The organism is Psychrobacter sp. AOP7-A1-24, assembly GCF_052376235.1.
Lineage (GTDB): Bacteria > Pseudomonadota > Gammaproteobacteria > Pseudomonadales > Moraxellaceae > Psychrobacter.
In genome coordinates, this window is sequence record NZ_JBQSVM010000024.1 from 1 (window position 1) to 49,318 (window position 49,318).

Sequence of the window (49,318 nt, forward strand, 5' to 3'; positions counted from 1 at the left end):
CCATTAAAAATTATTAATTTGAATCACGTTTGTTCCTTGCAGTATAATAACGATAATTATTATCATTTTCAATAACATTCGACATATTTATTAGTCGTAGCAGTATCTTTTTATAACAATCATTTTATTTGTGTAAGTAGATATAAGTGTGCATGTAACCGAATATTATAAAAGGTAGTAAATTGACGATGAACTGTAAATTTGCTTATTTTTTAATCGATTTTGTAGATAACTGCTGTTATATTAAACCTCTATTAACGAAGCCCATTGGAATGCTCCTATGTCTGATAATAACCTTATGATACGACCTATCGATTTATTTAAAGTCCTATCTGATCCGACACGCCTAAAAATATTTCAAATTCTTTTTAAAAAAGAAGCACGTTGCGTGGGTGATTTGGTAGATACGCTTGATCAACCACAACCAACGATATCACGACACCTAAACCATTTGAAAAAACTGGGTATTTTAAGCTGTGTGCGTGACGGTACCTGGATGTGGTATGAAGTTGCTGATGATTTACCAGATTGGTGTCAAGATATTTTAGACATCACCTACGAGCAAATCTCTTCTAAGGCGACCAATAGAGACGTATCAGACCTTGCGTAGATACTGTTGTCCGTTTAGATATTTGACTGCATTTCATTAAAAATGCTTGAAAAAATAAATCTGCGGCAAAGCACTAAACAAAAAAAGACCTACTCGCGTAGGTCTTTTTTTTTGGCTTAAACATTGATATTTAGACACAAATTGATTTAGGTCAAGTGCTTATACAAGGTCTAAGAAATCGCTGATAAAGGTATTGGCAGGATTGTGTATCAATTCCTCTGACGTTCCTACCTGCTCTACTCGGCCCTGATTCATCACAACAATCTCATCTGATACTGCACGTGCTTCTTCTTGATCGTGTGTCACCATGATGCTGGTGATACCAAGCTCGTGATGAATGTTCTTTAGCCATGTGCGTAGCTCTTTACGTACTTTAGCATCCAGTGCCCCAAATGGTTCATCTAGCAGCAATAGTTTTGGTTTGACTGCAAGCGCTCTTGCCAGTGCAATCCTTTGACGTTGACCACCTGATAATTGATGTGGATAAGCATTGGCAACTTGCGGTAGCTGTACCAGATCTAATAGCTCTGCCACGCGTTTGTTAATATCAGCTTTACTAGGTCGCTCGTTTTTTGGCAACAAGGTCAGACCAAACGCCACATTGTCTGCGATATTTTTATGACGGAATAAGGCATAGTGCTGAAACATAAAACCAATATGGCGCTTTTGTACAGGTGTATTGGTGACATCTAACTCATCAAACAATACCTGCCCAGAGTCGGCATATTCCAAACCCGCGATAATACGTAGCAAAGTAGTCTTACCGCAGCCTGATGGACCTAGTAACGTTGTCAGTTTACCGGTTGGCACAGTGATATTGATATTGTCTAAAGCCGTAAAACTACCGAATTTTTTGTTAACGTTGCGAATTTCAATACTCATAATCGTATCTCTTATTATATCTTTTGTCGTATCGTGGCAAGTAGCTTGGTAGCAATTGCATCAATAGTATTAACATCATTTATTCAGATAATGGCAGTTATACCTTGCCAGTACTTTCAGCGCTTGTCGAGTCAGTGTCTGCCGTTGCATTAGCACTCACTGGCAGTTCAGGTGCGCTAGCGAGCCGATCAGACTTGGCAAATTTACGCTCTTGCATCTTGGTCATGACTTGCTGAATGAGTAGCGTTACTAAGGCGAGCGCCGCTAATATGCTCGATAAGGCAAACGCGGCGGTAAAGTTATAATCGTTATAGGCAATCTCAACCAGTAACGGCATAGTATTGGTCTCGCCGCGAATGTGACCAGATACCACACTGACAGCGCCAAACTCACCCATCGCACGCGCATTGGTCAAAATCAAACCATATAGCAGCGCCCATTTAATATTAGGCAGTGTCACATGCCAAAAGGTCTGCCAACCAGTCGCACCTAAAGTTAACGCTGCTTGCTCCTCAGAGTCGCCTTGAGTTTGCATCAAAGGAATCAACTCACGTGCAACAAACGGAAAGGTCACAAACAACGTCGCTAAAATGATGCCAGGTACCGCATAAATTACTTGGAAGCCTATACTCTCAAGCCAGCCGCCGATCGTAGAGTTCAGTCCAAACAGCAGCACAAACATCAAACCGGCAACAACTGGTGATACCGAAAATGGTAAATCAAGCAAAGTGGTGACTAGCTGCTTACCTTTAAACTGATAGCGCGTGACTAACCATGCAATCGCAATACCCATTACCATATTAATCGGCAAAACAATGGCTGCGGTAATCAATGTAAGCTTGATGGCTTGTAACGCTTCAGGATCGACCAATGAGGCAAGATATAACTGCCAGCCGTTTTTAAAGGCTTCATAGAACACGGCCAGCAATGGCACCACCAGCATCAAGACCATAAACAGTACAGCAATAACAATAAAGGTGCGGCGTATCCACGGGGTATCTTTAGTCGCCGCGTTTTTTTGGTAGTCGTAGCTATTAGATATTTGCATATTAGCGAGCTCCTACACGGCGCGACAGTTTCCACTGCATGATGTTAATGGTCAACAAAATGACAAATGATATGAGCAGCATAAATAATGCGACTGCAGAAGCACCTTGGATATCAAATTGCTCAAGCTTACTGATAATGATTAGCGGCAAAATTTCCGACTGCATCGGGATATTACCTGCGATAAAGATAACCGATCCATACTCACCAGTGGCACGGGCAAACATCATACCCGCCCCCATTAATAAAGCAGGCAATAACTCTGGCAAAATCACTTTACGAAAAGTCGTCAAACGATTGGCACCCAATACCGCAGCCGCTTCCTCAAATTCAACTGATAGCTCAGCGAGTACTGGTTGCACTGCGCGGACAATAAAGGGAAAGCTGACGACAACCAATGCTAGCCAAATACCTATTGGCGTAAAGGCGACCTGAATATCAAACTTGGCAAACCATTGGCCAATCAAACCATTAGGTGCATATAGAGTCGCAAGCGAGATACCTGTCACCGCCGTTGGTAGTGCAAATGGTAGATCGACCAAGGCATTGATAAGTGACTTTCCCCAAAACTCATAGCGAACCAGCACCCATGCGACCAATGTGCCAAATACCATATTGGTCAGCATTGCCAAAAACGACATCCATAAGCTAAGCTTGATAGCAGCAGTGACTTGTGGTTGAGTAATGGTTTCCCAAAACCCAGTCCATCCCATCTGTGTCGTGGTATAGGCCATCATGGCAAACGGTAGGACTACCAGTAATGACAAGCTAAAGACAGTGATGCCCATGCTCAGACCAAAACCAGGTAGCACATTGCGCTGACGCAAACGGGTCAGCCAACCTTTTTTGTTGCTGGGTTTACTGGCAGAAGAAGATGTTGCACTCATAGTGGTGTCCTATTGCCTAACTGATGGTACTTAGCGAAGGTGCTCACTATAAGACCATTATTACCATTGTTATCAAAATTATTATTGGTTGGCTTATGATATAAAGGACATAGTACGTACGACCATGTCCTTTATGGGTGCTTCATGACTGACTGCGCCAAACATTAATCCGTATTAGCGCAGTAGCTGCTCTAACAACTCAGCAAGTGATTACTGAGGCGCATTAATCGCTAACTGGTCAAACACACCGCCATCACTGAAGTAAGTGCTCATGATCTCATCCCATGTGCCAAAGGCATCGTTCGGACGGAAAGTTTCAACTGGTGGTAATTTGTCACCATTTTTTTCAAGTACGCTTTGGACACTAGGACGTAAGTATAGGTCAGCTGCTAGCTGCTGAGCAGGCTCACTCCATAAGTAATCAAGATATGCTTTGGCAGCGTCTGTGGTGCCTTTTTTGTCTGTTACCGTCTTCACAACAGCCACAGGACTTTCTGATTTGATCGAATATTTTGGATAAACGATGTCTACTTGACCAGCACCAAAATCAGTCGCGGCAAGGTTGGCTTCGTTTTCAAAAGTGACTAAGACATCACCAATACCGCGCTGTACGAAAGTTGTCGTTGCGGCACGTCCGCCGTTTTCATAGACTTTGACATTGCTTAGCATGTCTTTCACGTAGCCTTTAGCTTTTGCTTCATCTTGATTAAAAGCATGTAGACCATAGCCGTAGGCTCCTAAGAACGCATAACGCCCGTTACCCGTCACTTTTGGATTGGCCATGACAGTCTCAATACCGTCTTTGGTCAAATCTTCCCAGTCTTTGATATTTTTTGGATTGTCTTTACGTACCAAAAATACGATCGTACTAGTGAATGGCACCGCGTTGTCTGGGAATTTGCTCTCCCAATCTGACTCAACCAAGCCTTTTTTCTCAAGCAGTTCAATATCAGAGCCTTGGTTCATGGTGGCAACATCCGCTTGCAGACCGTTAGCAACAGACAATGCTTGCTTACTTGAGCCGCCATGTGACTGTTTGATTAAGATATTGCTGTCTGGATTTTCAGCTTTATAGTGCTCAACAAACAATGGGTTGTAGTCTTTATAGAAATCACGTGCCACATCGTATGAGACATTGAGTAGCTCGATATCTTGCCCTTCTGTCGTTGCTGAGCCGTCAGCTGCGGTATCAGTGGTCTCACTATTGCTACAGCCAGCCAAACCAAGTGTTAAAGCAACACCAGCAATACTTAAAGCACTAAGGGTTTTACTTTTTTGTTGATAACGAGCTACGTCTGTCATAAATACCTCAAAGATGTCTGTTATGTAATTCAAGTATGCTAACAGCGCCATCTTATTATGTTTAATGATGAATATGCGTATGTTATTGCCAAAAGGGAATAACCAAAAAACAAAGCGAGACATATCAATAAGTTGTTAAATATTTTATATGTATAACTGGCTGTTTACTTACTGATGATTTTAATATTGGTATGCGCTCTACCTACCTATCTTGTTCGCGCTTCATTGAATGTCGCCAAGATAGTTCTATATACTAGAAGCTAATAGTTATTTAGTGCTCGCTAGCTGATCAAAGCGGCCACCATCGACAAAAAATTCATCCATGATTTGGTTCCATGAGCCAAAGACCGTCACAGGATCAAACGTCTCGATGTCAGGTAAGGTGTCTTTGTGAGCAGCTAAGACTTGCTCGTCATTTGGACGCATGTACATTTCTGCTAAGAGTTCTTGTGCAGGTTTGTCCCACAAGCCCTTCAGATAAGCATTTGCTGCTTTCGTCTTGCCAGATTTTTCAGTCACTGCCGTAACAACCGCTACTGGGTTTGCAATCGTAATAGAGTAGCTTGGGTAGACAATATCAATTTTGCCTTTTGCAAACCGTCTAGCCGTCAAATGCGCTTCATTTTCAGTGGTAATCAATACATCACCTAGACCTCGCTGAGTGAAGCTGGTCGTTGCAGCGCGTGCGCCATTGTCATAAGTGACCACGTTTGCTAGCAGTTTCTTAATAAAGCCATTGGTTTTAGTAGGGTTTTCACCACTATTTTCTTTAAACTGATGTAGCCCGTAGCCATAAGCGCCTAAGAAGGCATAACGTGCTGTACCACTAGTCTTGGGATTAGGGATGACGACCTCGACATCATTGCGTGCCAAGTCTGACCAATCTTTGATATTTTTTGGATTGCCCTTACGAACCAGTAGCACCATGGTACTGGTATAAGGTATAGCCCCATTAGGTAACGCTTGTTGCCAATCAGTGCCTACTAAGCCTTTTTCAACCAATAGATTCATGTCAGTTTCTTGATTGAAAGTAACCACGTCAGCCTGCAAACCATTAGCCACAGACAATGCTTGCTTACTTGAGCCACCATGCGATTGGTTAATCTTTACCTCACTGTTTGGATGAGTTTTGAGATACTCGGTACCAAACAGTTCGTTATAGTCTCGATAAAAATCGCGGGACACATCATAAGAGACGTTAAGTAGTTTGATATCTTGGCTCTCGCCACTGGTACTATTTGCTATGTTATCTTGTGTTGCTTCTGTTGGGCTACAGCCTGTCAGTATAATTGCTACTGCGAGCATACTGCTTGTGGCAAGTACACGCGCTGTCAACTGCTTAGGGTTTGTTAACTGGATGCTAGCAATGCTGACTTGTTGGAATTTTTTCTGCACGATGCTCTCGATAAAAATAATATAAGCGTTTTGTCGAAACCTTGACTAGTATCACAAGGCCGATAATCTTCTACACTTAGTAAGTTTCGCGTCAACTTTTTTGGTTCCAGTTGTCGGGATGATGAAAATCATGCTAGCAGCATAAATTACAAATGCTTAGTGACGAATTCGCTTATCGAATAGTCATGTTGGCATAAGTGCTATTCATAATCATTTACAACACTTGATAACCCTTTACTATTAATCTGTATTATTGTAATACTATGCAAATAGTACTTTCCTGACTTGACCAAAGGCCCATATATGACTCTTTCATACCGTCAATTTCGTCCTGTTATGGGGCTAATAATAATGACCTCTACCCTAGCTGCTTTAACAAGCTGTAATAGCGTATCACCCGCTATTAATAACGCTCATCACAGCATGGTCGAATCAGTTTCCACTACAGCATCTGACTTGCCAGCTACTCAAAGTAATGTCTTGAGTGACAATGCTTTAGTAGATACGGTTTCTACAGACAAAATTTCAGCAGATTATGCTACTGTAGACTACGATAAGCGTGCGCAAGGCTATGATTGGGTTGGCGTAATGGTAAGAGCAGAGAGTAAACGACAGATTGACATAAAGGTTCGTTCACGCAGTGATATCAAAAAACCTACTTGTCATTTCGATGGTAAGGCAACATTGATGGGCCAAGATACCGCTCACGGTACAATTTTTCAGACAAAGGTAAATGACAGCATCGCCTTTTTCCAATTTAAAGACGATACCCTAATCATCGACAGCCCAGACAAGTATGCATTGAACTATTTTTGCTCAGGTGGTGGCTCGCTTGCTGGTGAATATAAAAAATTGACAAAAGACTTAGAGGTTTAATAGTCAGCGCTTGCATGTGTTAGAGCGTATTACTATTTTAAAATAGTAATAAAAACAAAAAAGGTGCCAAACAATAAGTCTGACACCTTTTTTACAACTGGCTTAGTACGAGGTTATTTATATCAGTAATCTGTCTCTATACTGCAGATGCACCCGTTAACTTGACTTCAGCACGCTCTTCTTTTGCGATGCCAGCATAGTAATCACGCAAAATCTGTAGCACTTCTGGACGGCTAAAGTTATCTGGCACCTCTTCATCTTCTGATAGCGCTTTACGCAGTTTAGTACCTGACACTTTAACGTGCTCAGAGGCATCATGCGGGCAAGTCTTGTCAGAGGCCATCGCATTACAAGCGTTACACCAGAACGTCCAGCCAATTTTAAGCGGTTGGGTAATAAGATCATCTTTCCCAACGTGCTCAAAAATCGTTTGTGCATCGAACGCACCATAGTAATCACCAACACCAGCATGATCACGACCGACAATCAGATGACTACAGCCGTAGTTTTGACGGAATAGCGCATGTAGTAACGCTTCACGTGGACCAGCATAGCGCATATCTAACGGATAGCCCGCTTGGATAACGGTATCTTGTCTAAAGTAGTTATCGATTAACGTTTTAATGGCTTCTTGACGGACTTCTGCTGGAATATCGCCTGGCTTTAGCGCGCCTAATAATGAATGAATCAACACGCCGTCGCAAATCTCAATTGCAATCTTAGCCAGATATTCGTGTGAGCGGTGCATTGGATTACGCGTTTGGAATGCAGCCACTGTTTTCCAGCCTTTAGCATCTAAGATTGCGCGCGTTTCTGCTGGTGTCTTGTAGATTTCTGGATATAACGTTGGGAACTCGCCTTCACTAAGCACTTCAACACTACCGGCAATATTGACTGCTTCTTGATTCAATACTTGCTGTACGCCTGGATGCTCTGAATCCGTGGTCGTAAATACTTGCTGGCACTCGTGTTCTTTATCGATGATGTAAGTCTCTTCTACCGTCAAGATACCCATGACTTCGCCATCTTGAGCGACCAATGCGACTTTATCACCTTGACTCAAACTATCCGCAGTCACTTTTGGTGCAGACAACGTAATAGGAATTGGCCAAAACAACCCTGCGTTTTCGCCGCTTTGCAGACGCATATTATCAACCACGCCCTGCCAGTCCGCTTGATTCATAAAACCATTTAGCGGAGTAAAACCGCCAATACCGAACATGATTAAATCACCGCGCTCACGTGAGCTTAAGGTGATGGTTGGCAAGGTGCTGGCAAGCTCTAATGCTTGATCGCGCGCTTCACCATTTAATAGTAGTGGCTTAAGCTCTGCACTACCGTGTGGAGGAACAAGTTTTGATTGGCCTGGATTCTGAATCTGAGACATATAGTTATTAAAACCTCTTATAAAAAGAATAATTGAGAAATGAGCAAAAATGTAAGAGCGATTAAACGTACAAAACTAAGAAGAAAGCCATCGATAGATAATGAATAGCGTGCTAACGATTGGGCATTAAAATTGATACGCATAGGCTACCTAACTTTCGTTATGAAAATTTATGCTGTGTTTGGATATGGATATGTCTGAAAGGAATTTATGTTTATGACTACAAGCTTATATGATGTATAGCTGAATTATTTACATTGCGAACGGCAATAAAACCTATTACACACGCAAATCATTTTCGTCGTTGATTTTAAGATTAAAAACAAAACTGAGATTACGTCATGTATCAATATAATTACGCTGACCAGACTTTGGTAGAGGAACGAGTTGCTCAATTTCGCGACCAAACCGAGCGGTTTTTGGCAGGTGAGTTGCCAGAAGAGCAGTTTTTGCCATTGCGGTTACAAAACGGCTTGTATATCCAGCGTTATGCTCCGATGTTGCGTATCGCCATTCCTTACGGTTTGCTTGCCAGCTACCAATTACGCAAATTGGCTGAGATTACCCGAAAATATGACAAAGGCTATGGGCATTTTACGACCCGTACCAATATCCAGCTAAACTGGCCAAAGCTAGAAGATGTGCCAGATATTTTGGCAGAGCTGGCATCAGTACAAATGCATGCCATCCAAACCTCAGGCAACTGTATTCGTAATACCACGACCGATCCGTACGCTGGTATTCATAAAGAAGAAATCGCTGACCCACGTCCCTATTGTGAAATCATTCGTCAGTGGTCAACCTTCCACCCTGAGTTTGCTTTTTTGCCACGTAAATTTAAGATTGCCGTTATCGGCACCAATGATGACCGCGCGGCAACCCAAGTACATGATGTCGGTCTACACGTAAAGACCAACGATGAAGGTGAGATTGGTTTTGAAGTATTGGTTGGTGGCGGTCTTGGACGTATCCCTGTCCTTGGAAAAGTTATCAATAAATTCTTACCACGTCAGCACCTACTGAGCTATTTAGACGCTATTTTGCGTGTTTATAACTTGCATGGTCGCCGTGACAAAGGCAGCAAGTACAGATCACGTATCAAAATTTTGGTCGAAAGCATGGGCGGTCCAGCGTTCGCCAAATTGGTCAATGCTGAGTGGGAAGCTCATACTAAAGATGGCCCACTTACCTTGACTGATGAGAACTTTGCAACAGCAAGCAGCTTCTTTAGCGAGCCTGACTACGTATCGTTCGACGCACTACAAGTACAGTCTGAGCTACAACAGCAACTAAACGCTGATAAAGATTTTGCCAATTGGTACAACCAAAACACCGTAGCGCACAAAATAGCTGGCTATCGTGCTGTGGTTGTTTCTCTCAAAGCAGGCTTAGTCGATGGCAAATATGTACCATCCGGTGACGTCAGTGAATCACAGATGGATGCATTGGCTGATCTTTCTGACAAATACAGCTTTGGTGAGCTACGTGGTACGTATCAACAGAACTTAGTATTCGCTGACGTACAGACCAACCATCTTTATGAGTTATGGCAGCAGCTATCTGACCTACATTTAGCGCGCGCAAATATCAATACCTTAACGGATATGATTGTTTGCCCAGGTTGGGATTACTGCTCGCTTGCCAATGCAACCACGCATAACATCGCTGAACAAATTGAGAAGCAGTTTGATGACTTAGACTATCTATATGACTTGGGTGAGATTCGCCTAAACATGTCTGGTTGTATTAATGCTTGCGCGCACCATCATACAGGCGATATTGGTATCTTGGGTGTCGATAAAAAAGGCGAACATTGGTATCAGATTAGCCTTGGCGGCAACTCTAGCGACGATGCCAAACTTGGCAAAATCTTAGGAAAATCTGTGCCTGCTCTTGAGGTTGCCAATACCATACAGCAGATCGTTGATGTCTACGTAGACTTACGTGCCAGCACTGATAACGATGTAGAAAGCTTTGGTCAATTGGTTGAGCGCGTTGGTATTGATCCATTTAAGGAGAAGGTCTATGGCTAATCACCATATTTTGGACAGTCATGGCGTCGATATTGGCAGTCAAGATACGTGGCATGTACTTACTACTGATGCACTACCTGAGAGCATTGTATCGCCCAATATTACGTTACTTGAGCTATTACAAAAACAAGAAAAACCTGACGTCATCGTGCCGCTCGCTGATTTATTGGACGAATCAGGCGCACAGAATGGTGGCCTTATCAAAGAAGTCTATGAGCTAATCGTACAGCACAGTAGCCGCCTTGGATTGTGGGTTACTGCGGATACTGACGCTGATGCACTAGAAAATCTTAGTGAGTTCTTATCAACGCACGCGCTTATCGTGATTGATGTGCCGAAATTCGCTGATGGTCGTCACTTTAGTTTTACACGTACGCTGCGCCAAGTCGGCTATACAGGTGAGATTCGAGTAGCTGGCGATTTTGGCCGTGATCAAATTGCTTATATGCTACGTACAGGCGTTAATAGCTTTGTATTGAGCGAGCATGATCTAGAAGCTGACTCTAAATTCGGTATTGAGCAAGCCTTTACTGCCCTTGCTAGTAGTTATGATGGTCGAAGTGCCTCAGATTTACCGATGTTTGCGCAGTCATCAGAGCCTTCAGTTGCCTAGCTGTTGCATGGACCATAATTTTTATAGTAATACCCGATATTTTCAATCAACACTTTTACATTAACAATAATTAAGGAACGTACTATGAGCCAACTACACCCAAACCTAGATCTTGATCAAGCCAACCAAGACCTGCAAGGTAAGTCACCTGAGCAAATCGTCGAGTGGGCATTGACTCAAGCGAAAAACCCAATCATCACGACCAACTTCCGTCCGTATGAATCAGCGATTTTGCATTTGGTTGCTAAACAGCGCCCTGATATCACGGTATTGTGGGTAGACTCAGGCTACAACACTGACGCTACTTATCAGTTTGCCAACAAGCTTATCCATGACTTGAACCTAAACGTTGTTACTTATATTCCTAAACAAACAGCTGCACACCGTGACGCGACGATGAATGGCATTCCAGGTATCGACAACCCACAGCATGATGAGTTCACTGAGCAAGTTAAACTTGAGCCGTTCCGCCGTGCATTAGATGAGCTAAAACCAGATGTGTGGTTCAATGCTATTCGTAAAGACCAAACTGAGTTTCGCCAAGGTCTTGATGTACTTAGCTTATCAAAAGACGGTGTACTAAAAGTAGCGCCATTGTTTGAAAAAACTGATGCTGATTTGGATGTATATTTAGAGGAAAACAATTTACCAAACGAGCATGACTACTTTGATCCAACGAAAGTAGAAGAAAGCCGTGAGTGTGGCTTGCATACTCAGCTATAATCTTTGATAACCGCTCACAGCACTCTGCAACAATAAAAAAGCCCTCTCATTTTGAGAGGGCTTTTTTATTGTTGGGAAGATACGTAAGTACCGTTCGTTATTGTTGACGACTATGTTGGCAACTATTAAAGTTATTTGCGACCTAGCACCCAACCGCCATCCATCAAAACGTTAGCGCCTTGCATATAATTAGAATCATCAGATGCCAAAAACACAGCAAGTGCAGCAATCTCTTCAGGCTTGCCAGCACGTTCGGCAGGAATACGCTCTAGACGTTCATCGTCAATACCCTCAGTCATTGGTGTTTTTATAAAACCTGGCGACAATGTATTAACTTTAATATCCTGACTACCAAAATCGAAAGCCAATTGTTTCGAGAACCCCAAAATAGCGTGTTTGGATGTCACATATGCTGACCCACCCGGTCCTGCCATTTGTGTCGCTTGCGAACCAACATTAATAATGGTGCCGCCGCCTTGCTTAATAAAATGCGGAATCACCATTTTGGAAGCCAGATAAGGCGCTTTGACATTAATCGCCATCAATTCATCGTAGAAATCCTCTTCTAGCTCAACAGCATTGTCATAAGTATCATGAATACCAGCACCGTTGTACAAAATGTCAATATGACCATACGTCCTTAATGCTTGGTCAACAACGGCTTGAATGTCGTTCTTTTCCGTCACATCAGCTTTGACAAAAATGGCGTCTTGATTATTATCTCTAATGTCTTTGACGATTCGATTGCCGTCTTCCTCATCGCGTCCTGTAACGACTATTTTAGCGCCTTCATTAGCAAACGCTTTGGCCGTCGCCTCACCTAACCCTGATGTGCCACCAAATAGAATCGCGACTCTGTCTTGTAATTTCATAGTATGCTTACTCTTTTGAATTATTGTTAATTATTGATATACGATTAATTGTCTTAAGACATGCTAGCACAACTTAATTTTGGGAGGTGTTAGCGTGTGTTAGATTACTTATTCATTTGAGCAAGTAAGTTCATCTATTCCTATTAGCAAGAAAAATATCAATTAATATTTCAAAAACGAATATACTAATGCCAATTCACTACGTGAGAGTATGCCTGTGATACCTCATAATGGCGGCATCCCTTATACCTTCTCTACCTTTCATAATAAACAATTAAATATATGGTGACACTATGAACACCTTCCCGCTATTTTTTAAATTAGAAGGCCGTAAAGTGCTCATCGTGGGCGGCGGCGAAGTAGCACTGCGTAAAGCGGACTTGCTCAGCCGTGCAGGTGCCTGTATCACGATTCTCGCGCCCGATATCAGCCACGAGCTACAAGCTTTACTCACTGAAGATAAGCATGAATTTATCTATGAGAATTATAATAAAGCTTATATGTCAGGCGCACGGGTAATCATTGCCGCGACTGACGACGAGACGCTGAATCACCAAATTCATGCAGATGCGACTGAGCTAAACATTCCAGTCAATGTGGTCGACACCCCGCATTTATGTGATTTTATCTTTCCAGCCATTATCGATCGCAATCCTATCGTGATTGGGATCTCATCAAATGGTAAAGCGCCAGTATTGGCACGTCTACTACGGGCACGTCTTGAGACCCTAATCCCGCAAGGCTATGGTAAATTAGCCAAGCTGGCCGGTGACTTCCGCAATGAGGTAAAAGCTAAGATACCAACGCTTACTGGCCGTCGTCAATTTTGGGAGCGCGCATTTGAAGGTCAAGTCAGCCAGCTGATGTTTGCAGGTAATGAGACTGAAGCCACTGCCCAACTGCAAGCGGACTTGGACCGTACTGCCGCTGCCATTCACCAAAACAGCGAAGATAAAAACTCGGTGAAAGAACCTGATACGAATGCGCCTGCGCTAGCACATGAGTCAGAAAAAGAAGGCACAGCAGTCGGCGAAGTCTATATCGTTGGTGCAGGCCCTGGTGATCCAGAACTTTTGACATTTAAAGCACTGCGTTTGATGCAGCAAGCCGATGTAGTATTTTATGATGCGCTGGTTTCACCGCAGGTCTTGGACTTATGTCGCCGTGACGCTGACAAAGTATTTGTCGGTAAGAAACGTAGCAACCATACAGTTGCGCAATTAGGCATCAATGAGCTACTTGTTAATCATGCCAAACAAGGTCGCCGTGTCGTACGCTTAAAAGGTGGAGATCCATTTATCTTTGGACGTGGCGGCGAAGAGATCGAAAGCTTACGAGCAAACAATGTGCCATACCAAGTAGTTCCAGGTATCACTGCTGCCAATGCTGCTGCTAGCTATGCAGGAATTCCTTTAACTCACCGTGACCATTCACAATCAGTGCGTTTTGTGACAGGATTTTTAAAAGCTGGTGCACCCAACAGTAACTTTAAGAGCTTCTTAAATACTGATGAAACGGTCGTATTTTATATGGGTCTGCACTCGCTGGCACGTTTGACTGAAGGCTTGGTTGACGCTGGTCGTAGTAGCGAGACGCCGATTGCTATCGTTTCTAATGCCAGTATGCCCAATCAGCAGGTATTGACCGGTACGCTTGCAACGATTGTTGCCAAACAAGAGCAAGCACAATTGCCAACACCTGCCCTCCTCATTATGGGTGATGTGGTTAGCTTGCATCATGATTTGGCTTGGTATAATTTGCAAAACCAGCAGTACAATCAAAACAGCGAGGACATAGCTAACAACTGGTTGCGTGAAGGATCGAGAGGTGAAGCCGTAAAACAACCAATAGACCAACAAGCCCACGCGCTATCTATGGTCGCGAATCTTGCAACGCAGCATGGAGATGGTCTGGAGCAATTGATCGTTGACTAGCGCTTCCTTCCTAAGCTGAAAAATGCTGAGTCGTAAATAAGAACAAAACCCTATCAATATATTATTGGTAGGGTTTTGTTTTGGCAACAGCGCAAATATCGACAATTCTTGCTAAAATAATCGCTGCGTTGCCTTTCCTCATTTAGCCAATTATATTAAGTGCCCCTATGCCCGTACTCGCTGCTTTACCATTAACCATTTTGCACACATCCGATTGGCATTTAGGACGACGGCTTTATGGACATATGCGCTATAGCGAATTTGAAGCTTTTTTAAGCTGGCTTGAAGAGACCATCAGTACGCAAAAAGTCGATGTATTAATCGTCGCTGGTGATATCTTCGACACCATGACCCCAAGCAATAGAGCCCAAGCGCTGTACTATGAATTTTTGGGCAAGGTATCAAAATCTTGCTGCCAACATATTATTATCGTGGCAGGCAATCATGACTCCCCAACATTTTTAGACGCACCCAGTCAGGTCTTAAAGTTTTTAAACGTACATGTGATCGGTACGGCTTGCGATGATGTCAACGATGAAGTGCTGTTATTAAATAATGCTCAAGGCGTTCCCAGCTGTATTGTCGCAGCGGTACCTTATCTGCGTGACCGCGATGTTCGTAGTAGCGGTGCTGGCGAGTCTATGGACAGTAAAGATGCAAGCGTGATTAATGGCATTTGTGCGCATTATGATGCCGTAGCAGCTATTGCCAAATCGCACCAACAGACCATTGTCAAAACACACAGTCGTCATATTCCCATTATTGCTACTGGTCATTTATTTGCCTCAGGTGGTAGCACCACTGCTGATGATGGCGTGCGTGACTTATATATTGGCAACTTGGGGAAAATCTCTGCCGAAATGTTCGATGAGTGCTTTGATTACGTGGCACTGGGGCATTTGCACGTGCCGCAGCGTGTGGGTGGACGCGAGCATATTCGCTATTCAGGCTCACCCATTGCCATGGGGTTTGGTGAAGCCAAGCAGCAAAAGCAGGCCTTACTGATACAATTTGGTGCAGCATTAGACGATATTAAAGAGAATATTGATAATAAAAGCCATCATGAAGGTATAAATGAAGCTCCAGCGGCGAACCTAACCTCTGATATGGCTCAGCTTAGCAATACAGCGGCCAAACCTGAGATATCAGTAGAAAAATCCACGACCAAAAAGGCAGCCAGTCAAACCGACTTTATCGATGACTTATTTGGTTTTGATGACGCAATAACAGACGAGTCGCTATCAAGCGGAAAAACTAACAACAGCACTCAAGAAGACATCGGCATTGAAGTAGAGAACAGCAGTGAAGACAACAATACTGAAGGAAAGGCCACCCAAACAGATAAAGCTCAGAGTATCATCGGCCTTTCAGAGTCAACGCCTTTAACTTCTGCGTTAACTGCTCAACTACTCCACCATGATGCTGAACGTCAGATGCAAGTGTTATCCTTACCTATTCCAAAATTCCAAAAATTGGCACAAATATCTGGCGATTTGCAGACTATTCAACAAACAATCGACAGCACCATTCAGTCTTTAGCACCGAGCGAATCGGTTTGGCTTGAGCTCATTTATACTGGTGATGATATTGTCAGTGACTTGCGTGAGCAGATTCAAGTTATGGTCGATGGCTTGCCCTGTGAGGTGTTGAAAATAAAAAACCCTCGTACTTATAACAAGGTGTTGAATCAAGAGGCGGCTTCTGAAACCTTACAGGACTTAAATGAAATGCAAGTATTTGAGCGTTGTTTGAGTGCTAATGAGGTGACAGATGCGCAAAAGCTGACCTTACGTGATGCTTACGCACAAATTATTCATAACATTCATCATAACGATACGCAGGCTGAATAATTAAATCTTAAATATAATTATTTGAAGCATTAACCCTATTTTAAAATAACAACTGTTCCAATAACGATAAGACCCAACCATGCGCCTAATTGAACTACGACTAAAAAACTTAAACTCGCTAAAAGGTGAATGGCACATCGACTTTACGAATGCTGCTTTTATTAATGAAGGTATATTTGCCATCACAGGGCAAACGGGCGCTGGCAAGACCACTATTTTAGATGCGATTTGTTTGGCGCTATATAGCCGAACTCCTAGATTGGGTGACATTACGGGCTCAGCCAATGAGATGATGACCCAAGGTACAGGCGAGTGCTCAGCCGAGGTAGTGATAGAAATCGGTGATAAGCATTATCGCTGCTCATGGTATCAGCATCGAGCGCGAAAAAAAGCCAAAGGTAATTTGCTACCCATCAAGCATGAAATCAGTGATGTCAAAAGCGCAAAGGTATTAGAAGAAAAAAAATCAAAAACAGCCGTCTATATCCAAGACTTAATTGGTATGGATTTTAACCAGTTTACCCGTTCCATCATGCTGGCACAGGGTAGCTTTGCCGCTTTTTTAAAGTCCGATGTCGCTGACAGAGCGGCCATTCTAGAAAAAATCACTGGTACAGCCATTTATGCCGAGATATCTAAAAACGTGTTTGAAAAAAAACGACACGAAGAAAACCAACTGGCCAAACTACAAGCCGGCATCGAAAGCTTACCCTTATTAAGTGATGAAGATGAGGCGCAGCTGCACGTGGAATTAACCACTCTCAAGCAGGAGCAAGCCGTACAGCGCAAAGCCTTTAAGGAAGTGAGCGACCAACTACAATGGTTGGATAAAGTCACAGAATTACAGCAAAATCTGACCAAGCACCAAGGATTAATGGCAGACGCGTTGCAAGCGCAGCAAGACTTTGTGCCAGAGGCTATGCGTTTGGATGCTGCCAATAAAGCGTTAGAGATTGACAGTCCGTTTCGAGAGCTGACTTATAGCCGCAAAAAAGTGCAAGACCTACAGACAGAAAACACCACCATCACTCAGGAACTACCAAAGCAACAGGCGTCTGTTTTAAAAGCTAATAATGAGTTACACACTGCTACCACCATAGAGGCGCAAGCGACAACAGCACTGAATGACAACCTACCAGTTATCACAAAAGTGCGGGATCTAGATAGCAAAATTAATCAGCAAGCTCGATTGTTAGCAGACGACACGCAACGCAAAAACATGCTTGCTACGAGCATGCGGAACTTACGTCAACAAATCGACACACATCAACAAACCGAAAGTGATATTAAACGTCAGCTTGACCATATAAAAAAATACTTTAGCGACTATCCAGAGCTCAATAACTTAGATAGCGACATACCCACTTTTAATGACAACTGTATTCGATTAAAAACGCTTTTAACGAGTAATATCAGCCTAACAGCAGACAAAGCCACACAGCATCAGCAAATGCGGGAGCGACAAGACAATGCGGATACATTATCAAAAAAACTAGAGACAGATAAGTCATCAATCTCGCAGCAACGCACGCAACTTGCCAGCTTACAACAGCAGCAAGATGCTCTGATGAAAGACCAATCGGTTGCGAGTATGCGCAGCGAGCAAGAACAGATTGGTCAAATAAGCGCTCATATTGAGCAAGTAGGTTTTAAGCTACAGCATTTATCTGAAATATCTGACCAAATCAGTCAGATTAACCTGACACTACCAGCACTAAATAAAGAGCTGGCTACGTTAGTAGACTCGATTGCCCAACGTCGGTCAGACTTACAAAAGGCTAAATCCAAACAGCAAGAAAAACAGGAGCATCTAAGACTACTACAGAAAGTCGCCAAGCTTGAAGATTACATCATAGAGCTAGAAGACGGTACGCCCTGCCCGCTTTGCGGCGCGCATGAACATCCTTATAGTAACGATCATCCATTATTAGATAAGCATACAGGCGATGATAAACCTCAGTCGCAAATGCAACAAACCCAGCAGCAAATAGATGATCTAGATACGTTGATCGAAAATATCGAGCAGACCCTATCTAACGATAATATTAAACATGCGATAAAACAATCAGCCATCAATAGCGAACAGCAGCAATTGGCAAACCTGCAGACACGATCAACAACTCTAGCTAGTGATATTCAGTCTGTTTTGGTCTCAATACTGAATACTCAAAATACGTATACCCAAGCGCTTGCTGAGATTATCCAGCCACTGACTGAGATGAGCGACTTTTATAAAAGCGCCAATGTCTTTGATACGGCTCATATTAAGCATTTTACCGCGATATTAAATAACACCAAGCAGCAGCTCAATCAACAAAAGCAGTCTACTCATACCATACTAACTGAATATGATGCTCAGGCAGAACAGATCATAGCGCTTAACAGAACGATTGAGGCCGATGAAAAGCAGCAACAGGCGCTGATTGATGAGGTAAACAGTATAACGACTGATATAAAATTGGTATCACAAAAAATTGAAGGTATAGATAACCGTATTAATGTTAATTTTGCTGAATTGGCGCCTATTATAACGGCGGTCTGCGCACAAGTAGATAAATATCCCATTGATAAATACAAAGCGTACTTGAATACAGCACTGAACAGCGCAGACATTCAGGCGGCAATCACGCAACTGCATCATAGTATTCAAACGCAGGCAGTATTAAGTAAGACTGAATGTGACACTCACATCGATCAGCTACGCCAGAAAAGCAGTGCGCTGAAGGAATTAAAACAAACCTTTAATGAGCAAACTGACCAGCAGCATCAGCTGAATAATAGTCTAAGCAGCATCACCGCACAAATTGATGCCAAGCAACATCAGCTGGCAAGTGAAGAAGCGACACTTCAGCAATTAGACACTTTAATTAGCGAGCATACTAAAACGCATCAGCAGTTACAGGCAGAAAGAAACACGCTATTTGCAGATAAAAACCCTGATCACGAGAGCAATCGATTACATACAGCGCTAGATGAGGCAAAAAACAAGACGGCTATCGTACAACGGCAGGCAGATAATGCGGCACAGTTGCTGAAGCAATCACAATCGCACGCGCAGCAATTGGCAAACGATATTGATATTGCTATGACCACACTTAATGAGCAGCAAACAAATTTTACCGCGTTATTAGCACAATCGCAGTTTACGAGCGAGGCTGATTTTGAGCAGGCACGACTGCCCAAAGAGACACGTGATGATTTAAAAAGCTGTCAGTTCGGTATTGAGCAAACATTAAACCAAACCAAAGCGCAATTGCAAGCCACACAGCAATCATTGGATGAACAGCTTGCCAATCCTTTAACTGATGAGCCAAGAGACGCACTCACTGGCAAGCAGAATCAGCTACAGACAGAGATAGATGCTCGTTTTGGTGCATTGGGTGCTATCGAACAACAGCTTACAACCAATGAGCATCAAAAAACCGTACAGAGCGAGCAGCACACTGCTATCGCTGCACAAAAAGAGACCATGCAAGTCTGGCAACAGTTGTACGATTTGATTGGCTCCGCAGATGGCAAAAAATACCGTACCTTTGCGCAGGGCTTAACCTTTCAGGTGATGATTGACCATGCCAATAAACAGCTAGCAAAAATGAGCAATCGCTACTTACTCATTCATGATGCAGACAATGCATTAGAGCTTAACGTGGTTGATGATTATCAGGGCGGTGATATCCGCAGCACCAAAAACCTATCAGGCGGTGAAGGCTTTATCATTAGCCTAGCATTAGCACTAGGATTGTCACAAATGGCCAGTCAAAATATACGAGTGGACTCGTTATTTTTGGATGAAGGGTTTGGCACACTAGATGAAGAGTCGCTCGATATCGCGCTTGATACTCTAACCAGCCTACAACAAGAAGGTAAAATTATCGGTATTATCTCTCACGTTCAAGCGTTAAAAGAACGTATCTTGACACAAATTAAAGTCGAAAAAATCTCTGGTGGGTTTAGTCAAATTAGCGGACAAGGTTGTCGTAAAGTCGTTAGTGAAAAAGCGTCATAATAAATTAAGCCAGACAGTCGACTGCTTTCTACTCTATTTTTAATTAAACAATTTTTAGTTAAATAATAAAAAACCACCGGACATTAAGAACGGTGGTTTTTTTATGAGGCAGTTTGGGATTGATACTATTCCACTATTTAGTGACTAAACCACTAAGCTCACTCATCAATACCGACAATGTTGATAGGCCGATTCGACCTTCTTCATCATTGCTGTGCAGCTCATCTAACTTATTCATCTCTGTTGTGACTGCTGCAAGCTGATCAACGTGTCTTGCTCTCCATTCACTAAATGCTTGCTTAGCATCTGGTTTTGAGAGCACCACATCCATCAATAGGCGCAAGCTGCGCGACAGCTCGTTCACTAACGCATGGCGGGCACGGCGATCCCAATAATCTTGCTGTGGTAAGCTCGCAATGTTTTCCATCATCCAATCTAACTGCAACACTTGGTAAGCTTCGAAGTATAAGGTTGCAATCTCATCGACAGGACGTTCATATTGCTCAGCAAGCAATGCAGCATCAAGTGCATCGACATGATACGGTAGCATCGCAAATAGCGTAGCGTCATTGTCAGACAGATCTTTTTGCATCAAGCGCTTGGTATCTTCTTGTAGATATTGTGCAAACTGCTGCTCGATAAAACCACTTGGCTTAGTCAGTTTTTCCACACTTTCACTAAAGCGGCTAATCATATCAGCGACTTGCAAGTTTTGACCGAAAGCATTGATGAACCAGACCACACCGCGCTCAAGAGAATCACGTAAACGTAGCTCAAGGTTTAACAACAATGTCGCCTCAACTTGATTGTCTAACGCCTCTAGTGCTTTCCAAGCGCGCGATATATTGAATACATCACGGCTAATCGCATAGCCACGTACGATAGTTGCTAGTGATTGATCGGTTTCCTCAAAGAGACGGAACAGCGCTTCAATACCTAAACGGTTAACCACACTATTGGTCAAATAAGTACTGATAATCTCACGATGCAAACGGTGCTCAGTCATCTCATCAAAGAAGCGTGAAGCAAGCTCATCTGGGAAGTACTTGCGTAGCTCATTGATAAAGTACGGATCATCTGGCAAATCAGACAATAATAAGTTGTCATAAATCCACATTTTTCCGTAGGCCAAGACCACTGCTAGCTCAGGATTGGTCAGACCAGTATCTGCTTTTTGACGTTTGGCAATCTCTTCATCTGATGGTAGATACTCAATCGCACGATCCAGACGCCCTTCACCTTCTAACATCTGAATAAAGCGTTGATGATCACTTAAATTAGCTGCTGCACGAAGTTGACTCAGCTCAATCGCTTGTGGTTGCAAGTAGTTTTGACGCAGTACCAACTCTGCTACGGTGTCGGTCATACTCTCAAGCAGCTCATTACGTTGCTTAATCGTCATATCACCTTGCTCAACTACCTTGCCGAGTAGGATTTTGATATTGACTTCATGATCCGAGCAGTTAACACCGCCCGAGTTGTCGATTGCATCTGTATAGATACGTCCACCGGTTTGAGCGTATTCGATACGACCTTGCTGAGTTAGACCTAAGTTACCACCTTCACCAACGACGGCTGCACGTAGCTCATTACCATCAATACGTAGTGAATCATTCGCACGGTCACCAACGTCAGCATGCGTTTCGTTCGCACTTTTGACATAAGTACCGATACCACCATTCCAAATAAGATCGACAGGAGCGCGTAGTAACGCACTAATCAAATCATTCGGTGCAAGGCTGTCTTCACTAATATCAAAGAGCGATTTCATCTCAGGACTGATAGCGATGGTTTTGTCTTGGCGTGAGAAGATACCACCACCTTGACTGATTAATGACGCTTCATAATCTGCCCACGATGAGCGTGGTAATTCAAACAAGCGTGCACGCTCAGCGTATGAGGCGGCAGTGTCTGGATTAGGATCAATAAAGATATGTAAATGGTTAAAGGCAGCAACTAGCTTAGTATGCGTTGATAGCAGCATACCATTACCAAATACATCACCGCTCATGTCACCGATACCGACCACGGTAAAGTCATCACGGTTTTGGATGTCCATACCACGCATACGGAAGTGACGTTTAACTGACTCCCAACCACCGCGAGCTGTGATACCCATTGCTTTATGGTCATAACCTACTGAGCCACCTGATGCAAAGGCATCATCTAGCCAGAAGTTGTACTCTGCTGCTAGCGCATTGGCAATATCAGAGAAAGTGGCTGTGCCTTTGTCTGCTGCGACAACTAAATACGGGTCATCTTCATCATGGCGTACCGTATTGGCTGGCGGGACAATGTTACCATCTACAATATTATCTGTGACATCAAGCATGCCGCGTAAGAATGTCTGATAGCAAGCAATACCTTCAGCCTGAAATGCTTCACGACCATCAGCCATACTTTTGGTTTTTACAATAAAGCCGCCTTTAGATCCCACAGGAACGATAACTGCGTTTTTGACCATCTGTGCTTTAACGAGACCAAGTACTTCAGTACGGAAATCTTCCATACGATCTGACCAGCGCAGACCACCACGGGCAACTTTACCACCGCGTAAATGTACCGCTTCTACGCGCGGTGAATACACAAATATTTCAAACATTGGCTTTGGTTTAGGCAAGTTTGGAATGTCTGCTGCCAAGAATTTAAACGACAAACGATCTTTACGTTGACCGCTTTCATCTGTTTGATAGAAGTTGGTACGCACCATTGCATTGATCAAATCTAAGTACCAGCGCAAGATACGATCTTCGTCTAAGCTATCAACATCTGCTAACGCAGTTGTGATTTGCTCTTGAATCGTAGCAGCCTTTTCTTGGCGCTCTGCTTCGCTATACTTAGGATTCATGCGCGCGTCAAACAAGCTACCTAACGCTACACTGATATCACTGTTTTTGACCACCGTTTGCTGAATATAAGCACCTGAAAATGGCGCACGAGCTTGCAGCATATAGCGAGATAACGCACGTAATACAACGACATCATAGGTATCGAGCTTAGTCGTTAGTACCAATTCGTTAAATGAATCGCTTTCAATACGACCTGCCCAAATTTGTTTAAGACTGTCTTCGAACTGACCCCGCACTACTTGCATATTGACAGTATCAACATGCTCTAGCGTTAGCTCATATTCTTGCATCCAGATAGGTTGCTCTGGCAGATCAAACTCATAAGTCTGCGCAGAGATAACTGACACACCAAAGTTTTCAAGTATTGGTAATACTTTTGATAAGATAACTGGTTGTTCACGACCGTACAATTTTAGATGTAATTGGTTGTTTGCGTCACCCGTTGAACGATACAAGTGCCAAAGCATTGGGTTTTCTGCGGTCAATCCAGCTAAGCGCTTTGTATCTTCGACTGCAGTACGAGCATCAAAACGCTCTTGGTATGCAGCAGGAATATAGTTTAAGAAGCGACGGTTTAAAGCGTTGGCTTGTTGCTCACCCACGTTATCGAGTAGCATTTTTTGATAATTGTCATCCCATGACTGCATGAGTGCCGACAGTTTGGCTTCCAGTGTGGCGATATTGACGTCATTTACTTGACCAGGCACGGTACGTACGTGGACATGCACACGAGCATGTGCAGACTCGTTGAACTCAGTGGTAAACCCTGAAGACATACCGTTGTAGGCGTCTTTTAGGACGTTCTGTACCTTGATACGTAGCTCAGTGTTGAACTTGTCACGTGGGATATAGACCAAGCACGAAACAAAACGCTGATAATGGTCGATACGGCTAAACAGACGTAAGCTCTTCTTGTCTTGTAGCTGAGTAATACCCGAGACAATTGGATATAGCTCTTCGACGCTGGCTTGGAATAAATCATCACGTGGTAGCGTATTAATCACATGCATCATTTTGTGATGAGCATGACCGTCACGTGGCAAATCTGCCATGGCCATAATTTTATTGGCTTTTTCGCGCAATAGCGGTATTTGCTGTACTGTCAGTTGATAGGCCTGTGACGTGAGCAAGCCAACAAAGCGGTATTCACCTATTAGTTTACCATTGTCATCGAACTTATGAATACCCAAAAAGTCCATATATACTGAACGATGCACAGGTGATACACGGCTTGATTTAGATAGCATCAACACACGTGGTTCAGTCAATAATTGCTTTAATTCTCTAGGCAATTGGCTGAAGCTTTCTGATAGCTTGTCTTTTTCAGAGCCACGTAATAGACCAAGACCACTATTACCAATCGCAAATAAATCTAGATCGGTCGGTTCAGCAGTCACTTCGATAGACTGTCCGCCTTCTAAGCGGTATTCACGATACCCTAAGAATATAAAGTGATCGTCTAAGATCCAATCCAAAAATGCTTGGATTTCTTGTTGTGAGTAGAATACTTCTGGTAGCGGTTTAGTCGAAAGCTCGGTTTTAATGTCATTTAACTGCGCACGCATCTGTTTCCAGTCGCCAACGACAGTATCAAGCGTGTCAATTTTTGACATGAGCATCTGCTGCAATGCTTCTAAGTCTGAGTCGTCTTGATAAGCAATTTCACAATGAATCAATGACATATGTGAAGTAGCACTTTCATGCGCCCCCTCAATATGAGTGATATCACCATTATCATCACGTTCAACATTGATAATGATGTTATAAGTACGATGAACATCGATACCTTCAGCCTCAAGGCTCATCAAAATCGTATCAACTAAGAAAGGTCTATCATAAGCTGCAATTTGAATAACCGTATGTGAGCTGTGAAAGTGCTGCTCTTCTGCTGCTGGGTTTAGTACTGTCAGCTGCGGCTTGCTGCCATTGTAGGCTTTGAGTAGTGTAAAGTGGTGTAGCGCCATGCCCGCCAAGTCAGCATTACTAATCGCCTCTGCAGTTTCTTGATGCAGCGGCTGATAATAGCTATGAATAAAATGATCAAATAGCGATTTGTCTTTTTGTACATAACTGGTAGCAATATCGCTTATCTGGCTAATGCGCTCTTTTGCGATACTGAGGGAGTTTGGCATTTCCTGTGTCCTTTTTTTATAGATTTGGTTTAACACTTATTTATTTAAGATTATCGATTTATATTGACTACTATTGCTGCCTATTCATCATTGGTTCAGTATATTCATTCACGTGACTTATTTTATTTTTATAACGACTAGAATTTTTCTCCTTTTTTACTCTTATTTTTTATCAATATATAGCCATCAGAATTTAACTCCACCAATATAGTGAAGTGTAACGCACATAAGGCGCGAGCTAAAGTGTACAACATCATTTCATGAATCATCAACGCGTCGATAACCTTTACTAATGAGACAATACAATTTTAAACATTGATATTGATGATTCAATGCTGGCAGGCGGATACTCATGGTAATTGGAGACGTTTTTTTGTTAGAATATGCCAACATATTTAAGAGCGTACGACTCGCTCACTATTAACTTTAATGCTAAGGGCAAAAGGTATGATGAATATTTTGGTGGTTGGCTCAGGTGGTCGCGAACACGCATTGGCATGGCAATGTGCAAAAGATGACAATGTAAAAAATGTCTACATCGCTCCTGGCAATGCTGGCACCGCCCTTGAGCCTAAATGTCAAAACGTTACACTAGAGTCTACCGATGCTGAAGCAGGCGAGCATAGTGCTGTTATCGCGTTTTGTCAAAATAATGATATCGATATGGTAATTGTTGGTCCAGAAGCGCCGTTGGTAACGGGTATTGTTGATGCTTGTCGTGAGGTAGGTATCAGAGCATGGGGGCCAACAGCGTACTGTGCACAGCTAGAAGGTTCAAAAACTTTTGCCAAAGAATTCATGGAGCAAAACAACATCCCAACGGCTGCTTATCAAGGGTTTACCGACGCAGTCGCTGCAAAAGCCTATGTCGATGAGCAAGGCGCGCCTATCGTCATCAAAGCAGATGGTCTTGCTGCAGGTAAAGGCGTCATCGTCGCTGAAACGATCGAACAAGCGCATGAAGCTATCGATGATATGCTGGCAGATAATAAGTTCGGTGATGCTGGTAGCCGTGTGGTTATCGAGCAGTTTTTGCAAGGCGAAGAAGCTAGCTTTATCTGTATGATTGATGGTGACAATATCCTACCAATGGCAACCAGCCAAGATCACAAACGTGCTTTTGAAGGCGATACCGGTCCGAACACGGGTGGCATGGGTGCATACTCTCCTGCTCCCGTTGTTACGAGCGATGTTCACAACAAAGTAATGCGGCAAGTGATTCAACCAGTAGTTGATGCTATGAAAAATGCAGGCCATCCTTATACTGGCTTCCTATACGCTGGGCTGATGATTGATAAAGCAGGCGACCCTTATGTCATCGAGTTTAACTGCCGTTTTGGTGATCCAGAAACACAGCCTATCTTAATGCGTTTGCAGTCATCAATGGTAGATTTAGTCGCACAAGGCTTAGCCGGTCAGCTACCTAGTGAAGCAAAATGGGATGCTCGCCCTGCTCTAGGTATCGTTGTTGCATCAAAAGGCTACCCTGAAACTTCGTCGAAAGGTGATGTGATTGCTGGCTTACCAGAATTAGATCCCAACAACGATAACGCTGTTAAAGTTTTTCATGCTGGCACAGCATTTTCTAACGATAATGATAAAGAGGTCGTTACAAATGGCGGACGAGTCTTATGTGTGACTGCTCTAGCAGATAGCATTTCTGATGCTCAGCAAGCAGCATTAGCAGTTACCGCTGCTATTAGCTTCGATGGTGCGCAGTATCGCCGTGATATTGGTCACCACGCCATCACTCGTGAAAATGCTTAGCAGCTAAAGCATACTAAAAGACATATTGAGTAACGTCTTGGGCAATATTTTAGATAATGCGAAGGTTTCGTCCAATATGCTTGCTCAATAGTATTTCTATATTTTATAGCTCTATATCATTATTTGACCTAGCATGATGCTAGGTCTTATTTTTAGTATCTTTTTGATACTTACCTATTAGCTATAAATAGACTTTTCTAAATTTTAATGGTCAGTGGATTTGCTAGAAAATTCTAACTATTTATTAATTATACTCAAATTAGTAAGTACCTATTTATCAATAGTTATCACTAGATATTGGCTTACAAAGTAACTATCAATGGCCAGCTCAGGCTCATAAAACCAACACGCTTTATATGATACAATTTTGTACCTGTGCATCACGTCTCCCTTGTATTGTAGGTTTCGAACCCGCAAATCAATACCAATTGGATGAATGATTATACTTATGGCAAATGATACGTCTAAACCTTTTAGCAACAAACAATCAATCGATAGCCTAAAAACCTCAGGTTTTGATCGTCGTATGTCGATTGCAAAAACTTCTTTGAATATTGGTCGTCGTTGGGCGGGTAATAGCGTGTCTGGTATGTTCTTAAATAAAGAAGCACGTACCGCACGTAATCAGGCGTTTATGGAAACTCAGGCAAATTATCTGGCATCTGAGCTAGGCAAGTTGAAAGGTTCAGTCGTCAAAATTGGTCAGATGTTAGCCATTTATGGTGAGCACATATTGCCGCCAGAGATCACGCGGGCTCTGCAAACCCTCAATGATGATACAGCGACACTAACTTGGCCAACGATTGAGCAAACCTTGCGTCAGTTATTGGGCAACAAACTAAACGAGCTAGACGTTGACCCTGTCCCAATTGGAACTGCCTCTCTTGCTCAAGTTCATCGTGCGACCGTAGTCGCCACTGGCGAACAAGTCGTTTTGAAAATTCAATATCCGGGTGTGGCAGACGCTATCAATTCTGATCTTGCTTTGTTCAAGCAATTGTTAAAAGTAAGTAATATCGTTCCTCAAACGCGCGCACTTGATGCTTGGTTTGAGGAAATACGTGACCTACTCCACCACGAAGTTGATTATGATGCGGAAGCGGCTACGACAGAACGTTTTTACGAGCGTTTAATCGATGATCCACGCTATATCGTTCCTAAGATTAATCGTACTTACTCTAAAAAACGTTTACTATGCATGTCATACGAGCCAGGTATTACGGTAGTCTCAGATGCATTACAACTGTTAACTCATGAACGCCGAAATGCCATTGGTCAAGCGGCTATCGAAGTCATGATGCAAGAGATATTTGTTTGGGGTGAAATGCAAACAGATCCTAACTTTGGTAATTATTTAGTGCGTGTGAGCGAAAACGAAGAAGATATCGATAGATTAGTTTTGCTGGATTTTGGGGCAATTCGTCAGTTTGATGGCAATTTATTAACGATTGCCCGTGGTTTACTACGTGCAGGATATCGCCATGACCAACAAGCAATGAACCTTGCAATGACAGGATATGATTTTTTCGACAGCATGAGTAGTAAGGTTCGTTCAGATATTGCTTCGTTATTTTTACTGGCTACAGAGCCTTTTAGTAATCCTGATAAAAACACAAACATCCCTAGTGAATGTTTGGACAATCAGAACCGCTACATTTGGGCGAATAGTAAATTACATTCGCGTTTATCTGCTACTGCTACACGCGCAATGCAGTCTTTTGAATTTAACTTACCACCGAAAGAATTTATGTTTATTAGCCGTAAGTTTATCGGTGCATATACCTTTTTGACTGTTCTAGATGCGCATACCAACTCTAATAGCCTTGTAAAACCTTATTTATAAACTGTGTAAATTTTGAACCGTCCTTTAGTGACGGTTTTTTTGGTTTTAGATTTTAATTGCTTAGGCTATTTTATATCTAACACCATTAGTTCTACTGTATATCACCGATATAAACTGCATATTTCTACTTAGGCTATTATTTTTCGTTCATAGTACTTACCTGCCAATCATCAAACCTAGTCTTGTACCACTTTGGCTTACGAATACTCAGTTCCCAACACACCTCTTGTCGTGCAAGGTACTTCACTTCGAAATGCGTGCGCTGACTAGTCGCTGGTACTCGAGTACGTGTCGATGGTAGGCACCATACTTTAGTTGCTTGGTGTTCTGCATTGTCCATATAGGATTCGATATTAGTCACTAATATTATTTCTCCGCCCACCTGCAAGCGTGATAATAAAAACTCAAAAAAAGGCATATTCAGCCACTGCTGATTTGGATTGTGCTGCTCAGGATTGGGATAAAGAATGAATATTTTAGCCAAGCTGTTTGGTTTGATGGCGTGCACTGTCCATGCAATCGCATCCGCATGAATCGCATCTAGGTTTGATAGATTTTGTAGAGCAGCTAATTTTGAGAATGCTTCAAATTTATTACGTGTGCGTTCAATGGCTATCAAATGTTTGTCAGGATTTTGTGCGGCAAAGCTCAGCGCATGCTTACCCTTCCCTGCCCCAATCTCTAGCATTAACGGCTTTTCATCTTCATTGTCACTGATAATACTTGGAGTAACAAAGTCACGCGGTGCTGACAGTTTTTGCGGTTGAAAGGCACGCTCTTGCTGATGCGTGAGATCAATATTGTCGGTCATCTACTATCCTTAAAGCATTTGTCTTTTGTCATTATTCGGCCCCATGCTATTATATAACCAATCCAATTGAATAGTAATACGGCGACAGCAAGTACGCCTCGTTTCGTCTTAATTTAAATGACGGATACGTTTTACGCTTTACCCTATGCAACCGATACTAATAACATTTAGGACATTGCTCTTTTCTTATGACTGACTCTACTTCACATACGCCTCCAAAGACCTACCCTTGCCCACGTTGCGGTACTCAGACGGCCTGGCAAGACAATAAATATAAGCCGTTTTGTAGCAGTCGCTGCAAACTTATTGATTTGGGTGCCTGGGCAAATGAAGATTACACTTTGCCTGCAGAAACCACACCTTTTTCTGACGAGCTATAACCCACACTTTTACTCAATTTTATACCAAGGATGTTTGACATGTCTGCTACTTACCTGATGCCCACTTATAATCGTCAACCAATCAACTTTACGCGCGGTGCAGGCAGCTGGCTCTATACCAAAGATGACACACCTTACTTAGATGCCTTAACTGGTATCGCAGTATGTGGCCTGGGACACTGCCACCCACAAATCACTGACGCTATTCAGCAGCAAGCAGGTACGTTAGTTCACACCAGCAATTTGTTCGGTATTGATTGGCAAGAGCGTGCTGGAGAGATACTGTGTACCGCTGCCCAAATGGACAGTGTGTTTTTTGCCAATAGTGGTGCTGAAGCAAACGAAGCAGCATTAAAAATGGCACGATTATATGCACATAAACAAGGATTCAAACGTCCAAAAGTTATCGTCATGGAACAATCATTCCATGGTCGTACGCTATTATCTTTATCAGCTACTGCCAATCCAAAGGCACGTGAAGGGTTCTATACATTAGATGAAGATTTTATTCGTGTGCCATTTGGTGACATTGCTGCTATCCAACAGGCGGCACAAGATCACGATGAGATTTGCGCTATTTTTGTAGAGCCAATACAAGGTGAAGGTGGTCTCAATACAGCGGTCAATGGCTTTGCTTATCTTGAGGACTTACAAGCAGAATGTGAAGCTCATAATTGGCTATTTATGCTGGATGAAGTGCAAACAGGTAATGGTCGTACTGGCAAATATTTTGCCTATCAGCATAGTAACGCTCGCCCTGATGTACTGACGACAGCTAAAGGACTGGGGAATGGTTTCCCGGTTGGTACTTGTATGGTAAGTGGCCGTGCGAATGGCTTATTTGGTGCTGGTAGCCATGGCTCAACTTATGGTGGCACGCCATTAGCCAGTCGCGTGGTTCATAGTGTGTATGACGTATTAGCCAACAGCGATATTATGAATAACGCGGTCACCGAAGGGTTATTCATTCGTGAGACGATAGTCGATACATTAGGACATCATGACATCAGCAGTCGCGGTGCCGGTATGATGATCGGTATTGTATTACCTGAAGATATGGATTGTAGCCAGCTCGTAAATCGTGCTCGTGATGAACAGAATCTAATCATCAATGTTACTGGTGGTCATGTAATACGCTTATTACCACCGCTTAATATGAATCGTGATGAAAGCACACAAGTGGCTGAACGCTTGATTGACTTATTAAAACCTTCCTTTTGAAACAAGATTTTTGAAGCAAATTGATACAGTATTCAATCATATTTTATCAATAGTTAAATATATAAAAGACATAAACCGATAGGCTTATGTCTTTTTTATGGGCTAATAAGAATAATTACGAGCGGGCTTCAAACGCATTTTCAAAGATACCAACGATTTGTTCATGACTTGCTTGGATAGGGTTAGTTAAACCACACACGTCTTTTAAGGCATTTGTTGCTAGCTCATCAAAATCTTTACGCTTAACACCAAGCTCTTTCAACGATTTTGGGATATTGACGATATCTGCCAGTTTTTTAATCGCGTCAATCGTATTTGAACCTGCTAAGTCGCTATTGTTGTCATTTAAGATTTTGCCAACGGTATTCAACCTTTCTGTAGCCGCTGATTCGTTGAATGCTTCAACATGTGGTAATAACAAGGCGTTACACACACCATGCGGTAAGTCGTACATGCCACCTAATTGATGAGCCATTGCATGAACATAACCAAGTGATGCATTGTTAAATGCCATTCCTGCTAAGAATTGAGCATAGGCCATGTTTTCTCGAGCGACCATGTTTTTAGGTTCTTTGACGGCGGTCGGTAAAGAAGTCGCTATGAGCTCAATAGCTTTGACGGCACAGGCATCTGTAATCGGGCTAGCACCTGTAGATACATAAGCTTCTACTGCATGGGTCAATGCATCCATACCAGTCGCTGCCGTCAAACCAGCGGGCATATTGGACATGATACCAGAGTCGTTAATCGATAAAATAGGCGTGACATTGGTATCGACTATCGCCATTTTCACATGGGTGTTTTCATCTGTAATAATACAGAAGCGAGTCATTTCAGAGGCAGTGCCTGCAGTGGTATTGATGGATACTAACGGCAGTTGAGGTTTTTTTGATTGGTCGAGACCTTCATAGTCTTCAATCTTGCCACCATTGGTTGCAACCAATGCGATTGCCTTAGCACAGTCATGAACCGACCCGCCACCGAGCGATATCATCAAATCTGCATCAAACGATTTTAGTTCTGCAAGTCCTGCATTGACATTACCAACTGTTGGATTAGGCTGAACTTCGGTAAAAATTTTGACTTCTATGCCTTTTGACTGAAGGGGTTTTGTGACTTGATCTACGACACCGATCTTTTCGAGAATACTGTCAGTAACGATGAATATCTTTTTGCAATTGAGCTTTTCTAACTGCTCAATACCTTTTGCTAAAGCACCTTCACCGACTAAGTTGTTGGAAGGTATGAAAAATTGTGATAAAGCCATAATAACATCCTTGTTAATTTTACCTAATTAAAACTTAGCGTATAGCTAAGCAAAGTAATGATGCTTAATTCCCTTATATTTCCAAGGTCATCACATCATAATCTAAGAAAACAACTATACTTTTTACATTACTTCTATTTATAAGAGCCGTGTGCAGCTTGTTACTCATAGTAAGAACACAAAAAGACAATGTGCTAAGTAATCAAGTCAACCCACTCTGAAAACGGGTTACTCATCAACTGCCACTGTGCGGGGCCTTGGGCCATCTCGTCATCGTTAAGCAAACAATCATTGAATTTATCGATAAGATTTGATTCATCCATTTCTATCCCAATCAACACAATTTCCTGACGGGCGTCACCTGTACTCTCATCCCAATTACTTTCTATGATGTCACGATTCTGCTGATCTTGTGGCCACTCCTCTTCAGGAACTGTTGCCCACCAGTAGCCAGCCAGACCATGTCTGGCCATCGCACCAGCTTGTGACCAAGAACCTGCTAGCTTAGGATTAGACGCAAGCCAAAAGAAGCCTTTTGAGCGCACCACGCCTTCCCACTCTGTATTAATAAAATCGTAAAAACGCTGCGGATGAAAGGGACGACGGGCTCGATAAACAAAACTACTGATGCCATACTCCTGTGTCTCTGGCGTATGCTCTCCCCTAAGCTCTTTTAACCAGCCTGGTGCCTCAGAGGCTGCTTCAAAATCAAATAGATTGGTGTTCAGTAGCTTATCTAGATTGACTTGACCAAACTGAGAAACTTCAATTTTAGCTCGTGGATTTAAGGAATGAATAATCGCTAGTAGTCTTTCTTTCTCGTCATCTGAAATCAAATCAACTTTGTTCAACACAATGACATCACAAAATTCAATTTGATCAATCAGCAAATCAACCACGGTACGCTCATCTTCCTCACCTAGTGACTCACCTCGAGATTGTATGCTGTCGTAAGAACTGTAATCCTTTAAAAAGTTAAAAGTATCAACGACAGTGACCATGGTATCTAGACGAGCAAATTCATTTAGTGAGGAGCCGTCGTCATCTTCGAAAGTAAAAGTTTCTGCGACAGGTAACGGTTCAGAAATGCCTGTTGATTCGATAACCAGTTGATCAAAGCGATTGTCTTCTGCCAGACGTCGCACCTCTATCAATAAATCTTCTCGCAAGGTGCAACAAATACAGCCATTGCTCATTTCTACCAGCTTTTCATCAGTTCGGGACAGCTCGGCACCACCGTCTCTGACCAATGCTGCATCAATATTTACTTCAGACATATCGTTCACGATAACCGCAATGCGCCTACCCTCACGATTATTCAAAATATGATTGAGTAGTGTGGTTTTACCTGCACCCAAGAACCCAGACAACACGGTCACAGGCAGTTTTTTTTCGATGGCTAAAGAATTACTCATTGGCTGTCTCTTCTCTATCAATTTGTATGCTTGTTATTAAATATACCTAAAAATATTGGTTCTTAAATATGGTTACAGTTTGAATGACCGTTTGGTGTGACTGTCAGTACGTGCTGACTTTCAACAGACTGATAGGTACTAGCTCTCAAAAGGCGTATAAGGTGAAAAATGAGGTACAGCAAGAATCGCTATATTTATTAAGTATATTAGTAATGTTATAACATAACATTACGTAATTCAACTGAGTTCTGCATATAAATGATCTTCCTGATATATCTGCGAATTTAAAAGCACCCGCCAATTATGCTTGCTTAGACTGAGTCGGCATGGAACATATAGCTCTATCCCTTTATATTGAGAACACACTTTGCCCAAGCCATATAAGTGCTTTTATTAGCCTAGATAATCCTACTATCAAGGGCATCCATATGTCTCGGCTATATATCAAATTACTGAAGTTGGTCAAATTAAAAAACCTTAACACCTCCCACCTCAAAGAGACATTGCAAGGCTTTCTCAAATGGTGAATACAAACACGTCTATTTTTCTGACCATGGAACACGGCAAAAAAAGACCAAGAGTACTGCTTTGATACGGTGATGAGTAATATCTTTTGGAATGATCAAGGATTAATAGCCGCGGTAGCACAAGACGTGCAGGCCAAAGAGATATTAGTGATGGCTTGGGTCAATACCGAAGCACTTATAGAGATCTTAACCACTCAAAAGGTATGCTATTGGTCGGTTCCAGACAAACCTTATGGTGAAATCGACCAACCGGTTGTTATTTACGGCGAAGTGATTATTCACTCTAAAGTTCTCATTGCGCATTATGCCGTTATCTATGCTGATGAAATCGATGCACAAGGTGAAATGAAAAATAATTTGTAATGCTGTGGTCGCAAATGGAGGCAATCAAAAACGAATAATATACTGATAGGAAATGGCCGCATCGAAAAAATACAATCCAGTATTACAGGTGTGTCCGACGCAAAAAACATCGATGTCGAAAGCACTATAAAAAACAGAATCGATAACAGCGGCTGTTGGTGGTATCACAAGCTACACGGACATACCCTGCGACACGGGGTTTGAAGACACTGAAGATACGATAGCAATATGCCAAACAAGTTCTAAAGCTTTTAAGCGTTAAAGTCCGCACCAGTAAAGGTACGGACTAAGGATTACTGCCGATAGATGAATTAGAAAGGTTTCTTAAATAAGTGATGGCTAGTCAAATAGCGGAAATTGCTATGAGCGATATTGAAGAAAATATTATGATTCAAGCTGAGTCAAGATGTGGTTTATCGTTCCTCTCTAAGAACATGTCTTTATTTCAAGCATGTCCTAATTTGCATGAAAGTACTTTTTTAGCACTTCTAGGCAACGAATAATTTTGGCCGGTTGTTGGTCACGGTTCAATGTTACCGCATACAATACAAAACTTGGTAACTGATAGCCGGTCAACACTTCTACCAATTCTCCGCTTTCAAGCTCTTTCTTGACATCCATTTCTAACATTCTGACCAATCCGTGACCTTCTTTGGCCAATGTTGTCGCCATAAATACATTGTTAGTATAAATACGAGAGTTCATTTTGACTCGCGTTTTTTTGCCAGTTTCAGTCTGAATCATGTCAATTTGATTGGCATCTTTCATAATTTCAATACAGATTAATTGGTGCTCAGTTAAGTCTTTAGGCGTATTTAGCTTGTCATGTTGACGCAAGTACTGAGGTGAGGCAACCAATAATTGGCGTACATCCGTTAATGGATGGCTGCTTAAGCTAGAGTCGTTAATAGATGGACTCATGCGAATAGCAATATCAATACGTTCATCAATCATATCAATATAATGATTGTCGGCTAGATAGGTGACACTTAAATCATCGTGTGCCGCCATCCACGTAGAGAGTGCTGGCAGTATGTGGTTGACACCAAGCTCAGGAGTAGTCGATACACGCAAACTACCTGCCAGCTCATCACGCAATTGATTAACTTTGATACGCCCTTGTTCAGCCGCACTGACCACATCTTTTGCAGCTTCATAAAAGCTTTCACCAGCTTCTGTTAAGCTTAGCTTACGAGTGGAGCGATGTAATAATACTACGCCAAGATCATTCTCTAACGAACGAATTTGCTGACTGACTGCACTTGTCGTAATACCTAGCTCACGTGCTGAGCCACTAAAAGAGCCATGTCCGACCACACTGGCGAACACAGCCATACCGCGCAAATTATCCAACATATTCTCACCTAAACGTCATTTCTGTTTTTAATATAACTTAACCATTATAACGACTTTGTATTTATCTTATCGTTATCAAATGGTTCTCTCTTGTTTGATAAATATATTTTGACTCGTAATAAAAACAAAAATATCAAGGCGATATATTCTTATCACCTTGATATTTAATATAAAACCACGTTCAATATATAAATATACTTTTAGATATTCGAAGCAATCACTGCTCTAAGTCTTAATATAGCTGTACTTTACCCATCTTCCCCTCACCGCGTTCAGTTAAATACTGCATAACTGGTGTGTTTAGTAATTTTGTTTCAGCAACGGTTTTCGCCTGCTCTAAACGTTTCTTCTGTCGACGCTCTGGGGTTTTATCTTCGGTCTGCATGATACTACTATCAATTTTTAAGTCAATGTCAGCTTGCGTAAATTGCTGTTGTAACTTGGCAGCTAATTGCTGAAAAGTAGCCTGCAGGTGCTTACTATCAACACTAGTCAAAAACGTGGCTTTGCCATTGCACTGACCAGTCATTGTACCTTGTCGGGCTAGTGCTAGCTCATCCTGTGCCAAAATCTCTCCTTCGCGAGCAGTTTGTAACCAGTAATCCCATTTTTCCGGATTCCACTCGCCTGTCAGCTCTTGAGGTGAACAGCGCAGTAAAGTGCGTGGATCTTCATCAGAGTGGGTTATTAACTGAGAATCATTTGCGCCAGGCTCAACAACTGGTTCAGGCTCAACAACTGGTTCAGGCTCAACAACTGGTTCAGGCTCAACAACTGGTTCAGGCTCAACAACTGGTTCAGGCTCAACAACTGGTTCAGGCTCAACAACTGGTTCAGGTTTAGCACTATCAACTGACTGTACTAATTCCTCGTTATCATAAATACCACTTTGCAGCTCATCGTGACTTGGTTCTTGATAATCAACATTATAAAGCTCTGGTGGTGGTGCTGACGCTTCATGTGTAATAGCGTCTGGAGCTAAGCTAGAAGAAGCTGACTCTATAGCTGGTGCTTTCGCAGCAGACCCATCACTATCATAGGTATTGTTCAAAAACTCATCGACTGGCAGCGGACGGAACGCCAGCAACCTCAGAATACACATCTCAAGCGCTTGCATCGGTGTACTTGCAAGCTTGACACCTTCACGCGCTTGTACAACAATTTCATAATACAGTTGCAAAACATCGGGGCTAATATGTTGAGCTAGTTTATAAATATCTTTTGCTTGCGCCTCATTAACATTGAGAGCGACCTCAGGCAACAGCTGGGTCAATGCCAATTGATGTAATAGCTCAGCAAGCCCATCAAACATACTAGTCGCATCGACCATTTGCGCGCGCATCTGCTCAATATGGGCAGCAACAGCAGACTTATCATGATTATAAATATCTGTGATTAGACGTACTAAGTCAGCGGCATCAATGAGGCCAAGCATAGCATTGACAGTGGCATCATCTAGTGCGCCTTGACCAAAAGCGATGGCTTGATCAGTCAATGATAAAGCATCACGTACAGAACCTTTAGCTGCACTTGCTAATTGCCAAATAGCTGGCTGAGTATAGTCAACCTGCTCTTTAGTCAAAATATTTGCCAAGTGCTCGCTAAGTAACGTTTGAGGTAGCGGGCGTAGTACAAACTGTAAGCAACGTGAAATAATGGTAATCGGTAGCTTTTGTGGATCAGTCGTCGCCAATAAAAATTTCACATGTTCAGGTGGCTCTTCCAACGTTTTGAGTAGCGCATTAAAGCTGTGCGTTGACAGCATATGTACTTCATCAATTAAATAGACCTTATAACGCCCTTGGCTTGGTGCATAAGGCACATTGTCTAATAGCTCACGCGTGTCTTCAACTTTGGTGCGAGAAGCGGCATCAATCTCGATAAGATCAATGAAACGCCCTTGATCAATAGCAACACAGTTATCACACACGCCGCAAGGGGTACTGGTAATACCTGTATCACAATTCAAGCATTTGGACAAAATACGCGCAATCGTTGTCTTACCCACACCTCGTGTACCTGTAAACAGATAGGCATGATGCAGACGATTATAATCAATCGCATTAATCAACGCTTGAGACACATGCGTCTGCCCAATCAACTCGTGAAAGTTTTTTGGTCGGTATTTGCGAGCTAAAACTTGATATTGCTGCGTCATAGTAAATGCCAATGTAAATAATACAAATATAAAGGAAGCGTCGAGCTAATGAATCATACTATGTTTAGGTTATAACTGAGCTTGAAGTTGAGCCAGCCGGTCATATAAGCGCTGAGTGCTTTTATCAATCAATGAGCCTGCTTGATGAAAAATGTCTAGATAAACCTCAGTATTTACACTGTCTTCGCAAGGTCTAAACTCTACACCAAGTAAAAACAAATCGTCCATTACTGGCTCTTGTAATTGGACATTGATGTCTGATAATAAGTCTTTATAAGAGAGCCTAACATTTTCTGCGCTTAGCGAACTGCTATCGTCTTGTGCATAAAACACCATGAGATAATGACGTCCAAATACATGATAAGAATGCTCATGACGGACATAACCATTCCAGCGTGAGTCTTGATCCATGGTTCTATAAGCTAAGATTTTTTCTACTAGACACGCATAGGTATATATTGACTCATCTACCAAAATATCAACCTGCTCATTTGGTAAAGGTGTACCCGCTTCATAATAACGCTCAACCACACTGTTAAATAGCTTGAACCACATCCGATTATTTTTTTGCATTTCAGCCATTAAGGTATCGGCAAATACAGTCTGATTCGGCTCTACTGCTCTAAGTAAACGCGATTCAATTTGCTCAATTAACCCATTATCGAGCAATTGCTCCTGAACACGAATGGCTCGCTGATGAAAATCAGGTGATTGTAGAAACTGTTTAAGCAATGTTGATTCGTTTTGGAATGATGCAAAGCTGGACAGTTGACGACGATGAAAATCTAAAAAGGTCGTTAAATCACTTGGCGTCACCAACTGATTGAGGATATCAACAAAGTTTTGATGACTAAAAAATTGTAAAATACTTTGCTCATCATCTAAGTCTAAAACACAGTCCTCTGCAAAAAATCGACTGCCATATTCATAGCCAACCGCATAAGATGAATAGCCTGACTGATCGTCCTGATGATTGATAGACAACGACGTTAGACCAATAAAATAAACCGCTTTATCAGTTATCGAGCCGTTCCTATCTACAACTAGGTTATCGTTTTTTTGATAAATCTGAGCATGGCGCTTGATAAGTTGGTTAACAACTTCTTTTCTCCACTCGCGAACTTTAGCATTATCGACTTCTTGCTTATTCGCTTGAATGACAACCGTATTGACCAGCAGATAAATAGTAGCGCCAGAAAACTCAAAAACAAAATCATAACCCTGAAAATGATCAGAATCAGTGATTTTGTTATTAGGCAACTCATACAACGATAAAAAGCATTGCTGAATCATTTTTTGCCATAGCGTATGTGATGCTTGCTGAGTATCCATAATACCTCTATAAACGATATTTCACAAAAAAGCTTATGCTCATTCTGTAAAAATGAGCAAAAGCTTTTTGTGTTGAGTTAAGTATCAGTTTGGATTTATAGCAAGCAAACCCATCTTAGCTGTCTTGTTTGCGGCGCATGTGCGGGAACAAGATCACATCACGGATGCTAGCCGAATCGGTAAATAGCATCACTAGACGATCGATACCAATACCCTCACCGGCTGTCGGTGGCAGGCCATAAGACAATGCTTCGATATACTCTTCATCAAAATGCATGGCTTCATCATCGCCAGCGTCTTTTTCAGCAACCTGACCACGGAAGCGCTCAGCTTGGTCGGCTGGATCATTAAGCTCACTAAAGCCATTGGCCAACTCGCGACCACCAACAAACAGCTCAAAGCGATCGGTAATCTCAGGATTGTCATCACTACGGCGCGCTAATGGTGATGTTTCAGCAGGATACTCAGTAATGAATGTTGGCTGACGCAGCTGATGCTCAGCCGTTTCTTCAAAGATAATCGTTTGTAGTTTGCCCACACCAAACACATCTTTGACTTGTTGCTTAAGTGTCGTTGATGCATATTCTGCTAAGTATTCACGATCATTAATACGTGCCATATCGAAGTTTTCAGCATATTTTGCAATCGCATCAGACATTGATAGACGAGCAAATGGTGCTTTTAGGCTAATGGCTTCTTCTTGATAAGTTAGCTCTGTCGTACCCAACACATCTACTGCTAACTGATTGAACAGACGCTCAGTCAAATCCATCAAGTCATGATAATCAGCGTATGCTTGATAGAACTCAATCATAGTGAATTCAGGGTTATGACGAGTTGAAACCCCTTCGTTACGGAAGCTACGGTTAATCTCAAATACTTTCTCAAACCCGCCAACGACCAGACGCTTGAGGTAAAGTTCAGGTGCGATACGTAGATATAAAGGCATATCCAAAGCGTTATGATGCGTCTCAAACGGACGGGCTACTGCGCCGCCTGGAATCGGATGCATCATTGGCGTCTCAACTTCCATAAAACGCTCGTTGAGCATAAATTGACGAATACCACTAACGATCTGACTGCGAAGCATAAAGGTATTGCGAGTCGTCTCGTTGGTCATCAAATCAAGATGACGGTTGCGATAGCGCGCTTCGACATCAGCCAAGCCATGGAATTTGTTTGGCATTGGACGTAACGATTTGGTCAGTAAAGTAATTTCTTCAATGTGTACATATAAGTCACCTTTACCTGAGCGACCGATATAGCCTGATACACCAACGATGTCACCCAAATCTAGCGATTTAATGCTCGCACGCGTCTCGTCGTCAAGCTCTCTACGTGCGACATATAACTGAATACGACCTGTCATGTCTTGGATCACGATGAACGAACCACGATTAAGCATGACTCGACCTGCCACGTTTACCTGCGTTTTTTCACCATTCGCTGCTTTTTCTTCAATTTCCTGCTTTGAGACACCATCAAAAGCCCTCTGTAAGTCTTGCGCATAATCAGTGCGTTTAAACGTATTTGGATACGGCTGCTTGCCCGAAGCACTGATATCATCTAGTTTAGCTTGCAGTTGTGCAATCAGCTCGTTAGCATCTTCTGGAGCTTGCTCTTGATTCTGATTTTGATTATTGGGCTTTGACATAACACTCTCAAAATTATTAGGTGATTAGAGGAAGAAATAAAAACTATAAACTTAAAATAAGACGTTCAGATAAAACACGTCCTAACAAACACGACAATTAATCGACACAAATAGCAGGCTGTGCCACACCTTTCTTAATGACTTGATAACATCCAAACAAACTGCTATCGCTAGCGCATTGTCCAGTTTGATTCTTAGCATTTGGTTGGGCAAACCCGCTGGCGCTCTTACATTGTCCTTCGCAGTCGGCGAAGTCTTTACAAGCTTTACCAGCATCGCTATAAGATAACACACACTGGTAGCAACCACGTCTACCTTGTTGAACAAACCGTCCATTTTGTGAGTGACAAGTCGCGACCACCTCACTGGGCGGATAAACGCAAGCTTGATAAGCAAATGGATCGGCTGTCACATTTTCTGATAGGCTATCGGAGGACTGCTCTGATGATGTAGATGGTATAACACTACAAGCAGACAACCCAATCGCCATAAACGTACTCCATAAAACACGATTAGAAAATAGTCTTAAACTAGGCCTGTCAATTATCACGATTATTACCTTGGCTTATTCTATTTCAGGTATCAAAAACAATTGGCTATCTCTTCGTTCGTGCTTATGTCAATAATACTGATGATTCTGTAAATTTTTTATTCACCGCCGCCGATGCTGGCCATTAGATCAGCTTGATGCTCACGTAATAATGCGTCAAGAATCTCATCCAAGTCGCCTTCCATAATAGAGTCAAGCTTGTATAAGGTAAGGTTAATACGGTGATCGGTCATACGGCCTTGTGGAAAATTATAGGTACGGATACGCTCTGAGCGATCACCACTACCGACCAAGTCGCGGCGTATAGAATCCGCCACGTCAACCTGTGCTTGTACTTTGGCTTGTTGGATTTTAGCAACCAACATTTTCATAGCATGCGCACGGTTTTTATGCTGACTACGCTCTTGCTGACACTCTACCACGGTACCCGTTGGAATATGTGTCAAACGCACTGCAGAATCAGTGGTGTTAACGTGCTGACCACCAGCGCCACTTGAGCGGAAAGTATCCATTTTCAAATCAGCAGGATTGATATCGACGCTATCATCAATCTCAATTTCTGGCATGACTGCAACCGTACAAGCTGACGTGTGCACACGGCCTTGGCTCTCAGTTTCAGGGACACGCTGTACACGGTGCGCGCCCGATTCGAACTTTAAGCGACCATATACACTATTACCAGATACGCGAGTGATGATCTCTTTATAGCCGCCATGTTCACCTTCATTGGCTGACAGCACTTCCACTGTCCAGCCTTGGTTCTGCGCGTATTTTTGGTACATACGGAACAAGTCACCAGAGAAAATCGCTGCCTCATCACCGCCTGTCCCTGCACGAATCTCCAAAAATGCTGGCACTTTATCATTAGGATCTTTTGGTAGCATCATGACATTGAGCGCTTCTTCCATCTCAACTATGGTATCACGTGCACTTTCGATCTCATCAACCATCATCTCTTTCATGTCAGGATCTGTTGCATCGGCTAGCATCGCTTCTGCGTCAGCCTGATCCGTCTCTGCACCCACATAGTTTTGCCACAGCGTCGTGATTTCCATCAAGTCGCTGTGCTCGACAGACAATTCACGGAACTTATTATTATCACTGATGACGCTAGGATCTGATAATAAAGCGGTGACCTCTTCATAACGGTCTACCATCTGGTCTAAACGCAGGCGTAAGGATTCTTTCATAAAAGGACTTTTAATTGGATAAGAGGAATAAGCCCGTGATTATAGCAAATTTTTCGGGGTAAATTAAAACCTCTAATCATTCTTGTCAATATTCTGAGTAATCTTGACGTTATCTGTTTATATTTAGTTCTCACGACTCAATTTCAATAACGAAAAGAAAGACAAAAAAATAGCCAAGAATACTCTTAGCTATTTTTATCTATACGGGAGATGTAGTTAAAGTACTAAACTTTACGAACCAACACCGAACCAATAGAATAACCTGCACCAAATGAGCAAATAACACCCAAATCACCTGACGCTAAATCATCCTTATGTCGATGGAATACGATCATAGGGCTTGCTGAACTGGTATTGGCAAATTCAGCAATAACACTTGGCGCAATCGCTTTATCAGCATCTTTACCGATCACGGTACGTAAAATCAAATCTAACATATTGGCATTGGCTTGATGCAACCACATCATTTTGACATCAGATGTTGGGATGTCATTTTCGTGCAAGTGTTCAGTGATAATCTCTGAAACTTTTGGACAGACCTCGCGGAATACTTTACGACCATTTTGCAAGAACAGCTTATCAGTAACCGGCGCTTTAATATCGGGATACATTTCAGTCTGCGCTGCTAGATACTCTGAACGATCCATAAAGCCATATTCGTTTTTGATGTTGGTCGAAAACTGGGTAAATAGCTTAGAGTTTAGAATCTCATAACCTTTTGGCGTATCCAACTCTTCAACGATAGAAGCCGTCGCCACGTCACCGAAGATAAAGTGGCTGTCACGGTTGCGCCAGTTTAGATGCGCTGAGGTAATCTCAACGTTGACCACCGCAATACGTTTAGCCAAACCAGAGATGATAGAACCATGTGCTTGTGATAGACCAAAAGTCGCTGCACTACACGCAACGTTCATATCATAAGCAAAGCCGCCAACCATACCGATTTCGTTTTGGATTTCGATAGCAACCGCAGGGTAAGTGCGCTGAAAGTTTGAGCAAGCAAGGATGATACCGTCTAAGTCGTTGGCCTCAAGCCCAGCATCAGCGAGTGCGTCTTTTAGTGCTGCTGCACCCATCTCTGCCATTACCGATAGCTCTTCGCCCAAGTTACGATAAGGGATAACTGGTGCCATGATTTCAGTATTTAAAATACCTTCTTTTTCCATCACATAACGTGATTTGATACCAGATACTTTTTCGATAAAAGCAGCTGAAGAAGGCTCAAGTGCCGTTACTGTCTCTGCAGCTATCTCTTCGGCATGTTCAGTATTATAGTTTTCAACATACTGGTTAAATGACTCAACTAGCTCTTCGTTACTAATGCTATAAGGTGGGATATAAAGACCAGTGCCTGTGATACAAGTCGTCATGATAAGCTTCCTTGTCTACTACTGTGGTGCTTGGAATAAGCATAAAAGTGGAAAAATAATAGCCATTCAAATTCAGTGAATAACTGTAAACTTAAAATCAGTGTGTTTATTATGCCTGAATATTATAATTTTTCTAATACTTTGTTACAAATAATCTGTTTCTTGCCATAAATGAGCAAAGACTGCCGTCCATTTTCGATAGCTACGTTATAATTGCCGTGATTTCGTTCTGTACCATTCGTCAAACTGGCTCAATTATGCAGAACATTAACATACGTTATTCAGAACCCTGATACACGCTCATATTTAGGAATGCTAATGGCAGAACTTCTCAACTGGTTATGTGGTCAATACGCTGACTACTCTACGATATTCATTATTCTGGAACTGATTGCTGTTGTCTTTGGCGTAGCAAGTGTCTTACTTGCCAGCAAAACCAATGTACTCGCCTTTCCTATTGGACTGGTAAGTACGGCGATATTTGTCTATTTACTGTGGAAGTGGCAGCTGTTTGGCGATATGTTCATCAATGCGTACTATACCGTGATGAGCTTATATGGCTGGATTAACTGGTCAAAGAATAAGAGAAATCAGTCTGTCGATCATAAACAATCAAACAACGTCCGTATTGAGCATTTGCATACAGGCGACATTCCTATACTCTCTATTTTAGCAGCGGGAACAGTATCTTTTGTAGGGCTGGTTTATTATTTCCGTCCAGTGATTAACAATGGCTTTAGTTTCGATGGTGCGGTACTTGGACTACACCTATTTACTTGGGTCGACTATACTGACATGCTCACTACGGCTTTGTTTTTAATGGCAATGTGGCTCATGGCACGGCGCAAAATCGAGCATTGGATACTCTGGATTATCGCTGATGCGATATCGGTACCGCTATACTTTTATAAAGGTTTTACTTTTACTGCGCTACAATATGTAGTCTTCACTCTTATCGCAATCTGGGCATATTATGAATGGCAACGACGCTACCGTATACAACCTCGAGCAGCATACGCCTAAATCTGTCATCAACGTCGCTATTTTGGGTGCAGAAAGTACGGGTAAGACAACCTTATGTCGTGATTTGGCAGCGTATTTTGATACTTCTTGGGTATCAGAGTACATGCGGACTTATTTACAAGCAAAATGGGATAATGAAAATCTGACTTGTACATGGGAAGATCTACTGCCCATCGCACAGGGGCAGACTAAACTAGAGAATACCTTAGCCAAACAGGTCGCTCAAACGTCTGATACCAGTCATTATTTGTTTTGCGATACCAGTCTGTTTGAGTTGATGGTCTATTCTTACTGGTACTATGGCGACTGCCCTACTGCTCTAGAGCAAGCAGCATTAGCGCATCATTACGATTTGATACTATTGACTGATGTTGATATCCCTTGGGTGGCTGATGACCTACGAGACAGTCCATACCAGCGTGATGAGATAAGCGCTTATTTCGCCAGTCAATTAAACAAGCATCAAAAACCATTCCAGCGTATTAGTGGCGATAGAGACGAGCGTGTCCAGAAAGTAGTAGCGCAGCTCGCTAATATAGACAAAATATCGTACGACTAAAGCATAAAAAACTATGCCTATAATTAACATTTATTTATTTAAAAATTTTTGTCTTTAAGACTTTTTTGTGTTTGAAACTGAAGAGATACCCATGCTAAAAAAGTTTGAGCTTTATTTAGAAAAAACCATATTTAATAGTCGTTGGATACTGGCGCCTTTTTATCTAGGATTGGTATTAGGCATTATTTTATTATTTATTAAGTTTGTCCAAAAGCTATGGCATATGTTTGCTGACATTCTCACGGCTTCTGAGGCCAGCGTGATTGTAGATATATTGGTATTGGTTGATATCTCTTTGGTTGCCAGTTTACTGCTTATTATTATATTCAGTGGCTATGAGATTTTCGTTTCAAAAATCGATACTGGCAATCATGATGATCGTCCTAGTTGGATGGGCAAAGTAGACTTTTCGGGTCTGAAACTAAAAGTTATCGGAGCGATCGTCGCTATCTCAGCAATTGACCTTCTAAAATCCTTTATGGATATCTCTAGTGGAATGAGTGAACTTGATGCTGATAAGCTCATGTGGAAGGTTATTATTCACATGACCTTTGTATTGTCTGGCTTGCTATTCGCTATCATGGATAAAGTCGTTGGCGATACAAAAAAGCATTAACATTTATAGAATAATTATTCAAAACTATCAATTCTTACTCTTTCACAGTTTTTCCATACTTCCTGCACAGTTTCTCTTCATGCCCTTTCTATGATGTCTTTTAAAACCACAGTCTGCTATCTCGGCAGCTGTGTATTGAAGACATTTAGGAGGCGACAATATGCAAAAAACATTATTGACCAAATTATCTATCATTGTAGGACTTTGTATTGTCTTTTCGATCGGACTCGCTATGATTAGCGATATCATATACGAAAGACAATACTACGCAGAGTCAGTGATAAAAGAAATCACCAAGCAGCATGTCAATCCACAAGAAGTTATCAACCCGTTTATCGCCATTCCTACAACCGTCACACCCGCATGTCAATCAGATACATCTGATACACCAAACACAAAGAGCAAATGCGATTCATCATACTCTAAAATTGAGACGCTATTTGCTACTCAGACTCAGGCTGCACAGAACCTAAAAGTAAATACAGACACTTATAAACGCGGTATCTATAGCGCCACTAGCTATGATGGTCAGCTTACCTTCGATCAGAGCTATACGTTTGCAGAGGCTTTAGACAAAGTAGATCAGGCTGCAACTATAACCAACAATGATTCAGATTCAGTCGATACATCTCCTAATTCAGATAAGACACAACCAGCCAAAACCATTACCCACTGGAATCAAGCAAAACTTATCATTCCTGTGTCTGATTTGCGCGGTGTCGCCACCTTACCTACCGTCACAATCAATCAAAGATCAATTGTAGCAAACTATCCGCAGACACCAATGCTAGAGAATTTAACCTATGTGGAAGTAGATATTCCTAAAAATATATTGGATCAATTGACCAGTCCTACTAGCCAGCAGAACAAAAATAGTCGTGTTGCCACAGGTTCAACGAATAAAAATCTAGATAAATCGGAGAACAATAACCAACCGCCTAACCCTAAAGACAATCAAGCGCTCAATATTGTGATCGACTTACCTTTAGCAGGCATTAGCAATTTAACGACTGTACCAACGGGGCAGACTTTCACTCTATCCATGCACAGTGATTGGCAGACACCTAACTTCATCGGTAAAGCATTACCAAATACCAAGAGCATTACTGCTGAAGGATTCGATGCCAGTTGGCGAAATCAGTACCTGACTGTTGCCAATAACCAATACCTTTCTCAGTGTATCAGCACACCTAACCAGCATTGTACTATCATGAGTGAATCATCGCTCAATACCGATAGTTTTTCTACAGTTTCAGAAGGTGTGGTCACAGCATCGAATGACAGCTCAACTACTAATCATAGAAATATTCAATTGAACAGTTTTGGGGTTAGTTTTGCGAGTCCTAATGATGTCTACCTACAAACTGAACGAGCCATGAAATATGCGTTGCTCTTAATCTTAGTGTCGTTTGGTACTTTCTTTTTATTTGAGGTGCTCAAATCAAGTCGCATCCACCCTATTCAATATCTGCTAGTCGGCTGTGCGCTATTTGTATTTTATGTCTTATTACTACCGCTTGCAGAACAAGTCGCATTTTGGCAAGCATATACGGTGGCGGCCAGTGCTTGTGTCGGGCTTATTGGCTGGTATAGCTACTATGTATTTGGCAGTTTTAAACGAGCTTTAATCTTTACCGTTACGCTTGCTGGACTATATACTGCATTTTTTGGTATTTTAAGTACAGAAGACTTAAATCTATTACTGGGTGCGATATTCTGCTTTGTAATACTTGCCTGCGTGATGGTGATGACTCGCAAACTTGACTGGTATAAAGTCACATAGACGATGCAAGCTATCTAAATCTCACGCTGTATAAAACGAGTCAGACAAACTGGCAGTAAATAGCATATTTTGAAATGACAAATTGAAAGCATGAAGTACTTGGCTACCTTACGCTTACCAACTAAGCTAAGGCAGCCAAGTAGTAATATTATTTGACTATATGGTTGTTTAACGCTTTAGCCCAGTTATTGCAATTATCTTCGCAGCGCGGGCAACAATGATCAGGGTCAGGTATCTTATTGACATAACCGCAGTACATACAGGCATAGTAAGTATCTGTCTCTATTTCTTCGACTGCTTGATACTGCTTAGGAAAAAGCGGCATACCATAGTCCGTTTTTTCAGATGTGTGCAATAAAATACTAAAATTACCGTCAGCTTCTAGCAACCCCGTACGCACTTGACCTAGATGCTCAACGCTTTGTTGACGCATTTCAGCAAAAAATTCATCATGTGACATCTCACCTTTTTTTATCTTATCAAGTACCAGCATGCCATTTTCTACAATATATATTGCGCGGCCTTCTAGGAGATCTTCAAAAGGCTGGAACTTCATCATTACCCAGGTGCAAAGCCTATAGAGCAAGATAACAGTACCCATGATAAGTACCGCTTGGATAATGGGTAGATCTTCGGTGAACATGGGATCACCTGCAATAGAGCCCAGCGATAAAATGATAGTCAGCTCAAAAATAGAGAGCTGACGGACGCCGCGCTTACCAGTAAATCGCAAGA

At 42.2% G+C, this 49,318-nt stretch carries 36 protein-coding genes; 17 read left to right on the forward strand and 19 right to left on the reverse strand.

Going from position 1 to position 49,318, the window contains the following annotated elements:
* Positions 1–280: 280 nt before the first annotated feature.
* Entirely contained in the window at positions 281–610 is a 330-nt protein-coding gene (locus ACT3QQ_RS09340; RefSeq protein ID WP_444522578.1) for an ArsR/SmtB family transcription factor, read from the forward strand.
* Positions 611–769: 159 nt separating this feature from the next.
* On the opposite strand, the gene ACT3QQ_RS09345 is transcribed toward ACT3QQ_RS09340, so the two are convergent.
* From ACT3QQ_RS09345 to ACT3QQ_RS09365, 5 genes are all read right to left on the reverse strand, one after another.
* Positions 770–1,492, reverse strand: a complete 723-nt coding sequence (locus ACT3QQ_RS09345; protein ID WP_444522579.1) for a sulfate/molybdate ABC transporter ATP-binding protein — start codon at positions 1,490–1,492, stop codon at positions 770–772.
* A 97-nt stretch (positions 1,493–1,589) separates the two neighbouring features.
* The gene (cysW, locus tag ACT3QQ_RS09350; protein ID WP_444522580.1) at positions 1,590–2,540 is read right to left on the reverse strand and encodes a sulfate ABC transporter permease subunit CysW; all 951 of its coding nucleotides are present in this window, start codon (positions 2,538–2,540) and stop codon (positions 1,590–1,592) included.
* A gap of 1 nt (position 2,541) precedes the next feature.
* Complete coding sequence (gene cysT, locus ACT3QQ_RS09355; RefSeq protein WP_101205902.1) at positions 2,542–3,426, reverse strand: sulfate ABC transporter permease subunit CysT; 885 nt, start codon at positions 3,424–3,426, stop codon at positions 2,542–2,544.
* Positions 3,427–3,636: 210 nt separating this feature from the next.
* Complete coding sequence (locus tag ACT3QQ_RS09360) at positions 3,637–4,728, reverse strand: sulfate ABC transporter substrate-binding protein (protein WP_444527796.1); 1,092 nt, start codon at positions 4,726–4,728, stop codon at positions 3,637–3,639.
* 267 nt (positions 4,729–4,995) lie between these two features.
* On the reverse strand, positions 4,996–6,033 hold the full coding sequence (locus ACT3QQ_RS09365) for a sulfate ABC transporter substrate-binding protein (protein ID WP_444527821.1): 1,038 nt from the start codon (positions 6,031–6,033) through the stop codon (positions 4,996–4,998).
* A gap of 441 nt (positions 6,034–6,474) precedes the next feature.
* On the opposite strand from ACT3QQ_RS09365, the gene ACT3QQ_RS09370 reads away from it, so the two are divergent.
* Entirely contained in the window at positions 6,475–6,999 is a 525-nt protein-coding gene (locus tag ACT3QQ_RS09370; RefSeq protein WP_444527797.1) for a hypothetical protein, read from the forward strand.
* A 136-nt stretch (positions 7,000–7,135) separates the two neighbouring features.
* On the opposite strand, the gene sat is transcribed toward ACT3QQ_RS09370, so the two are convergent.
* Complete coding sequence (gene sat / locus ACT3QQ_RS09375) at positions 7,136–8,386, reverse strand: sulfate adenylyltransferase (RefSeq protein ID WP_444527798.1); 1,251 nt, start codon at positions 8,384–8,386, stop codon at positions 7,136–7,138.
* A 341-nt stretch (positions 8,387–8,727) separates the two neighbouring features.
* Here sat and ACT3QQ_RS09380 point away from each other — a divergent pair, with 341 nt between their 5' ends.
* The 3 genes from ACT3QQ_RS09380 (at position 8,728) to ACT3QQ_RS09390 (ending at position 11,755) form a co-directional block, all read left to right on the forward strand.
* Positions 8,728–10,419 carry a nitrite/sulfite reductase gene (locus ACT3QQ_RS09380; protein ID WP_444527799.1) on the forward strand — a complete coding sequence of 564 codons (1,692 nt, stop codon included), beginning with the start codon at positions 8,728–8,730 and terminating at the stop codon, positions 10,417–10,419.
* Positions 10,412–11,032 carry a DUF934 domain-containing protein gene (locus ACT3QQ_RS09385; protein ID WP_444522586.1) on the forward strand — a complete coding sequence of 207 codons (621 nt, stop codon included), beginning with the start codon at positions 10,412–10,414 and terminating at the stop codon, positions 11,030–11,032. Before ACT3QQ_RS09380 ends, ACT3QQ_RS09385 begins: the two co-directional genes overlap by 8 nt.
* Positions 11,033–11,116: 84 nt before the next feature.
* Positions 11,117–11,755: a phosphoadenosine phosphosulfate reductase domain-containing protein gene (locus ACT3QQ_RS09390; RefSeq protein ID WP_444520806.1), complete on the forward strand. Its 639-nt coding sequence runs from the start codon at positions 11,117–11,119 to the stop codon at positions 11,753–11,755.
* A gap of 131 nt (positions 11,756–11,886) precedes the next feature.
* On the opposite strand, the gene ACT3QQ_RS09395 is transcribed toward ACT3QQ_RS09390, so the two are convergent.
* On the reverse strand, positions 11,887–12,627 hold the full coding sequence (locus tag ACT3QQ_RS09395; RefSeq protein WP_444520805.1) for an SDR family NAD(P)-dependent oxidoreductase: 741 nt from the start codon (positions 12,625–12,627) through the stop codon (positions 11,887–11,889).
* A 293-nt stretch (positions 12,628–12,920) separates the two neighbouring features.
* On the opposite strand from ACT3QQ_RS09395, the gene cysG reads away from it, so the two are divergent.
* The 3 genes from cysG to ACT3QQ_RS09410 all read left to right on the forward strand — a co-directional run bounded on the left by cysG (position 12,921) and on the right by ACT3QQ_RS09410 (position 20,417).
* Positions 12,921–14,561, forward strand: a complete 1,641-nt coding sequence (cysG, locus tag ACT3QQ_RS09400; protein WP_444527800.1) for a siroheme synthase CysG — start codon at positions 12,921–12,923, stop codon at positions 14,559–14,561.
* Between the two features lie 167 nt (positions 14,562–14,728).
* Positions 14,729–16,411, forward strand: coding sequence for an exonuclease SbcCD subunit D C-terminal domain-containing protein (locus ACT3QQ_RS09405; RefSeq protein ID WP_444527801.1), 1,683 nt, complete (start codon positions 14,729–14,731; stop codon positions 16,409–16,411).
* A gap of 79 nt (positions 16,412–16,490) precedes the next feature.
* Positions 16,491–20,417, forward strand: a complete 3,927-nt coding sequence (locus tag ACT3QQ_RS09410) for an AAA family ATPase (RefSeq protein ID WP_444527802.1) — start codon at positions 16,491–16,493, stop codon at positions 20,415–20,417.
* A gap of 133 nt (positions 20,418–20,550) precedes the next feature.
* Here ACT3QQ_RS09410 and ACT3QQ_RS09415 read toward each other — a convergent pair whose 3' ends face one another.
* A complete protein-coding gene (locus ACT3QQ_RS09415) occupies positions 20,551–25,398 on the reverse strand; it encodes an NAD-glutamate dehydrogenase (RefSeq protein WP_444527803.1) in 4,848 nt (1,615 codons plus the stop codon).
* Between the two features lie 450 nt (positions 25,399–25,848).
* Here ACT3QQ_RS09415 and purD point away from each other — a divergent pair, with 450 nt between their 5' ends.
* Together purD and ACT3QQ_RS09425 are read left to right on the forward strand one after the other, a co-directional pair.
* Positions 25,849–27,165 carry a phosphoribosylamine--glycine ligase gene (gene purD / locus ACT3QQ_RS09420; RefSeq protein WP_444527822.1) on the forward strand — a complete coding sequence of 439 codons (1,317 nt, stop codon included), beginning with the start codon at positions 25,849–25,851 and terminating at the stop codon, positions 27,163–27,165.
* Positions 27,166–27,613: 448 nt separating this feature from the next.
* Positions 27,614–29,008 carry an ABC1 kinase family protein gene (locus ACT3QQ_RS09425; protein ID WP_444527804.1) on the forward strand — a complete coding sequence of 465 codons (1,395 nt, stop codon included), beginning with the start codon at positions 27,614–27,616 and terminating at the stop codon, positions 29,006–29,008.
* A 136-nt stretch (positions 29,009–29,144) separates the two neighbouring features.
* On the opposite strand, the gene ACT3QQ_RS09430 is transcribed toward ACT3QQ_RS09425, so the two are convergent.
* Positions 29,145–29,819, reverse strand: a complete 675-nt coding sequence (locus tag ACT3QQ_RS09430) for an SAM-dependent methyltransferase (protein WP_444527805.1) — start codon at positions 29,817–29,819, stop codon at positions 29,145–29,147.
* Positions 29,820–30,007: 188 nt separating this feature from the next.
* Between ACT3QQ_RS09430 and ACT3QQ_RS09435 the strand changes: the two genes are divergently transcribed.
* Together ACT3QQ_RS09435 and ACT3QQ_RS09440 are read left to right on the forward strand one after the other, a co-directional pair.
* Positions 30,008–30,199, forward strand: a complete 192-nt coding sequence (locus ACT3QQ_RS09435; RefSeq protein WP_444527806.1) for a DNA gyrase inhibitor YacG — start codon at positions 30,008–30,010, stop codon at positions 30,197–30,199.
* 39 nt (positions 30,200–30,238) lie between these two features.
* A complete protein-coding gene (locus ACT3QQ_RS09440) occupies positions 30,239–31,420 on the forward strand; it encodes an aspartate aminotransferase family protein (protein WP_444527807.1) in 1,182 nt (393 codons plus the stop codon).
* A 115-nt stretch (positions 31,421–31,535) separates the two neighbouring features.
* On the opposite strand, the gene ACT3QQ_RS09445 is transcribed toward ACT3QQ_RS09440, so the two are convergent.
* Entirely contained in the window at positions 31,536–32,687 is a 1,152-nt protein-coding gene (locus tag ACT3QQ_RS09445; RefSeq protein ID WP_444527808.1) for an iron-containing alcohol dehydrogenase, read from the reverse strand.
* 194 nt (positions 32,688–32,881) lie between these two features.
* A complete protein-coding gene (gene zigA, locus ACT3QQ_RS09450) occupies positions 32,882–34,102 on the reverse strand; it encodes a zinc metallochaperone GTPase ZigA (protein ID WP_444527809.1) in 1,221 nt (406 codons plus the stop codon).
* Between the two features lie 599 nt (positions 34,103–34,701).
* Here zigA and ACT3QQ_RS09455 point away from each other — a divergent pair.
* Positions 34,702–34,992 carry a hypothetical protein gene (locus ACT3QQ_RS09455; protein WP_444527810.1) on the forward strand — a complete coding sequence of 97 codons (291 nt, stop codon included), beginning with the start codon at positions 34,702–34,704 and terminating at the stop codon, positions 34,990–34,992.
* A 456-nt stretch (positions 34,993–35,448) separates the two neighbouring features.
* Here ACT3QQ_RS09455 and ACT3QQ_RS09460 read toward each other — a convergent pair whose 3' ends face one another.
* From ACT3QQ_RS09460 to ACT3QQ_RS09490, 7 genes are all read right to left on the reverse strand, one after another.
* Complete coding sequence (locus tag ACT3QQ_RS09460) at positions 35,449–36,348, reverse strand: LysR family transcriptional regulator (RefSeq protein ID WP_444520793.1); 900 nt, start codon at positions 36,346–36,348, stop codon at positions 35,449–35,451.
* A gap of 232 nt (positions 36,349–36,580) precedes the next feature.
* On the reverse strand, positions 36,581–38,506 hold the full coding sequence (gene dnaX, locus ACT3QQ_RS09465) for a DNA polymerase III subunit gamma/tau (protein WP_444527811.1): 1,926 nt from the start codon (positions 38,504–38,506) through the stop codon (positions 36,581–36,583).
* Between the two features lie 69 nt (positions 38,507–38,575).
* The gene (locus ACT3QQ_RS09470; protein ID WP_444527812.1) at positions 38,576–39,838 is read right to left on the reverse strand and encodes a hypothetical protein; all 1,263 of its coding nucleotides are present in this window, start codon (positions 39,836–39,838) and stop codon (positions 38,576–38,578) included.
* 115 nt (positions 39,839–39,953) lie between these two features.
* Positions 39,954–41,492, reverse strand: a complete 1,539-nt coding sequence (lysS, locus tag ACT3QQ_RS09475; protein ID WP_444527813.1) for a lysine--tRNA ligase — start codon at positions 41,490–41,492, stop codon at positions 39,954–39,956.
* A 97-nt stretch (positions 41,493–41,589) separates the two neighbouring features.
* Entirely contained in the window at positions 41,590–41,982 is a 393-nt protein-coding gene (locus ACT3QQ_RS09480; RefSeq protein WP_444527814.1) for a hypothetical protein, read from the reverse strand.
* 158 nt (positions 41,983–42,140) lie between these two features.
* A complete protein-coding gene (prfA, locus tag ACT3QQ_RS09485; RefSeq protein WP_444527815.1) occupies positions 42,141–43,232 on the reverse strand; it encodes a peptide chain release factor 1 in 1,092 nt (363 codons plus the stop codon).
* Between the two features lie 224 nt (positions 43,233–43,456).
* Positions 43,457–44,602 carry a beta-ketoacyl-ACP synthase III gene (locus ACT3QQ_RS09490; RefSeq protein WP_444522777.1) on the reverse strand — a complete coding sequence of 382 codons (1,146 nt, stop codon included), beginning with the start codon at positions 44,600–44,602 and terminating at the stop codon, positions 43,457–43,459.
* A gap of 318 nt (positions 44,603–44,920) precedes the next feature.
* Here ACT3QQ_RS09490 and pnuC point away from each other — a divergent pair, with 318 nt between their 5' ends.
* From pnuC to creD, 4 genes are all read left to right on the forward strand, one after another.
* Complete coding sequence (gene pnuC / locus ACT3QQ_RS09495; protein WP_444527816.1) at positions 44,921–45,625, forward strand: nicotinamide riboside transporter PnuC; 705 nt, start codon at positions 44,921–44,923, stop codon at positions 45,623–45,625.
* Complete coding sequence (locus ACT3QQ_RS09500; protein WP_444527817.1) at positions 45,576–46,184, forward strand: AAA family ATPase; 609 nt, start codon at positions 45,576–45,578, stop codon at positions 46,182–46,184. Before pnuC ends, ACT3QQ_RS09500 begins: the two co-directional genes overlap by 50 nt.
* A gap of 91 nt (positions 46,185–46,275) precedes the next feature.
* A complete protein-coding gene (locus ACT3QQ_RS09505; protein WP_444527818.1) occupies positions 46,276–46,800 on the forward strand; it encodes a TIGR00645 family protein in 525 nt (174 codons plus the stop codon).
* A gap of 160 nt (positions 46,801–46,960) precedes the next feature.
* Positions 46,961–48,583, forward strand: coding sequence for a cell envelope integrity protein CreD (gene creD / locus ACT3QQ_RS09510; protein ID WP_444527819.1), 1,623 nt, complete (start codon positions 46,961–46,963; stop codon positions 48,581–48,583).
* A 148-nt stretch (positions 48,584–48,731) separates the two neighbouring features.
* Here creD and ACT3QQ_RS09515 read toward each other — a convergent pair.
* The coding region (locus tag ACT3QQ_RS09515; RefSeq protein WP_444527820.1) for a DUF421 domain-containing protein at positions 48,732–49,318 on the reverse strand (587 nt) is incomplete at its 5' end.

Bases quoted from the DNA above. Each gene is read 5' to 3' on its own strand.
- ACT3QQ_RS09340 (WP_444522578.1), top strand. From the start codon at position 281: ATGTCTGATAATAACCTTATGATACGACCTATCGATTTATTTAAAGTC.
- ACT3QQ_RS09345 (WP_444522579.1), bottom strand. From the start codon at position 1,492: ATGAGTATTGAAATTCGCAACGTTAACAAAAAATTCGGTAGTTTTACG.
- cysW (WP_444522580.1), bottom strand. From the start codon at position 2,540: ATGCAAATATCTAATAGCTACGACTACCAAAAAAACGCGGCGACTAAA.
- cysT (WP_101205902.1), bottom strand. From the start codon at position 3,426: ATGAGTGCAACATCTTCTTCTGCCAGTAAACCCAGCAACAAAAAAGGT.
- ACT3QQ_RS09360 (WP_444527796.1), bottom strand. From the start codon at position 4,728: ATGACAGACGTAGCTCGTTATCAACAAAAAAGTAAAACCCTTAGTGCT.
- ACT3QQ_RS09365 (WP_444527821.1), bottom strand. From the start codon at position 6,033: ATGCTCGCAGTAGCAATTATACTGACAGGCTGTAGCCCAACAGAAGCA.
- ACT3QQ_RS09370 (WP_444527797.1), top strand. From the start codon at position 6,475: ATGACCTCTACCCTAGCTGCTTTAACAAGCTGTAATAGCGTATCACCC.
- sat (WP_444527798.1), bottom strand. From the start codon at position 8,386: ATGTCTCAGATTCAGAATCCAGGCCAATCAAAACTTGTTCCTCCACAC.
- ACT3QQ_RS09380 (WP_444527799.1), top strand. From the start codon at position 8,728: ATGTATCAATATAATTACGCTGACCAGACTTTGGTAGAGGAACGAGTT.
- ACT3QQ_RS09385 (WP_444522586.1), top strand. From the start codon at position 10,412: ATGGCTAATCACCATATTTTGGACAGTCATGGCGTCGATATTGGCAGT.
- ACT3QQ_RS09390 (WP_444520806.1), top strand. From the start codon at position 11,117: ATGAGCCAACTACACCCAAACCTAGATCTTGATCAAGCCAACCAAGAC.
- ACT3QQ_RS09395 (WP_444520805.1), bottom strand. From the start codon at position 12,627: ATGAAATTACAAGACAGAGTCGCGATTCTATTTGGTGGCACATCAGGG.
- cysG (WP_444527800.1), top strand. From the start codon at position 12,921: ATGAACACCTTCCCGCTATTTTTTAAATTAGAAGGCCGTAAAGTGCTC.
- ACT3QQ_RS09405 (WP_444527801.1), top strand. From the start codon at position 14,729: ATGCCCGTACTCGCTGCTTTACCATTAACCATTTTGCACACATCCGAT.
- ACT3QQ_RS09410 (WP_444527802.1), top strand. From the start codon at position 16,491: ATGCGCCTAATTGAACTACGACTAAAAAACTTAAACTCGCTAAAAGGT.
- ACT3QQ_RS09415 (WP_444527803.1), bottom strand. From the start codon at position 25,398: ATGCCAAACTCCCTCAGTATCGCAAAAGAGCGCATTAGCCAGATAAGC.
- purD (WP_444527822.1), top strand. From the start codon at position 25,849: ATGAATATTTTGGTGGTTGGCTCAGGTGGTCGCGAACACGCATTGGCA.
- ACT3QQ_RS09425 (WP_444527804.1), top strand. From the start codon at position 27,614: ATGGCAAATGATACGTCTAAACCTTTTAGCAACAAACAATCAATCGAT.
- ACT3QQ_RS09430 (WP_444527805.1), bottom strand. From the start codon at position 29,819: ATGACCGACAATATTGATCTCACGCATCAGCAAGAGCGTGCCTTTCAA.
- ACT3QQ_RS09435 (WP_444527806.1), top strand. From the start codon at position 30,008: ATGACTGACTCTACTTCACATACGCCTCCAAAGACCTACCCTTGCCCA.
- ACT3QQ_RS09440 (WP_444527807.1), top strand. From the start codon at position 30,239: ATGTCTGCTACTTACCTGATGCCCACTTATAATCGTCAACCAATCAAC.
- ACT3QQ_RS09445 (WP_444527808.1), bottom strand. From the start codon at position 32,687: ATGGCTTTATCACAATTTTTCATACCTTCCAACAACTTAGTCGGTGAA.
- zigA (WP_444527809.1), bottom strand. From the start codon at position 34,102: ATGAGTAATTCTTTAGCCATCGAAAAAAAACTGCCTGTGACCGTGTTG.
- ACT3QQ_RS09455 (WP_444527810.1), top strand. From the start codon at position 34,702: ATGAGTAATATCTTTTGGAATGATCAAGGATTAATAGCCGCGGTAGCA.
- ACT3QQ_RS09460 (WP_444520793.1), bottom strand. From the start codon at position 36,348: ATGTTGGATAATTTGCGCGGTATGGCTGTGTTCGCCAGTGTGGTCGGA.
- dnaX (WP_444527811.1), bottom strand. From the start codon at position 38,506: ATGACGCAGCAATATCAAGTTTTAGCTCGCAAATACCGACCAAAAAAC.
- ACT3QQ_RS09470 (WP_444527812.1), bottom strand. From the start codon at position 39,838: ATGGATACTCAGCAAGCATCACATACGCTATGGCAAAAAATGATTCAG.
- lysS (WP_444527813.1), bottom strand. From the start codon at position 41,492: ATGTCAAAGCCCAATAATCAAAATCAGAATCAAGAGCAAGCTCCAGAA.
- ACT3QQ_RS09480 (WP_444527814.1), bottom strand. From the start codon at position 41,982: ATGGCGATTGGGTTGTCTGCTTGTAGTGTTATACCATCTACATCATCA.
- prfA (WP_444527815.1), bottom strand. From the start codon at position 43,232: ATGAAAGAATCCTTACGCCTGCGTTTAGACCAGATGGTAGACCGTTAT.
- ACT3QQ_RS09490 (WP_444522777.1), bottom strand. From the start codon at position 44,602: ATGACGACTTGTATCACAGGCACTGGTCTTTATATCCCACCTTATAGC.
- pnuC (WP_444527816.1), top strand. From the start codon at position 44,921: ATGGCAGAACTTCTCAACTGGTTATGTGGTCAATACGCTGACTACTCT.
- ACT3QQ_RS09500 (WP_444527817.1), top strand. From the start codon at position 45,576: ATGAATGGCAACGACGCTACCGTATACAACCTCGAGCAGCATACGCCT.
- ACT3QQ_RS09505 (WP_444527818.1), top strand. From the start codon at position 46,276: ATGCTAAAAAAGTTTGAGCTTTATTTAGAAAAAACCATATTTAATAGT.
- creD (WP_444527819.1), top strand. From the start codon at position 46,961: ATGCAAAAAACATTATTGACCAAATTATCTATCATTGTAGGACTTTGT.